Origin of the sequence: Facklamia sp. P12945 (assembly GCF_050409485.1) — a bacterium.
In the GTDB taxonomy this organism is placed as follows: domain Bacteria; phylum Bacillota; class Bacilli; order Lactobacillales; family Aerococcaceae; genus Facklamia.
This window is the reverse complement of sequence record NZ_JBNUPJ010000011.1, coordinates 1-57,671: the sequence shown is the minus strand read 5'-3', so window position 1 is coordinate 57,671 and position 57,671 is coordinate 1. Positions and strand designations below refer to the sequence as shown.

General features: G+C 36.4%; 57 protein-coding genes, 1 tRNA gene and 4 pseudogenes (1 of these 62 running past the window's edge). 16 read left to right on the top strand and 46 right to left on the bottom strand.

All coding sequences use genetic code 11. From position 1 onward, the window contains the following. The 4 genes from ACQV2X_RS05025 to ACQV2X_RS05010 all read right to left on the bottom strand — a co-directional run. Positions 1–463, bottom strand: the 5' end (the start) of a protein-coding gene (locus ACQV2X_RS05025) for an alpha/beta fold hydrolase (RefSeq protein WP_428874519.1). The gene continues 653 nt to the left of window position 1, outside the view; only the first 463 of its 1,116 coding nucleotides appear in the window; the start codon lies at positions 461–463; the stop codon falls past the left edge of the window. A 14-nt stretch (positions 464–477) separates the two neighbouring features. Further along, positions 478–1,248, bottom strand: coding sequence for a hypothetical protein (locus ACQV2X_RS05020; RefSeq protein ID WP_428874520.1), 771 nt, complete (start codon positions 1,246–1,248; stop codon positions 478–480). Between the two features lie 9 nt (positions 1,249–1,257). Continuing rightward, positions 1,258–2,148 carry a polysaccharide deacetylase family protein gene (locus ACQV2X_RS05015; RefSeq protein WP_428874521.1) on the bottom strand — a complete coding sequence of 297 codons (891 nt, stop codon included), beginning with the start codon at positions 2,146–2,148 and terminating at the stop codon, positions 1,258–1,260. A gap of 143 nt (positions 2,149–2,291) precedes the next feature. Next, entirely contained in the window at positions 2,292–2,720 is a 429-nt protein-coding gene (locus tag ACQV2X_RS05010) for a MarR family winged helix-turn-helix transcriptional regulator (protein WP_428874522.1), read from the bottom strand. Between the two features lie 187 nt (positions 2,721–2,907). Between ACQV2X_RS05010 and ACQV2X_RS05005 the strand changes: the two genes are divergently transcribed. After that, positions 2,908–3,159, top strand: coding sequence for a hypothetical protein (locus tag ACQV2X_RS05005; protein WP_428874325.1), 252 nt, complete (start codon positions 2,908–2,910; stop codon positions 3,157–3,159). Between the two features lie 36 nt (positions 3,160–3,195). After that, a pseudogene (locus ACQV2X_RS05000) lies at positions 3,196–3,426 on the top strand (N-acetyltransferase family protein); the annotation flags it as partial. A 124-nt stretch (positions 3,427–3,550) separates the two neighbouring features. On the opposite strand, the gene ACQV2X_RS04995 reads toward ACQV2X_RS05000, so the two are convergent. The 12 genes from ACQV2X_RS04995 to ACQV2X_RS04940 form a co-directional block, all read right to left on the bottom strand. Then, on the bottom strand, positions 3,551–4,027 hold the full coding sequence (locus tag ACQV2X_RS04995; protein WP_428876612.1) for an S-ribosylhomocysteine lyase: 477 nt from the start codon (positions 4,025–4,027) through the stop codon (positions 3,551–3,553). Between the two features lie 58 nt (positions 4,028–4,085). Next, positions 4,086–4,385 carry a hypothetical protein gene (locus tag ACQV2X_RS04990; RefSeq protein WP_428874322.1) on the bottom strand — a complete coding sequence of 100 codons (300 nt, stop codon included), beginning with the start codon at positions 4,383–4,385 and terminating at the stop codon, positions 4,086–4,088. Positions 4,386–4,431: 46 nt separating this feature from the next. Then, complete coding sequence (locus ACQV2X_RS04985; RefSeq protein ID WP_428893184.1) at positions 4,432–6,831, bottom strand: DNA internalization-related competence protein ComEC/Rec2; 2,400 nt, start codon at positions 6,829–6,831, stop codon at positions 4,432–4,434. Next, positions 6,828–7,526, bottom strand: a complete 699-nt coding sequence (locus ACQV2X_RS04980) for a helix-hairpin-helix domain-containing protein (protein ID WP_428874321.1) — start codon at positions 7,524–7,526, stop codon at positions 6,828–6,830. Before ACQV2X_RS04980 ends, ACQV2X_RS04985 begins: the two co-directional genes overlap by 4 nt. 114 nt (positions 7,527–7,640) lie before the next feature. Continuing rightward, entirely contained in the window at positions 7,641–8,126 is a 486-nt protein-coding gene (gene coaD / locus ACQV2X_RS04975) for a pantetheine-phosphate adenylyltransferase (RefSeq protein WP_428875366.1), read from the bottom strand. Further along, entirely contained in the window at positions 8,119–8,700 is a 582-nt protein-coding gene (rsmD, locus tag ACQV2X_RS04970; protein WP_428874317.1) for a 16S rRNA (guanine(966)-N(2))-methyltransferase RsmD, read from the bottom strand. The genes coaD and rsmD overlap by 8 nt, the downstream gene beginning before the upstream one ends. 5 nt (positions 8,701–8,705) lie before the next feature. Then, entirely contained in the window at positions 8,706–9,062 is a 357-nt protein-coding gene (locus tag ACQV2X_RS04965; RefSeq protein ID WP_428874316.1) for a YlbG family protein, read from the bottom strand. Next, positions 9,062–10,333: an FtsW/RodA/SpoVE family cell cycle protein gene (locus ACQV2X_RS04960; RefSeq protein ID WP_428894287.1), complete on the bottom strand. Its 1,272-nt coding sequence runs from the start codon at positions 10,331–10,333 to the stop codon at positions 9,062–9,064. The genes ACQV2X_RS04965 and ACQV2X_RS04960 overlap by 1 nt, the downstream gene beginning before the upstream one ends. Positions 10,334–10,531: 198 nt before the next feature. Then, positions 10,532–11,134, bottom strand: coding sequence for a superoxide dismutase (locus tag ACQV2X_RS04955; RefSeq protein ID WP_428874313.1), 603 nt, complete (start codon positions 11,132–11,134; stop codon positions 10,532–10,534). Positions 11,135–11,273: 139 nt separating this feature from the next. Then, positions 11,274–13,103: a translational GTPase TypA gene (gene typA / locus ACQV2X_RS04950; protein WP_428874312.1), complete on the bottom strand. Its 1,830-nt coding sequence runs from the start codon at positions 13,101–13,103 to the stop codon at positions 11,274–11,276. A gap of 9 nt (positions 13,104–13,112) precedes the next feature. Next, complete coding sequence (locus ACQV2X_RS04945; RefSeq protein ID WP_428894286.1) at positions 13,113–13,892, bottom strand: inositol monophosphatase family protein; 780 nt, start codon at positions 13,890–13,892, stop codon at positions 13,113–13,115. 9 nt (positions 13,893–13,901) lie between these two features. Further along, the gene (locus ACQV2X_RS04940; protein ID WP_428875364.1) at positions 13,902–14,177 is read right to left on the bottom strand and encodes a UPF0223 family protein; all 276 of its coding nucleotides are present in this window, start codon (positions 14,175–14,177) and stop codon (positions 13,902–13,904) included. A 611-nt stretch (positions 14,178–14,788) separates the two neighbouring features. On the opposite strand from ACQV2X_RS04940, the gene ACQV2X_RS04935 reads away from it, so the two are divergent. Next, complete coding sequence (locus ACQV2X_RS04935) at positions 14,789–16,741, top strand: DUF1430 domain-containing protein (protein ID WP_428894291.1); 1,953 nt, start codon at positions 14,789–14,791, stop codon at positions 16,739–16,741. 1 nt (position 16,742) lies between these two features. After that, positions 16,743–17,387, top strand: a complete 645-nt coding sequence (locus ACQV2X_RS04930; RefSeq protein ID WP_428894285.1) for an ABC transporter ATP-binding protein — start codon at positions 16,743–16,745, stop codon at positions 17,385–17,387. 495 nt (positions 17,388–17,882) lie between these two features. Here the strand turns inward: ACQV2X_RS04930 and ACQV2X_RS04925 are convergent, their stop codons facing one another. The 3 genes and pseudogenes from ACQV2X_RS04925 to ACQV2X_RS04915 form a co-directional block, all read right to left on the bottom strand. Then, the gene (locus ACQV2X_RS04925) at positions 17,883–18,533 is read right to left on the bottom strand and encodes an ATP-binding cassette domain-containing protein (protein WP_428894284.1); all 651 of its coding nucleotides are present in this window, start codon (positions 18,531–18,533) and stop codon (positions 17,883–17,885) included. A 1-nt stretch (position 18,534) separates the two neighbouring features. Then, positions 18,535–20,540: pseudogene (locus ACQV2X_RS04920) on the bottom strand (DUF1430 domain-containing protein). Positions 20,541–20,604: 64 nt separating this feature from the next. Beyond that, positions 20,605–20,745, bottom strand: a complete 141-nt coding sequence (locus ACQV2X_RS04915; RefSeq protein WP_428876565.1) for a hypothetical protein — start codon at positions 20,743–20,745, stop codon at positions 20,605–20,607. A gap of 759 nt (positions 20,746–21,504) precedes the next feature. Between ACQV2X_RS04915 and ACQV2X_RS04910 the strand changes: the two genes are divergently transcribed. Continuing rightward, positions 21,505–22,914, top strand: a complete 1,410-nt coding sequence (locus ACQV2X_RS04910; RefSeq protein WP_428875359.1) for an MATE family efflux transporter — start codon at positions 21,505–21,507, stop codon at positions 22,912–22,914. Between the two features lie 154 nt (positions 22,915–23,068). Here ACQV2X_RS04910 and lpdA read toward each other — a convergent pair whose 3' ends face one another. From lpdA to pdhA, 4 genes are all read right to left on the bottom strand, one after another. Beyond that, entirely contained in the window at positions 23,069–24,475 is a 1,407-nt protein-coding gene (gene lpdA / locus ACQV2X_RS04905) for a dihydrolipoyl dehydrogenase (protein WP_428874301.1), read from the bottom strand. 7 nt (positions 24,476–24,482) lie between these two features. Further along, positions 24,483–26,201, bottom strand: coding sequence for a dihydrolipoyllysine-residue acetyltransferase (locus ACQV2X_RS04900; protein ID WP_428894283.1), 1,719 nt, complete (start codon positions 26,199–26,201; stop codon positions 24,483–24,485). Between the two features lie 72 nt (positions 26,202–26,273). After that, positions 26,274–27,251 (bottom strand): alpha-ketoacid dehydrogenase subunit beta, encoded by a 978-nt coding sequence (locus ACQV2X_RS04895; RefSeq protein ID WP_428874299.1) that lies wholly within the window; start codon positions 27,249–27,251, stop codon positions 26,274–26,276. Positions 27,252–27,253: 2 nt separating this feature from the next. Then, on the bottom strand, positions 27,254–28,363 hold the full coding sequence (pdhA, locus tag ACQV2X_RS04890; RefSeq protein WP_428875356.1) for a pyruvate dehydrogenase (acetyl-transferring) E1 component subunit alpha: 1,110 nt from the start codon (positions 28,361–28,363) through the stop codon (positions 27,254–27,256). A 292-nt stretch (positions 28,364–28,655) separates the two neighbouring features. Between pdhA and ACQV2X_RS04885 the strand changes: the two genes are divergently transcribed. The 3 genes and pseudogenes from ACQV2X_RS04885 to ACQV2X_RS04875 form a co-directional block, all read left to right on the top strand. After that, positions 28,656–28,729 (top strand) — tRNA-Arg (locus ACQV2X_RS04885). Between the two features lie 156 nt (positions 28,730–28,885). Further along, positions 28,886–29,440 carry a hypothetical protein gene (locus ACQV2X_RS04880; protein ID WP_428891871.1) on the top strand — a complete coding sequence of 185 codons (555 nt, stop codon included), beginning with the start codon at positions 28,886–28,888 and terminating at the stop codon, positions 29,438–29,440. An 18-nt stretch (positions 29,441–29,458) separates the two neighbouring features. Then, positions 29,459–29,593: pseudogene (locus tag ACQV2X_RS04875) on the top strand (rhodanese-like domain-containing protein); the annotation flags it as partial. A gap of 97 nt (positions 29,594–29,690) precedes the next feature. Here ACQV2X_RS04875 and efp read toward each other — a convergent pair. From efp to ACQV2X_RS04800, 15 genes are all read right to left on the bottom strand, one after another. Then, positions 29,691–30,254, bottom strand: coding sequence for an elongation factor P (gene efp, locus ACQV2X_RS04870; RefSeq protein ID WP_428874295.1), 564 nt, complete (start codon positions 30,252–30,254; stop codon positions 29,691–29,693). 94 nt (positions 30,255–30,348) lie between these two features. Next, complete coding sequence (def, locus tag ACQV2X_RS04865; protein WP_428875296.1) at positions 30,349–30,915, bottom strand: peptide deformylase; 567 nt, start codon at positions 30,913–30,915, stop codon at positions 30,349–30,351. A gap of 24 nt (positions 30,916–30,939) precedes the next feature. Beyond that, positions 30,940–32,169, bottom strand: coding sequence for a GTPase HflX (hflX, locus tag ACQV2X_RS04860; protein WP_428894282.1), 1,230 nt, complete (start codon positions 32,167–32,169; stop codon positions 30,940–30,942). Further along, positions 32,162–33,118: a tRNA (adenosine(37)-N6)-dimethylallyltransferase MiaA gene (miaA, locus tag ACQV2X_RS04855; protein ID WP_428876143.1), complete on the bottom strand. Its 957-nt coding sequence runs from the start codon at positions 33,116–33,118 to the stop codon at positions 32,162–32,164. Before miaA ends, hflX begins: the two co-directional genes overlap by 8 nt. A gap of 11 nt (positions 33,119–33,129) precedes the next feature. Continuing rightward, a complete protein-coding gene (gene recN / locus ACQV2X_RS04850; RefSeq protein ID WP_428875299.1) occupies positions 33,130–34,854 on the bottom strand; it encodes a DNA repair protein RecN in 1,725 nt (574 codons plus the stop codon). 20 nt (positions 34,855–34,874) lie between these two features. After that, entirely contained in the window at positions 34,875–35,690 is an 816-nt protein-coding gene (locus tag ACQV2X_RS04845; protein ID WP_428882402.1) for a TlyA family RNA methyltransferase, read from the bottom strand. A gap of 10 nt (positions 35,691–35,700) precedes the next feature. Continuing rightward, on the bottom strand, positions 35,701–36,582 hold the full coding sequence (locus ACQV2X_RS04840) for a polyprenyl synthetase family protein (RefSeq protein ID WP_428874286.1): 882 nt from the start codon (positions 36,580–36,582) through the stop codon (positions 35,701–35,703). After that, a complete protein-coding gene (locus ACQV2X_RS04835) occupies positions 36,579–36,824 on the bottom strand; it encodes an exodeoxyribonuclease VII small subunit (RefSeq protein ID WP_428874285.1) in 246 nt (81 codons plus the stop codon). Before ACQV2X_RS04835 ends, ACQV2X_RS04840 begins: the two co-directional genes overlap by 4 nt. Before the next feature lie 3 nt (positions 36,825–36,827). Beyond that, positions 36,828–38,195, bottom strand: coding sequence for an exodeoxyribonuclease VII large subunit (gene xseA, locus ACQV2X_RS04830; RefSeq protein ID WP_428874284.1), 1,368 nt, complete (start codon positions 38,193–38,195; stop codon positions 36,828–36,830). A 126-nt stretch (positions 38,196–38,321) separates the two neighbouring features. Beyond that, positions 38,322–40,085, bottom strand: a complete 1,764-nt coding sequence (locus tag ACQV2X_RS04825) for a DUF1002 domain-containing protein (protein WP_428875301.1) — start codon at positions 40,083–40,085, stop codon at positions 38,322–38,324. A 151-nt stretch (positions 40,086–40,236) separates the two neighbouring features. Next, on the bottom strand, positions 40,237–40,677 hold the full coding sequence (gene nusB, locus ACQV2X_RS04820) for a transcription antitermination factor NusB (RefSeq protein WP_428874282.1): 441 nt from the start codon (positions 40,675–40,677) through the stop codon (positions 40,237–40,239). 1 nt (position 40,678) lies between these two features. Further along, positions 40,679–41,104 carry an Asp23/Gls24 family envelope stress response protein gene (locus tag ACQV2X_RS04815; protein WP_428874281.1) on the bottom strand — a complete coding sequence of 142 codons (426 nt, stop codon included), beginning with the start codon at positions 41,102–41,104 and terminating at the stop codon, positions 40,679–40,681. An 11-nt stretch (positions 41,105–41,115) separates the two neighbouring features. After that, the gene (locus tag ACQV2X_RS04810; RefSeq protein WP_428874280.1) at positions 41,116–42,177 is read right to left on the bottom strand and encodes a M24 family metallopeptidase; all 1,062 of its coding nucleotides are present in this window, start codon (positions 42,175–42,177) and stop codon (positions 41,116–41,118) included. 40 nt (positions 42,178–42,217) lie between these two features. After that, positions 42,218–43,927, bottom strand: a complete 1,710-nt coding sequence (gene rnjA / locus ACQV2X_RS04805) for a ribonuclease J1 (RefSeq protein WP_428874279.1) — start codon at positions 43,925–43,927, stop codon at positions 42,218–42,220. 1 nt (position 43,928) lies between these two features. Next, a complete protein-coding gene (locus ACQV2X_RS04800) occupies positions 43,929–44,141 on the bottom strand; it encodes a DNA-directed RNA polymerase subunit epsilon (RefSeq protein ID WP_428874278.1) in 213 nt (70 codons plus the stop codon). Positions 44,142–44,330: 189 nt separating this feature from the next. Here ACQV2X_RS04800 and comGA point away from each other — a divergent pair, with 189 nt between their 5' ends. The 8 genes and pseudogenes from comGA to ACQV2X_RS04760 all read left to right on the top strand — a co-directional run bounded on the left by comGA (position 44,331) and on the right by ACQV2X_RS04760 (position 48,719). Further along, a complete protein-coding gene (gene comGA / locus ACQV2X_RS04795; protein WP_428874277.1) occupies positions 44,331–45,383 on the top strand; it encodes a competence type IV pilus ATPase ComGA in 1,053 nt (350 codons plus the stop codon). Further along, positions 45,361–46,407 carry a competence type IV pilus assembly protein ComGB gene (gene comGB / locus ACQV2X_RS04790; protein WP_428894281.1) on the top strand — a complete coding sequence of 349 codons (1,047 nt, stop codon included), beginning with the start codon at positions 45,361–45,363 and terminating at the stop codon, positions 46,405–46,407. Before comGA ends, comGB begins: the two co-directional genes overlap by 23 nt. 12 nt (positions 46,408–46,419) lie before the next feature. Next, entirely contained in the window at positions 46,420–46,764 is a 345-nt protein-coding gene (gene comGC / locus ACQV2X_RS04785) for a competence type IV pilus major pilin ComGC (protein ID WP_428874273.1), read from the top strand. Then, positions 46,764–47,210: a competence type IV pilus minor pilin ComGD gene (gene comGD, locus ACQV2X_RS04780; RefSeq protein ID WP_428875304.1), complete on the top strand. Its 447-nt coding sequence runs from the start codon at positions 46,764–46,766 to the stop codon at positions 47,208–47,210. The genes comGC and comGD overlap by 1 nt, the downstream gene beginning before the upstream one ends. Before the next feature lie 31 nt (positions 47,211–47,241). Continuing rightward, positions 47,242–47,535, top strand: coding sequence for a hypothetical protein (locus ACQV2X_RS04775; RefSeq protein WP_428875306.1), 294 nt, complete (start codon positions 47,242–47,244; stop codon positions 47,533–47,535). Further along, a pseudogene (locus tag ACQV2X_RS04770) lies at positions 47,495–47,602 on the top strand (prepilin-type N-terminal cleavage/methylation domain-containing protein); the annotation flags it as partial. The gene ACQV2X_RS04775 and the pseudogene ACQV2X_RS04770, both read left to right, overlap by 41 nt. A 9-nt stretch (positions 47,603–47,611) precedes the next feature. Continuing rightward, positions 47,612–47,977, top strand: a complete 366-nt coding sequence (locus tag ACQV2X_RS04765; RefSeq protein WP_428874297.1) for a competence type IV pilus minor pilin ComGF — start codon at positions 47,612–47,614, stop codon at positions 47,975–47,977. Beyond that, positions 47,967–48,719 carry a hypothetical protein gene (locus tag ACQV2X_RS04760; RefSeq protein WP_428894280.1) on the top strand — a complete coding sequence of 251 codons (753 nt, stop codon included), beginning with the start codon at positions 47,967–47,969 and terminating at the stop codon, positions 48,717–48,719. Before ACQV2X_RS04765 ends, ACQV2X_RS04760 begins: the two co-directional genes overlap by 11 nt. A gap of 51 nt (positions 48,720–48,770) precedes the next feature. Here the strand turns inward: ACQV2X_RS04760 and smpB are convergent, their stop codons facing one another. The 8 genes from smpB to ACQV2X_RS04720 form a co-directional block, all read right to left on the bottom strand. Continuing rightward, positions 48,771–49,238, bottom strand: coding sequence for an SsrA-binding protein SmpB (gene smpB, locus ACQV2X_RS04755; RefSeq protein WP_428874269.1), 468 nt, complete (start codon positions 49,236–49,238; stop codon positions 48,771–48,773). A gap of 61 nt (positions 49,239–49,299) precedes the next feature. Continuing rightward, positions 49,300–51,648, bottom strand: a complete 2,349-nt coding sequence (gene rnr / locus ACQV2X_RS04750; RefSeq protein ID WP_428874268.1) for a ribonuclease R — start codon at positions 51,646–51,648, stop codon at positions 49,300–49,302. A 20-nt stretch (positions 51,649–51,668) separates the two neighbouring features. Then, entirely contained in the window at positions 51,669–52,427 is a 759-nt protein-coding gene (locus tag ACQV2X_RS04745; RefSeq protein WP_428894290.1) for an alpha/beta hydrolase, read from the bottom strand. Between the two features lie 138 nt (positions 52,428–52,565). Next, a complete protein-coding gene (gene secG / locus ACQV2X_RS04740) occupies positions 52,566–52,799 on the bottom strand; it encodes a preprotein translocase subunit SecG (RefSeq protein WP_090290184.1) in 234 nt (77 codons plus the stop codon). 164 nt (positions 52,800–52,963) lie between these two features. Beyond that, complete coding sequence (gene rlmN / locus ACQV2X_RS04735) at positions 52,964–54,103, bottom strand: 23S rRNA (adenine(2503)-C(2))-methyltransferase RlmN (protein ID WP_428874266.1); 1,140 nt, start codon at positions 54,101–54,103, stop codon at positions 52,964–52,966. 126 nt (positions 54,104–54,229) lie between these two features. Beyond that, positions 54,230–55,513 carry a dihydroorotase gene (locus ACQV2X_RS04730; RefSeq protein ID WP_428874265.1) on the bottom strand — a complete coding sequence of 428 codons (1,284 nt, stop codon included), beginning with the start codon at positions 55,511–55,513 and terminating at the stop codon, positions 54,230–54,232. A 10-nt stretch (positions 55,514–55,523) separates the two neighbouring features. After that, positions 55,524–56,444: an aspartate carbamoyltransferase catalytic subunit gene (locus ACQV2X_RS04725; protein ID WP_428874264.1), complete on the bottom strand. Its 921-nt coding sequence runs from the start codon at positions 56,442–56,444 to the stop codon at positions 55,524–55,526. Positions 56,445–56,448: 4 nt separating this feature from the next. Further along, a complete protein-coding gene (locus ACQV2X_RS04720; protein ID WP_428874263.1) occupies positions 56,449–57,372 on the bottom strand; it encodes a dihydroorotate oxidase in 924 nt (307 codons plus the stop codon). Positions 57,373–57,671 lie beyond the last annotated feature (299 nt).

Sequence of the window (57,671 nt, the reverse complement as noted above, 5' to 3'; positions counted from 1 at the left end):
TATAAACGTTAAAATCTATAATATCAATTTGGGTTTGGTTAGGTGATAATTTAGATTCCCCATGTCCTCGTGCATCATAAGTCAGTACTTGAATTCCTGATTGTAATAAATAATATACTAATTCTCGATATTTTTCTTTAAATTCATTAAAACCATGGACAATAAGGCAAGTTGCTTTGGCTGTTTCTAAAGCATAGAAGTCATAAGCTAAGTGATAAGCCCCTTGGTTAATTGATCCCTCTTGTCTTAAATTATCGATAAATGGGCTGAGTTTTTCATCCCAATTCTTCTCATATTCTTCTTCTTGCAACCAATCCATGGAATTTTCAATTTCAGCTAATTCAAGCAATCTTTCAGCATGACTAATCTTAGGAAGTGGATGCTTAAAATTTTGATGTAATTGAGAAGCTAGAGAAATACTTGCTAATGCAAGAGACCATCTAAGGTAATTGTTACTTTTCATATTATCCTCCCTATTTAAAGTTTCTGTGTGTCAAAGTTTAATACCACAACAATCCGCACATAGGACGAATCATCTAGACGAAAATCACTGGCTGAAGCTTTAGCAGATATAAATACCGACCGCATGTCAGAAAAATCTTCATTTTGTTCGAAAAAAGCTTTGGCTAAATATTGAGCGAATACTGCTTCATCTTTAGACCAAGTATCTAAATGAATATCATCAGACGAAATAAAAACCTCATATAAGTTTTCGCCAATCCGATATTGATTATTTTCAATCTCGTAAAAACGCTCGCGGAAATTTAGTCCCTCTTTAGTTTTAGAATCTAAATATACATAATTGTCTAACTCATCGAGTCTAAGTAGATTCCCATTTGACAAATATGGTGCTAGATAGACTGTTTGTTGTGGGAAATAAACTCTGTTAATTGCTTCTATAAATGACCTGTTTAGCTGACTTATATCTAACTGATTATTAAAAGAGTCTGCCATTTGCTGGCCTTTGATAAATCGAGGATGTGCTAATACTGCTTGTGGATACTGGATGGGTTTTTTATTCCCTGGGTACGACTGAATCTGATTAATTATATCGGGAGAGTCTTCATCTGGAACTTTTTCAATTCCAATCAGTTCCTTAGATATTTTACTGAGTCTTTGATAAGTGGATAAACCTTCTTGAGACAAAGCTTGATCGATCATTTCTTCATGAAAGTGATAGATGGTGCTTAGTCCAAGTATTATAAATAAGAGTTTAAAATAAAAAGATAGCGGAAAATATTTTTTCAATCGATTCGCCTAGCTTTCTTTTTCAAAATTTGGTTTACGAATTAATAAAGGATCAACTATATGGTAACCTTGCTCACGATAACCGTCTACCATCCTCGAGATAGCACCATTAGTCCATGGACGATCATGCATAAGAATGTTTGCTCCTGCCCTTAAATAATCATTATTTAAAGACACTTCTAATAAAGCTTCGCTTTCTAAATACTCATCCATCCAATCATATCCAAAATTCCAAGTCATTAATTGCATTTCTAGTTCTTGGCATATCTGATAGGTATCCATGTTAAACAAACCAAAAGGCGGGCGGAACCATCTTGGTTTTTCTCCTGTAATTTCTTCAACCAAATCACTTGTTTGTTTAATTTCTTGATACTGCTGGTCGTAGGTCATTTCTTTTAAGTTAGGATGATGCTGAGTATGATTACCGATTTCGAATCCCATATCATAAATTTGCTTGGTAATCTTTCTCCCCTTTTCCTCTGTTAAGAACATACCATTCACTAAGAAAATAGCATTTACATCCTTAGCTTTTAATTGTTGGGCAATTTCAAGTGCATAGGAATTCGGTCTTTGAGGCGCATCATCAAAGGTAAATAAAAGAACTTTATGATCACTACTATCGTATAAAGGAAATATTTCCGAAGAAATATCAGGGTTTTCTTGCATATAGTAGGCATAGCCATCCTCATCGACTTCCGCATAGTTAGAATAATCTGTCCAAGCTTGACGAGTACCATCCTTTTTTAAAGAACTTTCTTTAGTGGAATCTTCATCGTAAGTACTCTCTAGTATTTCTAATTCATCAAGCTGTACTTGTTTTGATTCTGTTTCTTCGTTTAAAGGCGCCTTTTGACAAGCGGATAAACAAAATAATAAAAGAATTAAAGCCGAGAATTTCATCAATAATTTGTCCTTTCTAAATCCGATTTGCCTTTTTAGTTTATCATAGAAAGAATTAAAGTTAAAAGCAAGACTATCCTAATACAAGCTACATTTAACAAAAAAGTCCCTAACTCACTAAAAGAGTTAGGGGATCAAGCAGGCTATTCATAGCGAGTTAACTTTTGTAATAAGCGTTTCATTTCGAGCACTTCATCTGTAGTGAATTCTTCAAAAACTTCTAACAAATGTTTACGGTGCTCAGGATAAATCTCATCCATCAACTTAGTACCTTCTGCTGTAATTTCAGCAAAAGTTACACGACGGTCATTTAAATCTGGCTTTCGTTCCACATAACCCTTATTACACAACTTATCAATCACGTAAGTGGTTGAAGAGGAAGCAATTAAAATTCGATTCCCAATTTGTTGAATTGGTTGAGGGCCACGATTATATAATAATTCTAATACAGCAAACTCCGTCACATTCATATCTGAATGATTCGCATCTTTTTTCACCAATTTCTCAAAGTAGGCATGTGCTCTCATCATACCAATATATGTTTTTAAAACTTCTGTATCTCGATCTAACATCTACTCTCACCTTCTTATCTTAAAATTTTTAATCTCGAAAGCGAAATAATTATATCTTATCTATTAAAATTAGTCAATCCATTCCAATAAAAATCTAAAAAATTTGTTAAACGTAAATGATAATGTCTCAAGAGAACACAAATCAAAATGTCCCACTTCTGAGTTATACTTCCTTCAGGGGGGTTAGATGGGGAGTTATTTAATAATGTTCGAACAAAGAAAATATGCCGTCATTCAATCGGTTGCACAGGGCCGAAAATCAAAAGCCAGAGCCCAGGTGGAGCTCGGTTTAACACGTCGCTCAATTAGTCGACGACTAACCGTCTATAAAACCGATGGTAAATTAGGCTTTCAACATGGAAATGAAGTGATTGGCTTTGCTTACCTTAGTGGTTTTTATAAAGCCTTTTTGCCTCAGGCTACTTTACTTTCAATCTAGACAGCTGAAGGTTGTCCAGTAAAGGGGGGCGGTCATGAACTTTATACGGTGATAGTGTTGATGCTCTCTCAAACTAATATCGAATACATCATTTCTACCATTGTCGCTGATAATTATCGCTCTCTAAGCTTTCATGAAAAAGAAGGCTTTAAACCTATGCTTACTTTCCCAAAATTAGTGCGCAAAGCTGAACGCTTTATTGATGTGATTTGGATGCGAAAAGCTATAAGAGCTGTTTCACCAAACCATTCAATATCCAGCAGTTGAATTCGACTTTGAAAGAGACCAATTAATTACTGATTAATTATATCACTACACAGTCAAATAAATAGCAGGTTTGTTGAAGTTTCATTTTAAACTCCATTGTAAACCTGCATTTATTTTTGAAAAACTATTCGGGATAAGTAAAGCTTAAATCAGTCACTTTTTCAAGATTTTTTACATATCGCTTTGCTTGATATTTAGCCATTGGTAGGTTTTGATCGAGATAATTTCCACAATCTCTGGCAGTAGCACCAGGTATCTCCCCTTCAAAGTCTGCTGTGAATTTAAAGGTTTCTTTAATTAAATTCAAAACTTCTAGCCCTTCTAAGGCGTCCGTTAAAATTAAATAGAAGCCCGTACGACAGCCCATTGGTCCAAAATAAATGACTTCCTTTTTATATTTTTCGTGATTACGTAAAAAAGTTGCTGCTAAATGCTCAATTGTATGTATTTCTGCTGTATTCATTACGGGTTCAACATTTGGTGCTGTGAAACGTAAGTCATAAGTATGTAGTTTTCTTCCACCAATCTCATCTGTTCGAGACAAGTAGATACCGGGTTTTAAGATTAAATGATTGATGGTAAAACTTGGTATTTTTTCCAATGGAATTCCTCCTTTATATTGCTTCCAATGTAACGAAATAAGAATTATCTGTCAATTTTTAGTTAAATAAAAAGTATATTAGAATAAAATGGATGATTAAACGCAAAAGATGATGACTTATATTAGCTTGTCGACTACTTACCAATCGATCGCGATAGAGCGTAATGGAAAGGGCTAGTAACAAGATAGAAATAGCAATGTCTAAAGGTTTCAAGCTTGACCATAAATTCATTAGGGTCAAAAGAAATAGCAAATCAATAACAGTCAACGTTATCTTTGAAATATTGAGCCCATTTTTTATTCCTAAAATGCCAGTTATAAACACTATAGATGCATAGATAAAGACTATTATGTTCATCACAAACCTCCCTTTACTTCAGTTTTTTAAAATATATCATATATCGCTAATATAGTAAATGTGAATTTCTAATCTGTATATTTAAGTTCTCCTTGTTTATTGCTGTTCTAATTGACCAGCCATAAAAAGGTAAGTATGAAATTTCGATAGCACCGACATCTTGTGTATCTAAATAATTAAGGTGTCTTTTTTCTAATTTTTCAATTGTTTCACTATGAGGATGATTATAAGGATTGTCCTTCCCAGATGATATGAGCGCTAATTCTGGTTGCAGTTGGTCTAATAGATCTTCACTAGTAGAAGTTTTACTACCATGATGACCAATTTTTAAAACGTCTATTTTTTCACTTGAAAAAACTTGTAACAAAGATTTTTCTAGCTCAATTGGTAGATCTGCCATATTAAGAAATTTTTTATCGTCTATTACAAAAGAAGTGATTAGCGAAGAAGCATTACTAAAATCATCTTTAAGACTCGCAGGCATATCCAAACAAATTATCTCAATTTGATTTCCTCCTACCCTCACCTTAGTTCCCGGATTTAAGATGTGATGCTGGGTCTGATTAGGAATTTTATTTGCCATGGTTTGCCATATTGCTGACTCTTTAGTGAATTTTGAATAATACAAATGTTTTATTTCAATCTCTTGGATAAGTGTTATCAAATTACCAAGGTGGTCGATATCTGGATGAGTGATAATGACGCCTTCCAAACTAGCAATTCCTTGTGATTTTAAAGCTGGAATGACATTTTTTAAAGCAAATTGAGTATCCAATTTATTTTTCTCCTGGTAGCTAGCCATCTTCCCTCCGGTATCAACTAACCAAGCCTCTTTTGAAAAAGCCTTTTTATAGAGTAAAGCATCTCCTTGCCCTACATCTAAAACGATGATTCGCTCACGTGGATCAAGATAAGGATAAAATAATATTCCGATTGAATAACCGATAATTAAAGATTGCCAAGCTAATTTTGGGTTGCTTTTTAAATAATAAAACCAAATAATAGCTATACCAAGTAAAAAGATTGGTAAGAAAAAGTTTCCGTTTCCTAATAAGATTGTCCCGCTTTCTATAACAGAATGAAGCGAAAGGAATTCCCACATTCTTTGGAAGACATTAGATAGATAAGTAATGAACTTTAATAAAGCTGGATAGTACTGACTAACATATAATAAAATTGAAAAAGAGAACATGCTTGGCAAAATCCATCTTTCGAATATAGGCGTAAATAAAAGCACGACTGCTAGCTGTAAAAAATTAATGGTATAAGTACTTGAGAGTAAAAGGGGCCATGAAAATAAGAAACAAAATAAAGTTAGTTCACTTTTTTCTTGCCAAGTAGTTGAAAGGCTATCGACTATACTTCCTTGATAAAAATAAATCAGATACGACATTATGAATGATAAAAGAAAGGCTAAACTTTTTATATTGAAGGGATTAATAATTAGGAGGGTTATATAAATTACTGACAAAACATCTAAAGAAGAAAGTGGCCAATCAAACCTTTTGCGTAAATCATTAATTATAATAACCGACATAGAACGGATAACACCTATAGGCCAAGCTACTAACCATGCAAAAAAGGTTAAAAGTATAAAATTGATTTTTTTACTTACTAGAGGAGAAATACCTATTCTTAATAAGATAGTATTGAGAACTCTTCGGAGATAGTTGACATGAAAACCTGAGATTGAGAAAAAGTGTAAAATTCCTAAAGTCATAAAGGCCTGTTTATAATCTTGATAAACTGTGGAATTTAAATTGTAGAGTAATTTATTATGAATACTAACTAAAGGAATCTGACCACATTTTCTTATATAATGTGTTAACCTTGCTCTAACATTAGCAAGTAATACTAAGGGATGGTTGATTAAATTAGATTGATTCAATGAAATTTTTTTAATTTTCTTTACCTCCACCCCCCAAGCTATGCCTTTTCTTTTTAAGTAACTTTGATAGTTAAAAAGATCAAAATTGCGATTAGGTTCTACTTGCTTAATTTCGCCTTCTATTTCTAAACGATAGGAGCTAAGGGTTAAGTCAGGTAAATTTTCTTGCAAAGCTTCCTCATTCCAATAGGTCACTGTCACAGGGAAAGTGGTATCATTTTCGATAATTAAGAAGACTTCACCATAAAAGGTATTTTCACTTTGTTGGATTTGGTTTGGATTGATAGTTATAGTGGCTTCAATTTTTTCTTGGTCATTAAGCATAGAAAGTTGTTCTTGTAACTTGTTTTCTAAAAACCGATGCCTTACGAACACTAACAATAAAAAAAAGACAGCTAAAATGATTACGGCCTTATTATCACACTTAATAATTCGTATAAGGCTTAAACAAAATAGAATGAAGAAAGACAAGGTGGAATGTATAAGAAACAATAAAAACAAACTAATTAGCATAGCAATTAAAGTCCAGTGATAACGACAACTTGTCAATTTATTCATTGCTGAAGCCCTACTGTAATAAGGTCTTTTAATCCTTCAAAGGTTTTTGGACCGATGCCTGAAACTTGTAAAATATCTTCAGTGGCTTGAAAAGAACCATGGTCCTGGCGATACTGAATGATTTTTTGAGCTTTAGAAGGACCGATTTGTGGCAAAGTTTCTAATTCTGCTTGATCTGCTGTATTAATATTAATGAGTGTTTGCCTCTCCTCTTTATTAGAAGATCCTACCAACATTAACTCCTGGTTTAAGGCCGATGTTTTCTGCTGTGATTGCTCGTTTATGATTAGGGTATCCCATTCCGACTGACTATATACTGTAACCATCATCTGATCTTCTAACAGTAACGCTAAATTTAAGCTGTCTTGTGCCGCATCTTCAGTAAAACCTCCAGCCTTATCGATTAAATCAATTAAACGTGATCCTTGCTGTAATTGATAAACTCCTGGTTTCATAACCGCTCCCTTCAAATCTACATAAAGTTGTTTTAATACAGTGGTCTCATTTTCTTGACTGGTCATTTCCAATGCTAGTGAATGCTCTTCTGCTTGTAAATCAACAGTATCCCTTAATAAATTGTTTTGATTTAGCATCATAAAAACACATACACAAGCAACTAATATCAATAAAAATGGCTTATTTCTAATTTTTGCATAAACAGACGCTTTTTGACTTTCTTCAAAATAAGACTTCATGACTTTCCTCCTCACTTGACAATCTTAAATACAAGGAGAATTTCTTAAAGGCGCTTTTAAGACCCCCAGCATCAAAATACTGAGGGTCTTAAAATAAGCTTTGGATATCTCTTTTTATTTTATCCTTTGAGCAAGTGCTTGGGCAACATTTGGAGGAACCATTTGCGAAATATCTCCACCAAAATAAGCGATTTCTTTGATTAAACTGGAGCTTAAATAGCGATAATTTTCATTCGCAAATAAAAGAACTGTTTCAAGGCCTGGGAGTTGGGTTCGATTAACAGTCGCAATATTCGCTTCATATTCAAAATCTTGTGCCGAGCGTACTCCCCGAATAAGGGAAATCGCCTTAACTTTTTGATAGTAATGAGCAATTAAGCCATCTTCTAAGTAATCAATTTTTACATTTTTAAATGCTGCTGTAGCCTCTTCGATTAAAAGCTTTCGCTCCTCAACTGTAAAGACGGTCTTTTTTGTGGTATTCACTGCAATTAATACGATTACTTCATCAAACAATTGACTGGATCGCTCAATCAAATCTAAGTGTCCATATGTTAAGGGGTCGAATGAACCAGGAAAAACACCTACCCTTTTACTCATACTCTTCGCTCTCCTCACCTTGGTATTGATATATTCGAATGACTGTAATCCCATATTTTTTATTTTTTAATTCAAGAAAATTAGGGATTTCTTTTACGGAATGCACTTCGTCAGCCTCAAGAACTATTAAGCAACTCGGATTTAGAAAATCATTTTTGATTAACCACTCTAAGTCTTGCTCAACTTGATTTTCAGCGTAAGGGGGATCAAGAAATACAAGGTCAAAGGCTCGTTGGTTTTTTAGACCCCAATCTAATAACTTTGTCCGGTTTTTGCCACTTAGAAGTACAAACTTTTCTTCTTCTTTTGTCATCTTTATATTTTCTTTAATCGTTAAAACGGCTCGCCGATCTTTCTCGCACATAACAGCTCCTGCCAGTCCTCTTGAAACAGACTCTATGGCCAAAGCTCCTGATCCCGCGTAAAAATCCAAACAATAGCCATCAATCGGTAATCGATTAGCCAAAAGGTTAAACATCGATTCTTTTATTTTATCGGTTGTAGGCCGTGTGTTTTTCCCGGGAACCGCCTTTAAAGGACGAGATCGATAACTTCCTGCAATGACTCGCATCATACCACCTACTTCTTATCTTTTGCTTCTGGGACGATTTCTTGGGCGAGATCTTTAAAGAATTCGTCAAAGGAAACCTCTTCTTCCTCTTCTGCTTTTAAATCAGGATCAATTCGATCCTTTATAGCATCTTTAAAAGTCATATCGATATCATCTCGGTATGAAACCTCTACTTCCCGCACAAAATTTAATTTACGCAAAGAAGATAAAGTTTCATCAAGCTGAGAATCATTCACGTACATGATGGCATATTTCAAGCGTTCACTTAAATAATGTACTGTGCCATATTTTCTTAATTGCTTCCATTGTTTAAGACTATATAACCATACAACAAGCGATTTTCTTTTTACTGCTTCAAATGTCATTAGCGTCCACCTTTCAAATTGGATACTTTTGAGCGATTAGTTGTTTGTCTCATCCGAGCTTCTTCACTGATGAATTTTTGAACAATGCCTATTATTATCAAATTGACTACCATGCTCGTCCCTCCATACGATATAAAGGGAAGTGTCACTCCAGTAAGGGGGATTAAACTTGTCAATCCTCCAATATTTACAAATGTTTGCGTAAAGATTAAAATAGCAAATCCCGTAATACAAATACGGTGAAACAATTTACTCATCATACTGGCTGTTCTGAGTAAGTAAAAAACTAAACCAAGTAATGTTAAGATTACAGCGCTTACCCCTAGCAATCCTGTCTCTTCTGCTATCACTGATAAAATAAAATCTGTATGAGCGGCAGGAAGCATTTCTTTTATTACTCCTTGACCTAAGCCCACACCGAAAAGGCCACCATTAGCGATTGCTTTATAGGATTGAATGACTTGATAGCCTGTCCCATGTTGATATTTAAACGGATCAATGAAAGATCCTAAACGTTCAAAAAAGTGCCTTCCAGTACCCACAAAATAGTCTGCAAAGTATATTGAAACAATATAGATAACTATAGTAACAACAATAAAAAATAACAGAGAAAGAATATTCTTCTTTCTTGATAAATTAAAAATCATAAACAGAGAATAAGCACAAAAACCAATAAGTACTGTTGTGCCTACATCAGGCTGAATTAAAACAAACATTGCCGATATTATCATTAAACCAAAGGGCAAAATGATATACCAAAAAGAAGACTTTTCTAGTGCTATCAAATAAGTTCTTTTAAAATAAACAGCCAGTCGACTACATGTGAGCACCATAGCTATTTTAAATAGCTCAGAAGGTTGAAAATTATATCCTCCAATATTGATCCAAGAAGATGCCCCTCCTCCTTCCTGACCGAAGAAAGTAGCATAAAAAATTAAAACCATTGTTAGAAAATTGAGTATATTAATTAAAAAGATGTTAGAAAACCATCCGTTTGGAACAAGCCGAACGAGTAAAATCATGCAAAAACCAATCAAAATTGAGAGGGCTTGCTTCTTCACCATGGCTAATGGATCTTGTGACATGGTAGAAGAAAAGACGGCTAACATGGAAAAAAGTAGTAAAACAATGACAATAAGACTTAGTAACTTATCGCCCTTTCCATATAGATCAAATTTTTTCTTAAAGCTTGTGATAAAACGCTCTTTATTCATTTCTTTAGAATCTACTTCTCTAGTTTTAGGAGTGATGTAAAAGACTTTGTTTTCCATAATTATTCCTCTCTAATTCGCTAAAAACATTATAGCATAAAGCATCAGTAGTGGGTATTTATGAAAATAAGATCGGGATTTACTCTGACTAGGAATTAAAAAAGCACTTACTTTTCTTAAGTTTAAAAACTTGGAAAGTAAGTGAAAACTAAATAGATAGTTTTAAAAATAATCATTATACTTATTTATTCATAAATATTATGCTGAAAAGCGTTCTGCAACTTTGTCCCAATTAATAATAGACCAGAAAGCTTTAACGTAGTCCGGACGTCTATTTTGATAGTTTAAGTAGTAAGCATGCTCCCAAACGTCTAAACCTAATAAAGGAGTTAAACCTTCAGTTAAAGGATTGTCTTGATTTGGAGTGCCTAAAACTTTTAGTTTGTCGCCATCTTTAACTAACCAACCCCAACCTGATCCAAATTGACCGGTTGCAGCTTTTGTAAATTCTTCTTGGAATTTTTCGAAAGACCCAAATTCTTCATCAATTTTCTTAGCTAAGTCTCCAGAAGGCTTGTTGTCTTCTTGAGGAGCTTGTAATGATTCCCAGAATAGCGAGTGGTTATAGTGGCCTCCACCATTGTTGCGAACAGCTGTTTGAATATCACTTGGAAGTGATTTTAAGCTCTTGATAATTTCTTCAATCGATTGGTCAGCATACTCGGTTCCCTCAACGGCTGCGTTTAATTTAGTAACATAACCATTGTGGTGTTTAGTATGGTGAATCTCCATGGTTTTTTGATCAATAGCGGGCTCTAAATTATCATATGCATAGGGTAATTCAGGTAATTTGAATGTCATTTTTACTCCTCCTAATTCTGTTATGATCTTTATCATATCATGCCACTATAGTCAGACAAAGAAATATGCTTATATATCTATTCACAAAGGCATTGAACCCAAAGATACTCTTTTATTATCTTCGAGTTCTATGTTTATATTATTTTTTATTTTTTTTCGCTTTTTCACGGGTTGATTTGTCTAGAATACGTTTGCGTAAACGGATTGCCATTGGTGTAATTTCACAATATTCATCATCTGCCATGAATTGTATAGCTTCTTCCAATGTCATTTTTTTAGTGGATTTAATCACAGCTGTTTGGTCTTTGTTAGCTGAACGGACATTCGTTAATTGTTTTGCTTTAGTGATATTAACCGTCAAATCATTCTCACGATTATGTTCGCCAACAATCATTCCTTCATATACCTCCGTACCAGGTTCAACAAAAATCGTTCCACGATCCTCAAGATTCATAATTGAATATGTGGTTGCTTGACCGCTATCGATGGAAACTAAGGTTCCGTTACGACGCTGACCAAGTTCTACATTAATCACCGGACGGTACTCATCATAAGTATGGTTCATAATGCCGTATCCCCTTGTTAAAGACATAAATTCGGTTGAGAAACCAATTAAACCACGAGCTGGAATTGAAAAGACCAGACGAATCTGTCCATTGCCAGAGTGAACCATATCTGCCATTTCACCCCGACGATTACTGATAGCCTCGATAATGCCCCCCATGTATTCTTCCGGGGTATCGATTTGAAGACGTTCAAATGGTTCTGACTTAACGCCATCGATTTCTCTTATAATCACTTGCGGACGTGAGACTTGGAATTCATAGCCTTGACGTCGCATATTTTCGATTAAGATCGATAAATGTAACTCCCCACGTCCAGCCACCTTGAAAGTATCTGGCGAGTCTGTTGGCGTAACATTTAAAGAAACGTCTGTATGCAATTCCTGCATCAAACGATCTTCCAAATTACGCGCAGTAACATACTTCCCTTCACGGCCAGCGAATGGAGAATTATTGGTTAAGAAGTTCATTTCTAGAGTTGGCTCATCGATATGAAGCAATGGCATAGCCTCTGGATTATCAACTGAAGCAATCGTTTCTCCTACATAAATATCATCCATTCCAGAAATTGCAATTAAGTCTCCGGCCATCGCTTCTTTAATTTCAATTCGGTCTAATCCAAGAAAACCATATAATTTTGTCACTCGGAAATTCTTCTTAGAGCCATCAATCTTAATAACCGTTACCGCATCCCCAACTTTGATCTTGCCACGGAAAACGCGACCGATTCCAATTCTGCCGACAAAGTCATTGTAATCAAGCATGGTGACTTGACACTGCAGTGGGTCATCTGAATTATCAATTGGTGCTGGAATATGTTCAATTACTGATTCAAAAATTGGATCCATGGTATTTTCTTGGTCTTGCAAATCACTAGAAAGCGAAGAAGTCCCATTAATAGCTGAAGCATAAACAACTGGGAACTCTAATTGATCATCATCTGCGCCTAATTCAATCAATAGGTTAAGCACTTCATCAACAACTACCTCCGGACGAGCCGATGGCTTATCAATTTTATTAACAACCACTAAAGGAGTCTTACCTTCTTCTAAGGCTTTCTTCAACACAAAGCGTGTTTGAGGCATAGTACCTTCATAAGCATCTACTACCAAGATAACGCCATCAACCATTTTCATAATACGTTCTACTTCACCACCGAAGTCTGCGTGTCCAGGCGTATCCATGATATTGATCCGTGTTCCCTTGTAATTTACAGCTGTATTTTTAGCTAAGATGGTAATGCCACGTTCTCTTTCAATATCATTGCGATCCATTGCACGATCGTCTATCTGAGCTCTAGCATCTAAAGTATCCGATTGCTTAAGGAGCTCATTAACCAAAGTGGTTTTACCATGGTCAACGTGGGCAATGATTGCAATATTTCTTATGTCATTTCTTATTTTCATTAAATTCTCCTAATTTTCTTTTGAATTAATTATCTGTAATACTTCCTCATAAACTGCAGCGTTAGAGAAGAGACCAGGATTCGCTGTTAAAAGGTTCAGATCCTGTCCGTTAGGTTGACTATACTTAAAACCTAAAGTTTCTAAAATTGCTACTCCCGCTGCAAAATCCCACGGCATTAAACGACTTGCTAAATAAAAAGCGGATTCCCCTCTAATAACGGAAATCATTTCATAAGCTGCACAACCATAAGACCTTGAACCCAGAGATGCATGTAATAATGCTTGACTATTAAATTGGTTTTCAACTAAAATGTGGGCGTTTGTCACCATAAGCCCTTGCTCTAACGAATTAATTTCTAATGGTATCAGAGGACGATCATTCAAAAAAGCGCCTTGACCGACAAACCCATAATAAAGATCGCCTTGCATTACATCATAGATATAGCCCGCTAGCGGCCGACCGTCTTTATATATACCAATCATGACGCCAAAAAAACGCCCTTGCTTGACAAAATTCAAAGTTCCATCAATCGGGTCAATTATCCATAAGACTCCATGAGTCTCTTTAATCGAATGTCCCTTTCCTTCTTCGCCTAATACACGATGGTCGGGATAGTAAGTGTTAATTTGTTGGGTAAAATAGGCTTCTACTTCTTTATCCATCCGTGTGACTAAATCACTTGCGTTCGTTTTTTCTTCAACCATTAAATTGGTATTCAAGGAAGCGATCAACGAGTCCCCAGCTGTTTTTAACCAAGATATTACACGTTGATGTAATTGAAAATCCATAGTGACCTCCTAAGGCATTTTTAACGTTTGGGAATCTTTCAATGTTTTAGCTTTTTGCATGCATCGATAGATAGAGTATCCCGAAGCCGCTTGAAATTCACGATCAATTTGTTTTTCTTCACTTATCGAATTGACAATTTCTTTAAATGCTCGATACTTATCTTTAATCCGTTCTACTCTAATTCCTCTTTCATAGGCGGATTCAACCCCTGCTAAAAAATCAACAACGATCGTAATTTCTTGACTTGACCAATCTTCATTTAATGGATAGGAATAACTAGACATCTTATTACACCTCCAACAAATTCATTTCGGTTAATACTAATATAACGCATTTTTACGCAAATGAAAAAGTATTTCGAATATAAAACGTTTTCTTAATAAGATACATTGTTCTACTCAATCAAAAAGCGGATCCTAGTCAATAGAGCATACTAATTACCGTCAAAAACTCCTCACATTCAATATTTTGAACGCCTCAAATATAAAATGTTAAAAATAGTGTTTTATTTGCAACGTATCTTTTTATCTTTCATTCATGGTTCTGTTTCTTGCTTGTTTAGAAAGGCATAATGCTCCGGTGAAAGAGTGTTGGTAAACTCTCTTTCCACTTTCGGGACTACTTTGAGCGTTAAGCATACTTTTCTTATTGTCAGCCCACTTTTATAATAATTAATGAGGGGCTAGAAAGTAACTTGGAAATTCGGTAAAATTTTGTTAGCGAACGATTAACTTTTCAAGCCCCTTTGATAGTTGAAAAGTGCTTTCGATCATTTCTTCTGGATTAACAGTTAATCATGGCTGAAAGGAAGGTATCTTGTGAAAAAAATATATATTACCTTATCAAATTTAATCATGTTACTACTAGTTATAAATGTTATTAATTTTCCGCTGAGATATTTACTTTTTCTCAGTATCCAGGGGTTCAAATCATAAATTTTGATCAAAATATTCAGCGTGATGAATTTGAAGCAGCATTACATGATTTTGCAGTACAACATGAAATTCTCGTGGGCCGAAGAATAGTAGAACCAAATGAATCTGGCCAGACAAATTTTACTTATGCACTGTACGGTAATAAAGAATTGCCCAAAGAAATTAACAAAGCAAATTATGAAAGTGTTCAAAACAGTGACTTAGCAGCGAGTTATTTGGTTTTTGAAGGGGCATCATCTCTATCCACACTAAAGAAAACTTTTGAAGAATATGGAGCTAATACAATGGTTATTCCTGCGACGAGTTCTTTTCAAAATGCAAAGGATTTGTACTTACATTCCTCTATCATCATCACGCTAGCAATTCTACTGTTGACTTATTTTTCACTGACTTTAATACAAATTATAAAAAAAGCAAAAGAAATAGGCATCAAAAGAATTTCAGGTGCAACTACAAAGACAATCTATCACCAATTGATATCTCAGGATATACGCTATGTTATTATGATGATATTTATTACAACCTGTCTTTCAGGCCTTTTGCTAAAAATAATCGGACATTCAACGTGGTATCTTTTTAGCATTATATTCTATTCTTTAATAATTTTTAATAGCATCCTTTTGTTTTTAAATCTCTGTTTGAGTCTAATATTTTATATCTATACTGACCAATACAGGCTTTATTCAATTATAAAAGGAAAATTACCCTATCGTTTTCTGGTAATTTTCATGCTATTAGGTCAAGTATTTTCTGTAATTATTTTAGGTTATACGATTGATCAATCTTTAACCCTTGCGGATTCACTACATACTCTCCGGGCAGCTTCTAATAAATGGGAAGGTAATGCTGAGTTATTTGATATTAAATTTGGGCTCGCGCCGTTGATAAATTCTTCTAAACATGACAAACAATCCTTCAAAAAATGGTATTCTTTTACCCAAGAAGCATTAAATGAACAGGATGCTTTCTTTATCAAAGTTCAAAATAATGGTTTGGAAGAAAATGGGTTTTCTAATCCAGGTCCAACTCAAGATGCTAACCTATTTAATAAAGTAATGTTTGTAAGTCCGAATTATGTCAAGAGAGAAGCGTTAGATTTATCTGAAGAAAAAATTGAAAGGTTTAATCATTTAATTCTAGGAGAATTTGGTCTTATCATTCCTAGAGAACTTCAAGATTCAAAAAATCAAATTGAAAATTACTTTATAGATTATTTAAAAACGTTCAGTCGCGAAGGTGTCGAAAAGGACTTTAAAATATTATATGATGTAAAGCCAATTACTTTTTTTTCTGATCGTTTGACTTCAGTATTCTTGTACAATACAGAGAATTTTTCAGAAGAAGGTCTATCCAATCAACAGTATCTATCTGAGCCGATTATAGTTGTGATGTCACCAGAATCTACGGGTAACACTTTGCCTTCATATATGCATTGGACGATTAATGCCGCTAAAAACATTAAGTATACAGGGTATGATAAAACAATTCGTCTTTTAAAAAAATATGATTTATATTCTAAGATATCTTATTTGGTTAATTCAAGACAAACATACTTGGAAAAAATTACTAATTATAAAACTCATTTAATCACTCATTTGTTTGCTTCCTTTTTCGCATGTTTATCCTCATTATTACTTTTCATTTGTATGAATCAAGTTTATTTTAACCAGTTCCGTCGTGATATTTTAATAAAGAGAATCTCAGGGTTAAATTTTTGGCAAAATCATCAGGTTTATCTTGCATTGCAATTACTAATTTTTATCATCGCTTTTGGTTTATCAATGATAATAGCTAATCATAAAGTGAGTGTTTTAATCAATATAATCATCTTTTTGTCAATCGCTTTATTATCCCTAGTATTCCAAGCAAAAAAAGAAAACCGTCAGTCTTTAACCCTCTTGAAAGGAGCTTAACATGATTCAAGTAACTCATCTTCATAAAAATTTCGGCCAACGTTCCCTATTTGCTGACTTGAATTTGAACTTTGAAGCTGGCACGTCCTATGCCCTAACCGGTCAAAGCGGATCGGGGAAAACCACATTATTGAATATGATTGCCCATCTTGAAGTTTATGATCAAGGACAGATCCTCTTTAAAGGCCAAGATCTTAAATCGATTAAAGACTTCGTCTTCTTTCGTGATTATTTAGGTTACCTCTTCCAAAATTTTGGCTTAATCGAGAATGAAACCGTTGAAGCCAATCTAGCATTAGGTCTAATCGGAAAGAAACTAAGTAAACCGGACAAAAAGACTCGCATGCATGAAATCTTGGACCAAGTAGGCTTAAATTATTTGAAGTTAGATCGCAAGGTCTTTGAATTATCTGGTGGAGAAGCCCAACGAGTCGCACTTGCTAAAGTAATCTTAAAAGATCCGCCTCTCATCCTTGCAGACGAACCGACTGCATCGATTGACATTGAAAACGCTAAGGCTATCATGAAAAAACTCCTCTATCTCAGTAATGATAATCGTGTCATCCTCATTGCCACCCATGATCCTTTAGTTTGGGAGATGGTTGATCAAGTAGTGGATTTGAATTTATTGAGTCAGGTTCATTAACATTTCGCAATCACTTCCTTAATACTTATAGCGCTAAAGCCAAATAAATTACTCTCCGGAATGAATATGAACTATTTGAAGTAATTATGAAATCTTTTATTATGATGTGATAAGCTCAACGTATGATAATCACCGATTGGCAATTATTCTGGTACAAATCACGTCAGATAAATTAATAGCATCGATCTTCTCCTTTTTAAGTGAGTACTTATTTATTGCCAATGCGCTTTTATCTAATATAACCATTTGCCTCATAAAGCTAGCAGGATTGGATCATTGTTACACGAAGCCGATTGCAAATATTAATCTATGTCCCTTCGGCTGCTAACTTCTCGATGGAAGGTTGTTGTCGCACTTTTGACTGTATTAGGCAGATAAAAAAGAGAAGACCCATTCACATTTTGGTCTTCTCTAGCACTTAGTTTTCGCTACCCTCTATAGTTAGAAACGCTAGCCATTCATACGGCTTCACTAAATGTCCTATTTTTCTCTAAATTAATGGAAACTTGTTGTCATACCCAATCGATCCATTGAAACAATCTCATCAGCCATTGTCCAAATAGATGGATTATGAGTAGCAAGGATAATGAGTCTATTCTCATCTCTCAAGGAGAGCAAAATTTCCATAATCGCTTTAGCTGTCTCAGGGTCAACGGATGCAGTCGGTTCATCCGCTAAGATAAGAGGAGGGTTTTTAAGAATAACCTTAGCTAAAGCCACGCGCTGTGATTCTCCGCCTGATAATTCAAATATTTTCTTATTGAGACTTAAATAAGAGAGTCCGACACGCATCAAAGCTTCTTTTTCCTTCTTGTGTTGCTCAGTTTTACTAATTTTTTGACCAATTAGACCGAGTTTTAAGTTTTCTTCAATCGTCTGACTTTCTATGAGACCAAAATTTTGAAATAAATACCCCAACTCCTGACGGAAGAATTCACTCGGTTGATACTTGCTCAAATCCTTATTCCGACAGAAAATCGTCCCATCGTAACTTTCAAGTTTCCCCATCCTATTCATAAGCGTTGTTTTACCACTACCACTTGAACCAATCAAAGCAAAAACCTTATTGGCTTCAAAAGTCATAGAAAGATCTGAAAATAAGACACGGTCACCAAACTGTTTGCCCACTTTTTCTAATCGAATCATCTTAGGCTCCTTTCAAAATTAGCATCGCCATTTTATTTTCCTTTTTCATTTGCAAATGCAATTGTAGGACTGAAATGCCGGCAAACAGTAAGAATACCAAGCAAGCAAGCACGATATCCGTTACAAGAAAGACGCTGCCAATAACACCCAGCAAGAAAACAAGTATCTGCGCTAGCAGATAGTTTCTATGAATTTCTAAGAAACGAAGGCCTGCTATGCGTTTAATAAAGATATCGCGTCGAAATTCTTCAAAATAAAGTTGATTCATCGTATGAAACATTAAAATAGACGTCACAATGCCTAATACTGCCCCAGCAATCATTGCCCAAACTTCTCGTTGCAGATTATCCAGTAAGGTTTGATGGATTTGATACCCTGTCTGAAGTTCAGCCACCCAATTTTCAAGTCCGTATTTTGCAATCAGTGATTGGGCATCTCCTAAACGATCAAAAAAGAAATAGGACGATAGCGTTTGCTGCCAAAACAAGTAAGATTGTTCACCCGTTGAATGTGGAGTCAAAACAATGATAATCGGATCTTTAAGGATTGTTGATAGGAAAGGGGCGTTGCATTATAGACAAATCGCTGATATCCCGTTTTTAAGTATGCAACAGTCGCCTTCATTTTTTGACGGTTATCCTGGCTAGCCATAAGCGTTGTTGTAGCGTCTTCAAAGACGGTCTGGTAATGACTTGCATTTGATTGAAGCTTATCTGGCAAAAGGAGAACGAACTCACCTACAGCTAACTTATTTAGTTTCCTGTCGATTTCGGGAGGCACTGCAATCTGTTGCCGTTTTAAATAGCTAGGAGTGACAATCAAGACGTTGCCTTGTGGTTGATAAAGCTCATGATCAGATAAGGGTAGACTAACAGTACTTGGTCCTCTTTGAAACCCTTGTTCTGCTAAATAATGCCTTGAAAGAATCGCACGATTTTCTGAGATGGCTTGATCCATCAATTGAAACCATGTTTGTTGTTTCTCAATCATTTCTTTCTTGTTTCCGATTGAGCCACTTCGGGCAAAATTCAGAGAGACGAGCTGATTTTCTTTTTGCCAAATAGCCTGACCTTGTTTTTGCTGTTGCAAGGCATGGGTATAATTTAGTGTCCAACTAACCCCTATAGAAACAATAATGAAAGCTAAAAATTGACCCATTAAAATGAGACTAATGATTCCCCTCACCGGAATTTGTCCTTTTATAACCTGCATCAAGTGCACTTTTTTAATACCGACTGCAAATAAACTAGCAAAGAATAAGGAAATAATCAGCAAAAAAAGATTGTAAAGGAATAGACCCGCTCCTATTGTATAAAAAGCTATCAAAGGGGTTGAAACTACTGATTTTAGAATCATTGCTAACAGGAAACCAGCGCCTAGACCGATTGAAAGGTTAACGAGGTCTCGACCAATGGGTCTGAGAAAAATTCCCCAACGACTTTCGCCAGAAATTAAACGAATGCCCGCTGTTCTTAGAGCACGAATTTGATAAATTAAACTAAGCGCTCCAAAGGTTAAAAAGAAAATCAGTAAGCCGATGAGTTGAAAGCCATTACTAAATATGGAAGCTAGAACGGTAACCCCAGAAGGAATAGCTGGAGAGAGTCTAGTCAATCCTGCATCCTTTAATGTTGTTTTCAATAGATCTAGGTCTAAATTTCCCTTAAAGATAAAATAGTTAGTCAGTACACTACTCGTTTTAGCTGCTTCCCTTGATTTTGCAGTGAGACCTGGTGGTAATTTTCCAGTTCCAAAAGTGGTATAAGAAAAGACGGGCTTTCCATCTGCCCCAGGTTCTTGGTGCTGAATGGCGATGAGACTATCTGTATCTTGTGCCAATAAGGTTAAATGATCGGCCACCTTCTCAAAATCAGCCTCAGAAGAAGCATCAAATACCGAAACATTTGGATAATAATAAGAAACATAGGTATCTCCCCAAATGTTAACCACCCATACCAAAAAGAGACCCACCAATAGATTCGACAGAATAATAAAAATCCGCTTCATATGCTCCCCTCATTTTTAAAAAGCGGGACTCAACCCGCCCAATCTGATTAATTATCAAATGCTACTATGTACAACTTGATAAAATTTTAAAATCCAGCATCAAATACAACTCTTTCACCAAGGTTTGTATTGATAAAAGCGTAAGAAGTATATCTTGCATTTTTAGAATCGAAACTTTCATTATTCCGCGTTCTACTTCCGACATAAGATATCTCCTTCCAGGTATTGGCACTTAAATTCCCAAACTACTACAAAGCAACTTAATTGTTTTAACTCTCATTATAATACTCTATTATCACTCCTTTATATAAATTAAAATTATTTAGAATGTTTAATGCTTTAATGAACGGTCATTGACTATGAATTTCATTTCTAAATTGTACATAATCTCAACAATTATACGAAATTAAAAAGTTCAAATATATTCTAATATTGAATTTATATTTTTTCAATTAATTATGTTTTATTTTTAATAGCCTTTTTATTAATAGCTTACAACAATCAATTAATTGCAAATTAATTCTATATCTTATACCCGCTCTTCAGCTAGAAAACACTGAGTTTATAAAAGAGATGTAATCCCAGCTTCCCGCTTCAATTATTCTTCATTTAATCGCTAGTGCTAAAAGATGATCAGAAACTAAGAAGATTGTTCATAAAGGAATATCGACTATAAACTTCCAAGATAAAAAAGTACCACTAGGTCATGTATAGTGGTACTTGTTAAAAAATGAATGTCTGTTTCTTATAAAGAATAATCATCATTTTATGTTTTCCACTCTCGAAAACTTATGTCACATCCGCGTATTGCATAATCCTATTCCATAAAATTTTATTAAAAATTAACTAGATTTCACAAATTTTCTTTTTTAATTGGATCGTTTTACCTTTAGAATTTTTTTATGTTATAATGGGAAGTCGATTATCATAATAAAAATAAATTTGCTAAGAAAGGAAGAAATTTGTGACAGAAACTAATCCCTCGCTTGAAATTCCTAACATACACAACCCTCTTGAAACTGAACCCGTGTCCAAATTACTTAAACAATTTGCAATTCCCAGTATTATTGCCAACCTGGCCAACTCTCTTTACAATATCGTAGATCAAATCTTTATTGGACAAGGAGTTGGCTATTTAGGAAATGCAGCAACCAATATCGCTTTTCCGATAACGACGGTCTGTTTAGCCATCGGATTACTCACAGGAATTGGCGCCGCTGCTAACTTTAATTTAACTATTGGTCGAAAAGATTTCACTACGGCTCGCAATACACTCGCAACAGCCTTTGGATTTTTACTTTTATCGGGAATTCTTCTCGCTCTTGTAGTCTTTTGGCAAGCAGGTCCACTAATGAAATTTTTCGGAGCTACTGAAAAAGTTTATCCTCTGTCCGTTCAATATGTACAAATTATTGCTATCGGCATTCCTTTTTTTATGTTGAATATTGGTGGAGCAAATCTCGTTAGAGCAGATGGTAGTGCAAAATACTCCATGATAAGTGTTCTCGTAGGGGCAGCAATCAATACAGCATTGAACCCTCTGTTTATTTTCGGATTTAATTGGGGAATGCGTGGTGCTGCTTTGGCCACAATTATCGGGCAAATAGTCTCAGGACTTTTTATTCTTGCTTATATTCCAAAATTCAAACTAGTATCCATTCATTTTCGTGAAATAACTATCCAGCTGAACGAACTTTGGCAAATATTTAAACTGGGTATCAACTCTTTTGTCTTTCAGTTGTCAAATACCGTCGTTCAAATTGTCCTCAATAATACTCTTAAATTTGCCGGAGCCAACTCTATTTACGGAGCGGATATCCCAATCGCTGCTGCTGGTATTACCATTAAAATTAACACCTTGTTCATAGGTGTTGTCATCGGAATCGTTCAAGGAGCTCAACCTATTTTGGGTGTCAATTACGGTGCTAGAAACTATCAGCGCGTTAGAGACACTTTCAAATTAGAGATGAAAGTTTTAGCCGCTTTCTCATTAATAATGTTTGTTATCTTCCAAACCCTTACCCGTCCTTTAATCCGTATCTTTGGTAATGGTGAGGAGTTATACTTTACTTATGCCATGCATTACTTACGTAGCTTTTTATTCATGACGGTTATTATAGGCATGCACATTGGAATGGCAAATCTCCTATCAGCCATTGGTTATGGCTTTAAGAGTGCATTATTGGCCCTTAGTAAACAGATTTTTTTCTTGCTTCCCCTCATTTTGTTTTTTGGCCACCAGTTCGGTGTCGAACAAGTCCCTTTGGCAGCCCCTATCGCGGACGTAATGGCTTTTATCTTAGCTAGCTATGTCATTTATCATCAATTCCAATCAATGCCAAAAAAGGATCTGGGAACACTGCCACCTCTTTAAGGATGCAAATCGTCTAACCTTAAAATTTAAGCCCCCTGCATGATTTTGCATGGGGCTTAAATTTTTCCCCTAGTTGATTATTAAATACTGTCCCTTTTAGAAAACGAATAAAAAACCCCTGATAGAAGTTGTTCTATCAGGGGTTATAGAGTTATTACATGTGAATTGGCATGCCGAGTGCTGCTTCAGCTGCATCCATCGTTGCTTCACTTAACGTTGGGTGCGCATGAACAGTTAAGGCAATATCTTCAGCATTCATACCGGCTTCAATTGCGAGGGTGATTTCTGCTAATACATCTGAGGCACTTGGCCCAGCCACTTGAGCTCCGATAATGACATCGTCCTCTTTTCTTGTAACCAAACGAACAAAACCATTATAGTGATCTAAAGCTACTGCACGGCCATTACCACCGAATGGGAATTTAGTTACAGTTACATCAATCCCCGCTTCTTTAGCAGAGTCCTTAGTGTGTCCTGCTGAAGCTAATTCAGTGTCAGAATAACATACAGACGGCATGGCTTTATAATCAACAATGTCTTTTCCACCAGAAATTGCTGATGCAGCAACTTTCGCTTCGAATGAAGCTTTATGGGCTAACATGGCTCCAGGAACGATATCGCCAATGGCAAAAATGTTTGGATTAGAAGTACGTCCTTGATTATCTACTTTAACCAATCCACGTTCATCTAATTCAACACCTGCTTGTTCCAAACCACAGTTGTCAGTGTTTGGACGGCGTCCTACAGTAACCATTACATAGTCCGCTTCAACTTGAATTTCTTTACCTTTGCGCTCATAAGTTACAACCACACGGTCTCCCTTTTCCTCAGCCTTCTTAGCCATTGCGTTTGTGACAATTTCGGCTCCTAAAGCTTTTAGATCTCTTTCAACAAGACGTGTCATATCTTTTTCAAATGAAGGAATAAATTGTTTAGATCCTTCTAAGATAGTCACATTTGTTCCTAGGTTTGCATAAACGCCTCCTAGCTCTGTACCGATAATTCCACCACCGATAACCACTAGATCTTTAGGAATTTCAGGCAAGTTTAATCCACCTGTTGAGTCAATCACACGGCCTTTGAATTCAAAACCTGGAATTTCAATAGGGCGAGATCCTGTTGCAACAATTGCATTTTTGAAAGTATAGGTTTGCGCTTCTTCACCGTTGACAACACGAAGAGTATCTTTATCAGAGAAAAAAGCTTCTCCTTCAATAATCTCCACCTTATTTTTCTTAAGAAGCATTTCCACACCAGAAGTCATTTTCGCTACAACTTCATTTTGCTTCCAATTTTGGGTTTTTTCCCAATCAATTTCCACATTTGAAGTAGAAACTCCAAATGTTTCACCATGTTTTGCTTGATGATACACGTGTCCTGCTTGAATCAAGGCTTTTGAAGGAATACAACCCACGTTTAAACAAACGCCTCCTAAGTATTCTCTTTCAATAATTGCTACTTTTTGTCCAAGCTGTGCAGCACGAATAGCTGCTACATAGCCTCCAGGACCTGCTCCAATTACGACGGTATCCAATTCCATTGCGAAATCTCCAACTACCATTTGATCACTATCCTTCCATTAATAATAGTTCTGGGTCTGCAAGAAAACGTTTCACTTCATTCAGTGCACGCTGTGCAGTTGCTCCATCAACAATACGGTGGTCAAAGCTTAATGACAACTTACATACACGTCCCACAGCTAATTCACCCGCTTCATTGACAACTGGCTGTTGCACAATCGAACCGAATCCTAAGATGACTACTTCAGGATGATTGATAATCGGGCTGAACCACTTTCCGCCGGCTGAACCAATATTTGAAATAGTCATTGTTCCACCTGACATTTCAGACATCAATAATGAACCATCATGAGCCTTTTCAGAAAGCTCAACAATTTCATTAGCAATTTGGAACATATTCTTAGTATTAGCTTCTTTAATGTTTGGAACGTATAGTCCCCGTTCTGTATCTGTCGCAATACCTACATTATAATAGTTTTTGTAAACAATTTCATTAGAAACATCATCAATTGATGAATTTATCACTGGATATTGCTTAGCAGCTGCGATTAAAGCCTTCACAACATATGGAAGAAAAGTCAATTTGACCTCTTTATCAGCAGCAATGACCTTATATTTCTTACGGTGTTCCCATAGTTTAGACACTTCAACTTCATCGAATAAAGTAACATGGGGAGCCGTATGCTTAGAATTGACCATTGCCTTAGCGATGGCATTTCTAGTGCCTGATAAAGGCACACGTTCTTCACGCTCAGTTTGATTGGATACAAATGGCTTGGCTTCAGATTTTGACTGTTGAGCTTCCGTTTTAGCCGCAATTTCTTCATTTGTGCTAGAAGTAGCCACTTTTTGCTCAGACTTATTAACTGGTAACTCCATTTTGGCCGATGCGGCGAAGTTATTAATATCTTCGGCTGTGATGCGACCGTTCTTGCCGGTTCCTGCTACTCGTGTGATATCAATTGCCCTATCACGTGCAAGTTTACGAACGGATGGCATTGCTAATACGCGACGGTTCTCTACCTCTTCATCCGATAACCCTTGAACATGTGGTGACTCTTTAGTTACCGTCGTTTCAATTACTGGGTTTTTCTCAACTGGCGAGGCTGCATCATCATAAGAGTTTGCTAGCGCTTCTCCTTGTTCTTCCCTACTAGTTGAATTGTCGGTTTGACCATTGTGTTCTGGCGAGTCAATTTCAACTAAAACTTGCCCTAATTGCGCAATTTGACCAGTCTGTACATGAATTTTCTTAACGATGCCAGAAACTGGAGAAGGTAATTCTTCAATTGATTTATCATTTTGAACTTCTACTAAGGTTTCGTCTTCTTTAATTGTTTCACCTTCCTTTACGGACCAAGAAACAATTTCTCCTTCCATAATCCCTTCGCCCAAAGCAGGTAATTTAAATTGGAAAAATGCTGTGTTCGAATTAACTTTTGCTGTTTGATCTACTTTTGAATCAGATGCTTCTTTGGCTGGACTCGCCGGCGTTTCTTCTCTCTCAGGGTTAGCTTCGTTTTCAAATCCTGGCGCATCAATTTCAACAATTATTTGACCGAGCTGAGCAATTTGACCGGTTGCTACATGAATTTTTTTTATAGTTCCAGAAACTGGAGAAGGTAATTCTTCAACGGATTTATCATTTTGGACCTCGACTAAAGTGTCATCTTCTTTAATTGTGTCTCCTTCTTTAACCGCCCAAGAGACGATTTCACCTTCCATAATCCCTTCGCCCAAAGCTGGTAATTTAAATTGGAATGCCATATAATTTTTCTCCTTTTCTTAACTTGACTCGAAAGCAAGCAGATGGAACATCTGCTTGAAATCATTTATCGTCTAAAAATCTTCTAATTCCTTAGCCTTGGCCACAATATCTTCTGCATTTGGTAACCAGTCTCTTTCAGCCATTCCAAATGGGAAGATGGTATCAGGAGCAGCTACGAATCCAATTGGTGCTTTCAGAGAAAGAACTGCACGTTCAGAAATCTCAGCAATCACTTTGCTTCCAACACCCGCTTGACGTTGCGCTTCTTGAACTACAATTACTTTTCCTGTTTTTTCTACCGAAGCAATAATTGTTTCAATATCTAATGGTTGAACTGTTCTTAAGTCAAGTACCTCAACATCAACGCCTTCTTTAGCTAATTTTTCTGCTGCTTTGACCGATTCTTGTACCATAGCACCATATGCAATTAAAGTTAAGTCTGTACCTTCTTTAACAACTTTTGCCTTGCCTAAAGGAACAGTGTATTCTCCTTCTGGAACTTCCTCACGGAAAGAACGGTACAATTTCATGTGTTCCAAAAAGTACACTGGATCGTTATCTCGGATCGCTGAAATTAATAAGCCTTTAGCATCATATGGATTAGAAGGAATTACCACTTTAAGGCCTGGTGATTGAGCTAAGAGACCTTCTAATGAGTCTGCATGAAGCTCAGGTGTGTGAACTCCTCCACCAAAAGGAGAACGGAATGTAATTGGTAGGTTACGGGAAGCTCCCATACGGTAACGGGTACGCGCGGCTTGAGCTACAACAGAGTCCATTGTTTCAAAAACAAATCCATTAAATTGAATCTCAGGAATTGGACGGAATCCTTCAAGAGCTAGCCCGATAGCCATGCCACTTATACCAGATTCAGCTAACGGTGTATCCATTACACGTTCTTCGCCAAATTCTTCTTGTAAGCCTTGAGTAGCTCGGAAAACCCCACCATTTTTACCCACATCTTCTCCAAAAACAAGTGTGCGGTCGTTTGTGCGCAATTCATTGGCTAAGGCTTCTGTAATAGCCTCAATCATTGTTAATTTAGCCATAATTATTTATTCTCCTTTGCTTCAAATTTACTAATTTGTTCTTGTGTTACAAAATCTGGTGTCTCATACATATTTTTTAAAAAATCTGAGATTTTTTGTTTTGGTTCTTGGTCAGCTAATTTAATGGCATCTCTAACTTCTTCTTTTGTCCTTTGAATAACTTCTTCTTCTTGTTCTTCTGACCAAAGTCCTTTAGCAGTTAGGTAGTTACGCATACGAATTAAAGGATCTTTAGCGCGCCATTCTGCTTGAGAGCCTTCTGCTTGGTAACGTTTTGGATCATCTCCAGAAAGGGTATGAGGACCAAAACGATAACAAACAGTCTCGATTAGTACCGGTCCATTACCTGCAATCGCATATTCCCTAGCAGCCTTTGTAACTGCATAAACAGCTAAAATATCCATCCCATCCACTTGAATACCAGGAATGCCGGCTGCTACAGCTTTTTGAGCTAAAGTCGGTGCGGCTGTTTGGACAGAACGGGGCGTTGAAATCGCCCAGCCATTATTTTGAACAACAAAGACAGCTGGTGATTGATATGCACCAGCAAAGTTAATTCCTTCATAAAAGTCTCCTTGTGAAGAACCACCATCACCCGTCCATGTCATCGCAATCGCTTGTCGTTTATTCTTTTTAATTCCTAAGGCAACTCCCGCTGCTTGAACATACTGTGCACCAATAATAATTTGTGGTGGATACGCCTTTAGGTCTTCATCAAAAGTTGATCCAGCTACATGTCCTTTTGACCATAGAAAAGCCTTATGTAAAGGAAGTCCATGCTTAATTAATTGAGGAACATCACGGTAACCAGGTAACAGTACATCTTCTTTTTCAGTAGCCAATACAGTACCTAATTGAGAAGCTTCTTGACCAGAAGTTGGAGCATAGAAACCTAAACGTCCTTGACGGTTAAGCGCTGTTGAACGCTCAAATAATTCGCGAGCCCAAACCATTTCTTCCATAAATTTAACCATGTCTTCCTCAGTAACATCACCTAAAAGATCTGGATTAACAATCTTCCCCGCTTCATCCATCACTTGAACCATTGAAAAATCAAAATTATCTGGCATCAATAATTCATCCATTGTCACTTTTGCTTTAGCTCGTGCCATTCTTTCACATTCCTTTCATTTTTTGTCCTTAATAACAGTTAAATTAAAACTGTAGCAATAATTGCTCATTTTCAACGATAACACCTTAGCTGCCCAATTGCAAGAAAAAAGATGAGTTATGCATACAATCACAATTAAATCATAGGTTTTTATAATAAACTTTGATAAAAAATGCACAAAGAACTCTGTTTTATCTGTTATAATTTTCAGTGATAATCTGTTATATTTAGTGATTTTTTATGAAACAGCTTGACAATCAAAAAAAAAAAAACTATAATAATGTAGCTGTTATGTGCCAGTAGCTCAGCTGGATAGAGCAACGGTCTTCTAAACCGTAGGTCGCAGGTTCGAATCCTGCCTGGCATATTTTATAACATTAAACCACCTCAATTGTTCTCTATTAATAGAGTTCGTTGAGGTGGTTTTTATTTTGATTATTTAATATTCTGATAGGTTGCTTCTACTTATATAATTATTTCACAGATGTTTATTACCATTTATTACTCAATAGTACTAAAATACATGAAGGAAGGATATTATAAAAAAATCATAAATATACTTTTAGTATTTTTATTATCACTAGGTCTTAGCTCGTATAACAGTTTTATTGCATTTGCAAGTGACACGGAGAACTCAAGTGCTGAAACAGCTGAGCGTGAGTTAAATGGAGATAAAGCTGATTTCAATCGTTTCAATGGAGTTTATATCGTTGATGTCAATTATTTGGCTTCCAGATTTGGCAATTCAGATACTATAATTATTGACACCCGCGGTCAAAAAGAAGCAAAAAAAGGCCATGTTTCAGGAGCAATTGCTAAATCTGATATTCAATTGGTTAAAGATCAAATAACCTTAGAACCAGTGGAAGCAACTGTCAAAGATATCGATCGTACAGCTGTTATTGATACACACGAATTAACTGAGACAATTGCCAATTATAAAATCCTTGACTCACTTGAAAAAAAGGTGGTCATTTGCCTGGCGCAATTAATATTCCATATACAGAATACAGACCTTTATAATGAGGAGGTTTTATTAAAATCAAATGAAGAATTCGAAGCTCTTTTCATAGAATAAGGATTTAATAAAGAGGATGCCATCGTCACTTATTGTCCAAGCAATATTCGTTCGGCCTATATGCAATTAATTATGGAAATGTTAGGTTTTGAAAATGTTAAGAACTATGAAGGTTCTTATTATAATTGGGCAACCTTTACTGAACTTGATTAACTGATTAAAAGCCCCTTGCTGAATCTTTAATCAGCAAGGGGCTTTTATCTTCGAACAATCATGATATAAAAAATTCATTAAGCTGCGTCTTTTAAACTTATTTGTTAGCTCTTCCCTTATAAGATCCGTCAGCTGTTCCAATTTCTAATGCTTCACCTGCTTCAATAAAATCAGGGACGTTTACAACTAAACCTGTTTCCATTGTAGCTGGCTTGCCTGAGCCAGTAACGGTTGCTCCCTTAATCGAAGGTTGAGTTTCCGAAACAGTCAAGACAACCGTTCCTGGTAATTCAACTCCGATTACTTCATGACCGAAGAATTGAATTTTACAGTTCATATTATCTAATAAATAGAATAGCTCATTTTCAATGGTATCAGCTGGCAGTTCATATTGCTCGTATGTTTCTAAATCCATAAACACAGCCATACCGTCCATTTTGTAAAGATATTGAACTTCTTTAGTGTCTAAATATGCGCGTTCAAACTTTTGATCAGGTCGAAAAGTAGTATCATAGGTTGCACCTGAGCGAACATTACGAAGCTTCATACGCATAACAGTATTTCCTTTACCCGGTTTATGGTGACTAGCTTCTAAAACTTTAATCAAGTTTCCCTCGTCCACAAAAGTCATACCGGCTTTTAAATCTGTTGCTGAAATCATCTTATCTTCTCCTAACTTCTTCAAATTACTTAAGTATTATATCATAGAATATTAAATTCAAACAATCTATTCTCTAGATTAGCTAATACTTAAACTAAATTATTATTAAATCCTTGTTAGCATACCAAGGCGCTTGCTCATTAATATGATCATAAAACATGATACCATGCAAATGATCAATTTCATGCTGAGCTACCACAGCTTGATAATTCCTTAATTTTAAACTATGTTCATTCCCTTCCAGATCTTGATACTTGAGTGTTATTCTTTGTGGACGAGGCACATAACCTTCTACTTCACGATCCACTGATAAGCACCCTTCACCTTCACTTAAAGCGACTTCCTGAACAGAGTGTCTCGTAATCACTGGGTTAACGAAAATTTGACTCATTTCTTCACCAGAAATGTTGCCTTCATCATCAAATTGATAAATATGCATAGCAAATATCTGTTTGCTTATATTTATCTGTGGGGCTGCTAAACCTACCCCCGGTCTTAACCCATATTTTTCTGCTTTTTCCTTATCTTGGCTATTCTTTAGAAACTCTAACATTTCCATGGCTTTTTGTTTTAACGAAGGTTCCATTGGGAAAGTTACCTTTTTTGCTTTTAAACGCAAGGTTGGGTGACCTTCTTTAATAATATCTTTCATCGTTAACATTTTCATCCTCCTTTATAGTCTCTGCTAGTCATTTTGTTTACGACGGTATCCTGTCACTCGATAGAATTGATTTTCTTCATCGAAGTCTAAACTCTCGACTAGCGTATTTTGTTGGTAATGCGATAAGAGGTCTGCTTCTTCGGGTAATATTTTTACAGAGTATGCCTCAGCTGACTGAATACAAAGAGCCCAAATCGCTTCTTTTAATTTTTCAATGTCCGTCGCTTCTAAAGCGGAAATCGTTATATTTGGTTTTTGAACAGCAACAAATGACTCTTCCATTGCATCTTTTTTATTATAAACCGTTAAAACCGGAATATGGTCTGCTTCAATATCTTTCAAAATACGGTTGACTGTTTCTTCATGCATGAGATGGGCAGGATTGGAAGCATCAACCACATGTAGTAAGACATCCATATAACGGATTTCTTCCAATGTTGACTTGAAGGATTCGATTAATTGAGTAGGTAGTTCTTCAATAAAACCGACGGTATCTGTCAAAGTAAACATTGGGTGACCATGAATGGCAAATTGTCTAGTGAGAGGATCTAGAGTGGCAAATAATTGATCTTGTATGAAAGTTTCACTTTCCGTTAATTGACTCAAAATAGTCGATTTGCCAGCATTAGTATAGCCTACTAAGCCAATGTTAAACTCACGACCACTGTGGCGATTTTCGCGTGTTCGTTTACGATGCTGCACCACTTCCTGCAAATCTTTTTTTATTTGGGTAATGCGAGAGCGGATATGACGGCGATCGGTCTCTAATTGCGTTTCACCTGGACCTCTGGTACCAATCCCTCCTCCCAAACGAGACAGTGACTTACCTTGGCCACCAATTCTTGGTAATAAATATTGATATTGCGCTAAGCCAACTTGTAGCTTTCCTTCGCGACTCTTAGCTCGCATGGCAAAGATATCGAGGATTAATTGAACACGGTCAATGACTTTCACACCTAATTCAGCCTCAATTACTTTGTTCATACTTGGTGAGAGTGCATTAAAAAAGATAACTAGATCAATAGCGTCACTTTCTACATAGAGCCGGATTTCTTCTAACTTGCCAGACCCAACGGCAGAATGATGATTGAGTCTGGGTAAGTTTTGTATCATTGTTTTAATGACCACACCCTTTGCTGTTTGGGTCAAGGATTCCATCTCTGAGATTAATTCCATAAAACGATCTTCTTGATAAGTATCCGTTCGGATACCCACTATTAGGACTCGTTCAGGCCCTTTTCTTGTTTCAATCATTTTTCTCCCTTTCAATTTCTTCTAGGAAATTTGCGATTAATTCATTTGCTTCATCTTCATAATCTGGATTGCTTAAATCAATCCAATGCTGATTTTTCATGCGGTTACGATACCAAGTTAATTGTCTTTTTGCATAGCGCCGGCTATTTTGCTGGATAGTCGTAATCGTTTCTTTAAGTGATTGATTTTGCTCAAAATAAGGCCACCACTCTTTATAGCCAATACCTTTCATACTTGAAAGCTCTAGATTTTTGTTAAGCTGATACAGCTGATGGACTTCATTTTCCAATCCTTCTTCGACCATTAATTCAACTCTGCGGTTAATTCGACTATACAATTCCTCGCGCGGACGATTTAAAATAATCAATAATTCATTAAACCGTGATTGACGGTTACTTATATCGGTCTGACTTGAAAAAAGTTTGCCTGTTTGCTTAATAACTTCTAAAGCTCGTACAATCCGACGGCCATTTTGTATTGGGATTTTCTTTGCAGCTAAAGGGTCGATAGCATTCAATTCTTGCCATAGAATACCTTCGCCTTCGTTTTGCAATCTTTCTTCTAAATGTTTACGGTAGTGAGAATCCATTGATTCCTGACCACCAAATGAAAGGTCATAAAGTAAACCCTCTAAATAAAGACCTGTCCCCCCCACTAATATGGGCAAGTCTCCTTCCGCCGAAATTTGTTCGATTGCACGATTGGCATCGGCCTGAAACTGACTGGCATCATAATTATCTTGCGGGTCGTAGATGTCTAAGAGATGGTGAGGTACTCCTGACATTTCTTCCGATTTAATTTTTCCTGTTCCAATATCCAATCCACGATATACTTGCATTGAATCCGCATTAATAATCTGCCCTTTGAAACGTTTAGCCAAACGGATTGAAAGAGTGGTTTTCCCAACTCCTGTTGGTCCTGTAATCACTACTATCGGTAGTTTATTCAAACAAAAACCCCCTAATTCTTTTGATAGGATGTGAGCAGGTCTTGAGCTACTTGTAGACTGGATTCAGATTGTACTTCACCAGACATCATGCCAGCAATCATGGCTACTCGCTCTTCTTCTGATAAATAATCCACTTGTGTAACCGTGCGCTCTTGATTAATTTCTTTTTTAATAATTAGCTGTTGATTGGCTGCGGCAGCTACTTGTGCTAAATGGGTGATGCATAAGACTTGTTTATTTTGAGCGATTTTAGCCAGTTTACTCGCTATAGCACTAGCGACTCTACCAGAAACCCCTGTATCAATTTCATCAAATATTAAGGTCTCAACTGCTTGATTTCTTGCGAAAATTGTCTTCAAGGCCAACATAAATCGTGAAAGTTCACCACCAGATGCTATTTTAGCCAGTGGTTGACTTTCTTCTCCCAAATTAGTCCTTGAGTAGAATTCAACTTGGTCCATACCCGCTTCATTCAAACGTAAATAAGAATTGGAAAAGAATGGTTGCAAATTAGAATCAGACTCTACCTGTCGCATCTTGACCTCAAATTCAGTATGCGGCATGTAGAGTTCTTTTAATTGACCTTCAACTTCTGAGACAATTGCTTTGGCTGCTTCTTTACGGAGATTGGATATGCTTTGAGCTAATTCAAAGGCTTCTTCATAAGTTTTGAGGAAGGCTTCCTGTGTTTGTTTTTGATAACTTTCAAAATGTTTAATTTGATCAATTTCCTTAACGAGTTCAAGCTGGTAATCGATTAACTCTTCAATATTACGCCCATATTTTTTTTGAACTTTTTCCAACTGACTTAGTCTTCTTTGAATTTCATCCATCACTTGTTCATCATAATCTGGCACATCAAAAGAAAAAGCAATTTCTCGGCTTAATTCTTTTAAATCTACTTGCAGGCCTTGTAAGCGCTCCTCAAATGACAAATATTGATTATCAAATCTTCCCAAGTGCTGTAACAGATAAAGCACTCGCTCAATTTGCTGATCGACACTAGCTTCTTGATCGGTCATTAGCTGGTTGATTTCATTAAGATACTGACTCATTAACTGTGCATTTTGAAGTCTCTTGCTTTGTTGTAGCAGTTGCTGATCCTCATCTGCCACTAAATCTAAATTTTTTAATTCTTCTAACTGAAACTCTAAATAATTTAAACGTTGAAGTGCATCTTGTTCGTCAAATTTCTTAGTTAACAATTGCTGTCTTAAATCTTGATAGTGATTATAAACTAGCTGATATTTTTCTTTAACTTGAAGTAAGCTCTCACTAGCAAAAAGATCCAGTAACTCAAGATGTCGTGAGGAGTCTAACAGAGCTTGATGTTCATTTTGACCATGAATATCTACCAAATAACGACCAATTCGTTTTAGCATGGTCACATTAGCTGGTCGTTGATTAATTTTAATAACATTTCGTCCACTCTTATGGATCTCGCGTTGAATCAAAAGGGCATCTTCTGGATCCTCAATTTCAATTCCAATTGCTTGCAATTGCATTAAGAGCTTTTCATTTCCTTGTAAACTAAAAAGACCTTCAATAAAGAGATTTGGGCTTCCTTTTCGCACAAACTCAGTAGACCCTCTTCCACCACATAAGATACCAATCGCATCAATAATAATCGACTTTCCCGCTCCAGTTTCCCCTGAGAGCACTGTCATCTGTTCATCAAAATCAATAGAAACTTGATCAATAATTGCAAAGTTTTCAATTCTTAAACTGATTAACATAAGGCACCTCTTTGCATTGTTTATTCAAAAGCTTGATGGCTCTCCTCCACAATTTTTGCGATGGCAATTGTTGAGTGGCTTTGATTATCTACTTGCCTAGCATTGATTAAATGCACTAAATATTCAATATTCCCTTCGCCTCCTGTAATTGGCGAATAGGTAAGCTCTTTAATAACAAAGCCAATTTTACTAATAAAGGCTAATACTTCTTCAAGGACCTCTTGATGAACTGCTGGGTCTTTTATGACACCCTTTTTACCAATCCGACTAGGTCCTGCTTCAAATTGTGGTTTAATCAAGGCAATAACAGAACCATCTTTTTTTAGAATCGGCTGTAATGGTGGCAAAATTAAAGCTAAAGAAATAAAAGAGACATCAATTGTTGCTATTGTTGGCTGTCCTTTTGTAAAATCTTCGAAGCGAGCATAGCGAAAGTTTTGCCGTTCCATTACGACTACTCTAGGATCTTGTCTTAAGGAATAAGCTAATTGATTGTAACCTACATCTAAAGCATAAGATAAGCGTGCGCCATTTTGTAAAGCCACATCGGTAAATCCTCCTGTTGAAGCACCGATATCTAAAAGTAGATGGTCTGTAATATCAATATTGAAAGAAGATAAGGCTCTTTCTAACTTTAATCCCCCACGCGATACATAAGGGAAAGGTTTCCCTTTCAGATAGAGCTCGCGATCAATCGGTATTTTTTCACCTGGTTTATCATAGCGCTGATCGTTTTGATCATAGATTTTTCCTGACATAACCAGACGGCGTGCTTGTTCACGTGAGTGAGTAATTCCTGCTTGGACCACTAGCTTATCGACTCGTTCTTTTTTCATTCATTACTCCTTATAGGTGTTTTTCAAGAGGTGATAGAAAGTTATCTAACTGTTTGAAAGATTTATGGCTAAGCTTTTCTAAATCGTTTAAAGCTTTTCTTGCTAACTTGATTTCTTCAATCAAACTCGCTTTAGCTTGTCCTACTCCTAAAAGACTAGGATAAGTTGATTTATGATTGATAATATCTGAGTAAGTTAAGCTATCCACTTCTTCATTCAAGTCTATGACATCTTTTAGATCATTATGAATTTGATACGCAACACCGTAGTGCTGTCCAAAAGTAATCATTAGATCGCTTTCAGCTTGATCAGCCTCTAAAATAATTGTAGCTGCTTTCATAGCAAATATAAATAAAAGGCCAGTTTTCATCAAATGAATTTGTTGTAACTGCTCAATGTCTATCGTTTTATTTTCTGCCTTAATGTCATAAAGCTGTCCAGCAACCATTCCAGATGAACCTGCAGCATGAGCCAATTCTCTGATCAGAGCGACCTTCTGATGGGCTTGCAAGCTTTCATCTTTAGATAAAATTGCGAAAGCATCCGCTTGAAGGGCATCACCAGCTAAGATTGCTGTGGCTTCATCAAACCTAACGTGAGAGGTTGGTTGGCCTCTTCGCAGCTTATCATCATCCATGGCTGGTAAGTCATCATGGATTAAAGAATAAGTATGGATAAATTCTAAAGCAATGGCTGTTAACATAGCCTGATCAATTTTCTTTTTGTTAAAAATCGCAATAGTTGTCAGTAAAAGTAAGGGTCTTAATCTCTTTCCACCGCTATTAAGCGAGTAGACCATTGGCTTCACCATTTCTAAAGGTGAATTTAAAGAGATAACTTGCTCTTGCAAAGCCTGTTCAAATTTGGAACGTAAGGGCCCACCTAATATCATTCTGTTTTATTCTCCTCATCTAAAGGCTGTAATCCCGATTCAGTCATCATTTTGGTAACTGTCGCTTCGGCTTCCGTTAATTCTTCTTGGCAATGCTGACTTAATGAAATTCCTTTTTGAAAGGCTTGTAAGGCATCTTGAAGTGGTAGTGTCCCTCTTTCTAATTGTTGAACAATTTCTTCTAACTCTTGTAAAGCTTGTTCAAAACTAATGGTTGATTCTACTGTTTTATTTTCTGTCATCGATTAATCCTCCCTATCTATTGGCTCATTTTTATCGAGTGATTCTACTAAAACATTCGCACGCCCCTTATATAATTGGATATTTAAACGGTCTCCTTCAGTTAATTGATGACTTGAAGTTACTTGTTGACCTTCTTTTTCAACTAAAGAATATCCTCTTGCCATTATTTTCAGCGGACTATATGCATCTAATAAGGCACTTGCCTTCATGTGCCTATCGTATTTTCTTCTTAAATAATCATTGAAGGAGCGTTGTAAACTTAGTTGAAGTGTCCCTAATTTTTCTTGACGGTAGCTAATTTGTTGTTGAGGATTATAAGCATATACAGCCTGTTTTAGTTGATTGATTTTTTGTTTTTGGCGTGAAAAATATTGTTCTTGACGCATTTTCAATCGTTCATTTAAATGCATAACACTCTGCACGTAGGATTGGTACAGTCTTTCTGGCTGAGTAAGAACATATGATCGAGCAGATCTTGCCAGACGCTCTTGAGACCATTCTAAGCGCCCTCGAAAAGCATTTATTAATCGTACTTGTTGCTGGCTAATCGTCATTAAAACTTCTTGCAGCACAGGAACAGATAGTTCCGCTGCAGCAGTCGGAGTTGGAGCTCTTAAATCAGCCACTAAATCAGCAATCGTAGTATCGGTTTCATGGCCAATCGAAGATATTACTGGCAAGGGACATGCAAGAATAGCATGGGCAACTCCTTCATCGTTAAAACACCATAAGTCCTCAATCGAACCACCTCCGCGTGCTAAGATAACACCATCGAAAGAAATAGTGCTTTCTTCTAGCCGCTTAAATGACGCAACAATTTCTTTAGCCGCTTCCTTACCTTGAACTTTAGTAGGAAAGACAACAATTTCGACAATTGGATAACGACGTTGAACAGTCGTAATAATGTCACGTATGACAGAACCCGATGGGCTAGTTATCACTGCTAGTCGTTTAGGATATTTACATATTTTTCTCTTGGGACGATCAAAAAGTCCCTGGGCTTTCATTTTTTCTTTTAATTGTTCAAGTGCTAGGTATAAAGAGCCAATTCCATCAGGCTCAATATTTTCAACATAAAGTTGATACCTTCCTCCACCTTCATAAACTCCTACTCTAGCCGTTACAAAAACTTTCATGCCTTCTTCTAATTGGAATTTTAAACGGTGAAATTGACTCTTGAACATAATCGCATTAATTTGGACTTGGCCTTCTTTTAAAGAAAAATATTGATGAGAATTAGGACGATAACGATAGTTAGAAATCTCTCCCAAGACTCTAATCCTTTGAATATGCGGGTCACGATCAAATTTTTGACTGATATATTTTGATAAGGCTCCTACCGTGATATAGTTCTTTTGATCTTGGGTCACTCCATCACCTCTCTTGATATCATTCTTTTCTATTTTAGCACAATCTAATTCAGAGAACTAGAAAACAAAAAGAACCAGGCAATCATTGACCCTGGTTCTTTTTATAGCTTAAGACCATCTATCAGTTTACACTGGATCGACACTCTCTGTCTCTTCAGTTGGAACTGTCTCATCCACGCTTTCTTCACTTGGTGCTTCTTCCTCAAGAAGTTCTTCTGTTGGCTCTTCTGCAGGGGTTTGAGTTTCTACAGAATCAACTGGCTCTTCAACCATTTCTTCTAAAGTTGTTTCTTCTTCAGTGGATTCAACTGGTGTGTAACCAGGAATCCTATAATCAACTGGGATTTTATTAGCAATATAATTATTTTCAACATTGACACCATAAACAGCATTGAAATCATAGGTATCCTGATTTAATGGCACAGCTTCCATGGATACTGGGTCAACTTCACTAATTACTCCAGTTTCTAAATCGTATTCAAAACGTGCTACTGTGGTGATCTTAGTAGAGCTATCTTCTGCTACAGATAGACTAATTACTTTATCGTCTTGCTCAATGTCAGTATAGGTATAAACTTGTGGAGCAAATCCAGTAGCGTTAGCTATTAACTGAATTATCTCAGCTAAGGATGCATCAGAACTTTCAAGATTTTCAGCTTCTTGTAATTTAGCCATCCACAGATCTTTGATTGGTTGGAATTCAAAGCCTTCATTTTCAGCCGCTGCTTTTAAATCTCCTTCAAAAGAAGCTGTATATTGATAAAGCAATTCTCTAAAATTATCTAACTCTGCTTTCGTTTCAACTGTAAGCTCTGGTTGGATGGCTTCAATGATAAAGGTATGGGCATAGATATCATCTACACGGATCCCCTGATCGACTGCTTGCTTGAAACGATTGTATAAAGCAGGTAAAATTTCGTGATACTTTTCAGTATCAGAAAAATCAGGTGTTTCTACTGCTTTAATTTCATCAATAGTCATTTTAGGCTCTAGTTGAGCAAGAATATTGTCCCATTTTTTGTCTTCGATTGATGCATCTAGTTGTTGAACAGTGTCTTCATTAGCAGCAGCATCGGTCTGGGCAAAATCATTGGCATATTGCTCTAATTCTTGCTTCGTTTGATTAGAAATCTCTACATCGGTAGCAACTGAATTATCGACAACATTGCCATCGCCTTCAATATTAGTGTTATTAATAACATTATTTACAACTGTGTTTACAATTTCAGTCGAGTTTACTTGACCATTATTTTGAACTTGAGCAGCAACTTCTTTCTTAATTTCAGCAATAATTACGTTTACTTGTGCATCGGTTAACCCTGTTTCAGTCTTAACATTATTTACGACAGAAATTTCTTTTTGTGCCGTTTGCATGTCATGCTGCTTAACTTCTACACCTTGTGACTCTAATAGAGCGTATAAGCCAGTAAGTGCCCCCTCACCCGTTACAGGTAAAAAACTACCAATTTTTAATAAAGCATTTTGAGCCCCTGCAGTAATAGCTGCATTTTGATAGGTTGTCGCTGAAACAGCAGTGATATTTTCAGGCGTTACAATTTGAACTTTAATTCCTGTACCAGGTGCTTGAGGCTTAATATATACGGACGAGTATACATCTGTTGAAGCATCTGATCCAATGTTTAAATAGCGATCAATCATCACACCGTCAACATAAATTGTATTCTCAGGAGTTACCTGATTAGCGCCTAATAATTGAATGGTTTGTTGGGCTTGTTGTGAATTTAAAGTCGCTCCTAAAGCTAATTTTTCTACTTGCAAAGTTTGCTCAGCTTGTTCAACTGCCATAGCTGATTGGCTAATCAAAGGCATACTGGCTGGAAAAGTTGTTAAAGCAGCTAAAGCAAGTAGTAAAACTTTTTGTTTTTTCATAATTTTATGCTCCTTTTAAATTAATATGATGACACTTTGATTATATCCATCCTAAAATACTTATACAAGTTATACCCATTTCTTTAATAAATTCTTATAAGAAAAAAGCCAGAAAAAGAATAATTTCTTCACATTCTTCTTCTGGCGCCATTTAGATTTGGTTAGCTAAAAGTTTAGCGAGAACACCTGAGATAAATTGTCGTGATCGATCATCTGAAAAAGTCTTAGATAATTCAATCGCTTCGTCAACCGCTACTTTGGCTGGAACTTTCTCTTCGTCAATGAAGAGCACTTCAAAAAAAGCTAAGCGTAAAATGGTTAGATCAATACTTGCTATTCTATCAAGAGTCCAAGATTGGCTGAGATATTGTTTAATCATATCATCTAACGCCAACTGATTGTCTCTTACTCCTCTAACTAAGGTTATTAGATAAGAATCTATCTCACCTGAGTATCCCTTCTCAGGATCATTACCGGCTTCTAAAGCGAATTCTACAGCATCCTCACTTTGAAACTGGTCACTAGCAATTACTAATTGATATAAACTCTGGACTGCTTTTTCTCTTAGCTGATGACGTGATAATTTTTTCATCCTATTCTCCGATTTCTTTTTCGCTATTCCCAATAGTTTTTAACTCTGAATTCATTTTTGGTTCTGTATCAATCGATTGGACATGAACATTCACTTCACTGACGATAAGATCTGTCATGTATAGAATTTGTTCTTTAACACGTTCTTGAATAGCAGCGGCTATAACTGGAACTGTTTTGCCGTAAGCAATGCTTACATTAATATCAATCGAAATACGGTCTTCAATTTGACGCATTTTAGCATTAACACCTGATCCTTGAATACGCAAAAATTTTCCTGCTTCTTTTTTTTGTGATGAACTAAGTACACCATCAATTTCTGAAGCAGCTTTGGCTGCAATGTCTTCCAAGACACCCATCGTAATATTAATTTCGCCTAAGTATTGTTCGCTGAGAGATTCAAATGCGACAGTTTGTTTATTTAACATCCTTTAGCCTCCTATATAATTATTAATTCTTTGGGACTACGGTTGATTGGTATTACACGATCTGCTTGCACAATTAAATCATCTTCAATGCGAACACCACCGATACCTGGTAAGTAAATACCGGGTTCATCAGTAATTACCATGTTCGTCTCTAAAACCGCTTCAGAACGACTAGAGACTGCAGGTTCTTCATGGACATTTAAACCGACACCGTGGCCAGTAGAGTGACCAAAGTACTCACCATAGCCTTTTTCCGTAATATAATCACGAGCTATCGCATCTACTTCCTTACCAGTCATGCCAGCTTTAGCCTCTCTGATTACGCGTTGATGTGCTTCAAGTACAATTTCATAGACTTCTTTCATTTTATCTGATATCGATCCTACCGCAATCGTACGAGTCATGTCAGACGAATAACCTTTATAGTAGCAACCAAAGTCTAGCGTCACAATATCGCCATCTTCAATCACTTTTTCACTCGCTACACCGTGAGGCATGGCAGAGCGTTCACCTGAAGCGACAATAGTATCAAAAGACATGCCTGTTGATCCTTTATCCTTAAGAAAAGCTTCTAACTCATTAGCAACCTGAATTTCAGTTACACCAGGTTTAATAAAGGTTAAGATATGTTCAAACGCTTGATCGGTAATTTCACATGCTTGTCGAATGGTCTCAAGTTCCGATTCATCTTTAATTAAGCGAATTTTTTCGATTAACCCTTGACTTGCTTTAATATCTGCTGCAAATAGATCTTTAATTTTTAGATATTGACTGACATTCATATTATCTGCTTCTATGGCTAGTGTTTGAACCTTTTCTTGATCGATTAAGTTTTTAACTTCTTGATCTACTCCGTTTTGATGGATAACAACTGTTGCAGACTTAACTTGATGACTAGCTTGAGTATTGTAACGGAAATCGGTAATAAAGAAGGCCTTATCTTGAGTTACAAATACGGCACCAGCCGAGCCGGTAAAGCCGGTTAAATATCTTATATTTAACATATCCGTTACATAGATTGCATCGAATTTTTGTTCTTTAAGTGATTGACGTAATTTGTTGATTCTATACATATGATCGCTCCTTTACTTGTTTTAACTCTAATACTAACTACTACTTCGTTTGATGAGGTCTTACCCCTTTATTAATATCTAATAAAATCGGCATAATCATCGGATTTCTCTGCGTCTTCTGATAAATAGCCGGTTCTAATTGACTGAGCAATAGATCTCGCACGCTCCGTTCATTTATATTAGCGCCTGACTCATTTAAGCCGCGGTTGATAATTGCGCGCGCCTTATTTTGAATATCATTGATCAGGTCTGCTGATTCTCGCATGTAAATAAAGCCTCGAGACATAATATCCGGTCCGGCAATCAATTGTTTAGCTTCAAAGTCAATAGTAGCTGAAACAATGATTAGTCCTTCTTCTGACAGAGCTTTACGGTCTCTCAGTACAATGTTACCAATATCACCAATACCATTACCATCGACATATACATCCTGAGCAGGAAAGCGTCCTGCTACACGAGCAGAGTCGGCAGTAAGAGCTAGAACATCGCCATTAGACATAATAAAGCAATTTTCTTTTGGAATCCCAGTCATCTGAGCTAATTCCGATTGGATTTTTAACATGCGATATTCCCCATGAACTGGCATGAAATATTTAGGCTTCATTAAACGGTGCATTAATAATTGCTCTTGCTGACCACCGTGACCAGAAGTATGAATATTATTGACCTTTCCATGAATCACTTTGGCACCTTGCTCGCTTAATTGATTGATGACACGGTTAACACTCATAGTATTTCCTGGAATAGGTGAAGAAGAGAAAATAACGGTATCATTAGGTTGAAGCGAAATTTGTCGGTGCGTACCATTAGCGATACGGCTTAAAGCTGCCATTGGCTCCCCTTGTGAACCAGTACATAGAATTAAAATCTTATTAGCAGGATATTTATTAATATCTCTTGGTTCAATGAAAATATCTGCCCCTTTGTCATCCACATAACCTAATTCTCTAGCTGTCTTAATGGAAGATTCCATCGAACGACCGAAAACAATTATCTTACGACCTGTCTCATAGGCTGTCATTACGACTTGTTGCAATCGAGACACATTGGATGCGAAAGTAGCGAAAATAACGCGTCCTTCTTCTTTTTGGATAATGTTGCGAATCGAACGGCCGACAATTTTTTCTGAATTAGTAAAGGTTGGTACTTCGGCATTTGTTGAATCACCTAGTAATAATAGGACTCCTTCTTCACCAATTCGTGCCATCTTATGTAAGTCGGCTGGTTTGCCTACCGGTGTGAAATCGAACTTATAATCTCCTGTAAAGACAATATTTCCAGGAGGTGTTTTAACTACCACACCATATGCTTCTGGAATGGAGTGAGTTGTTAGATAAAAACTAACGCTTGTTTTACGGAAACGGATCACAGAATCTTCATCAATTTCATGAATTTCTGCATCACGCAACAGTCCGCGTTCTTGTAATTTATTACGAATTAAAGCTGAGGCTAACTTGCCAGCATAGATAGGCACGTTTATCTCTTTCAATAAGAATGGAATTCCACCTATATGGTCTTCGTGACCGTGAGAGATAATAACTCCCTTAATCTTATTACGATTTTGTAATAGGTATTGATAATCAGGAATGACATAGTCAATACCTAACAATTCGTCTTCTGGGAACATCACACCAGAATCCATAATGATAATTTCATCTTGAAATTGGACGCCATACATATTCTTACCAACTTCATTTAAACCGCCTAAGGCAAATACGCCTACTTCATTATTTTTAATATTTACTGACATCTTAGAACTCCACCAACTTAAAGCCTGCTTGTTCTTTTTCATATGCCAAATGCGCCTCATCTAAGGCTTGGACATATTGGATGTTGTAAGATGTATTTTGAGTCACTTTTTCAATCGCTTCTACGCGATTTTCTGCTTCAAGATAAAGGGAAAGTGTCCTTTCTCTTGTTGGAACTTGATCTTTACTTTCTTGGTACATTACTTTAAAAATCATGAAATAAAACTCCTTTATTATTTTTTATTTCAACTGGTGGGTGAGCTAAACACTCGTTGTCAATTTATTCTATCATACTTTCATATATAGGTATAGTTAGACACTGAGACGCTTATTTGAGAAAAAATATAAGCACCCTTTTAACCTTTATCTTGTATTTATCATTAGACTAATCAAAAGGGTGAGTTAATGATCGAAGAACTTTCTAAATCATTGATTAACGAGGCCATCAGTTTGTTGGCTTCCGATATTCATTTCATGCCAATAATTGATAACTATCAAATCTTCTTTCGAGTCAATGGTCAACTCCACTTCCACAAAAATGTCCCTTTAAGTCTAGGAAGAAAAATAATCGCTCATTATAAATTTTTAGCCAATATGGATGTCGGTGAAAAAAGACGGCCCCAATCAGGTGCTTGTCCGTTTAAGATCTCAGAAGAACAAACGATTGAATTAAGATTGTCCACTATTACTAACGTCAACCTCATAGAGTCCTTAGTGGTTCGAGTGATTTTTAGTAAAATTCATAATTTTCAACAAATCAACAGCTACTTTCCCAATCAAATTGACCGCATTCGGAAATTAATTAGAAGAAAATCAGGGATGATTTTAATTTCTGGCCCAGTCAATTCAGGTAAAACCACGACGATCTATCAACTTTTAAGAGAAAGAATGAATGAAGAAAAGTTACAAATTATTACTATGGAGGACCCTGTAGAAATCAAAGAAGCTTCTTTTTTACAAACGCAGGTAAATGAAAAAATAGGTATTTCTTATGACCTACTGATTAAATCATCACTCAGACATCATCCCGATATTCTTTTTATTGGAGAAATTCGGGATGAGGAGACGGCGCGTATGACTTTAAGAGGTGCATTAACCGGGCATTTGATGATTGCAACGATCCATGCTAAAGATACTTTCGGAGTGATTGCGCGTCTTAAAGAGTTAACCATTAGTGAGCAACAATTAAAACAATCTCTCATTGGTGTCATCTCACAAAGACTAGTGCCTCGCTTTTGTCCTTTTTGTAAAAGTAGTGTTCAAGTATCCTGCAATCATATTCCTAAAAAATTTCACCGAGCCGCTTTGTTCGAAATATTAGATGGCCAACAATTGAAAGAATATTTGAATCATTTTAATTTACCTTTAAACTTCTCGCCCCTTAATCACCAACTAAGAAAGGCATGGGCCTATGGATACATCACTAAAAAAGAGTATGAACACTTTGAAGTTCTTTAATAAAGAAAAATTGCTCTTTAATCAAGAGGAAAAAATATATTTTTTACAGGTTTTAGCTGAAATGCTTGATGAAGGTTTCTCAATTTATCAAAGTCTGCAATTTATGAAAATACTATTACCTAAAAGAATTTTAATTATTAATCAAATGCTGGAAAAATTAAATGTAGGACAAAGCTTTGATCAAGTTCTTTTAAACTATGGGTATTCAAACCGAATTGCCGCTCAATTATTTTTTGCTCAAAGACAAGGCCGATTTATTCAAGCGCTTTTTGAAATTGTAAACCATTTAAAAAAGATTAGAAGCTATCAAAAAAAATTAATAAAAACACTTATCTATCCCTGTTTTTTAATGCTTTTTCTCTCCTGCTTATTGTTTGCAATGAGACATTGGATGCTTCCACATATTTTATCCTTCATCGATCAAGAAATTTTAAAAACTCATTTATTAGCTCGTTATTTACTCATTCTCTTTACCTTTCTTCCACAAATTAGCATCAGCTTTTTAGCAGTCATTTTAATTATTTACTTAACTATTGATTTTTATTTATTAAGACTCCCTGTTATTAACAGATTTCAACACTTAGTTAAGATACCTCTCTTTGGAAAGCTAATTAGGAAATATGTATCCTATCGTCTAGCTGATGAACTTTCATATTTTTACGCAGCTGGCTTTTCCATGCAAGAGACACTAGATCTTTTAATCTCATATCCCATTGATCCTTTAATCAGTGAAATAGCTGATTATCTGCAGCAACAATTTTTGGCTGGGAGCGAGTTGAGCGATTCATTAGAAAACATGGGTATTTTCACTAAAACACTTAGTTTAGTCATATATCAGGGCGAACTAACCAGTCAGACCGGTCAAAAATGTAAGCTTTATGCTAAAAAAATATTTGAGGAGGTGGTCGAAGATCTTAATAAGAAGCTCACTTTAGTGCAACCCATACTGTTTTTAATTATCGCTATTATTGTAATGGCCATGTACCTTGTTCTAATGTTGCCGATGTTAACCATGGAGATATGAAAAGGAGCTATTATGAAAGAAAGAACCATCAGAAAAGTCAAGTCTTGTCAAATATTAAAGTCTAAAAGAGCGTTCACACTTATCGAAATGCTAATTGTTCTTATTATTGTTTCACTATTAATGGCTATTATTATTCCCAATGTTTCTGGCCAAAAAGATCGTATTGACCAACAAGCAGTTGAAAATATCACAGAGATTGTTGAAACTCAAGCGGATGCCTATTATCTAGTAGAGGATACCCAAGAGCCTTTAAGCTTAGAAACTTTGGTTGCTGAAGGTTACCTCACTCAAAAGCAAGCAGACGAAGCGACTGAGAGAATTGAAGCTGAAGTCCTCAGTCAAATACTGACCCCTTAATGAAATCAAAAAATCAATCAGCCTTTACCCTAATCGAAGCTTTGTGCGTACTTTCAATTTTTAGTATATTGATGATTTTGCTAATTGCTTTACCCTATCAACAATTAAAAGCTGATTATCAGACAAAAGTTTTTAAAGACCAACTGAAGAGTCAGCTACATTTAGCTCAAGATAAAGCAATTATTGATCAAGATCCAGTTCAGATTGTCTTTAGTAAAAGAGGAGTAGTCTACTTCTGGCAAGTAGAATCCCGCAAAAATTTTAGTCAACTCAAACTCCCTAAACATTTAAATTTACTTAATTCTTTTTCTTTTTATTACTTAAGTAGTGGTCGTATTAATGATTTTGAAACTGTTTACTTTGAAAATGCAGAAGGCGATAATTTTGAGCTTGTTTTTCAACTAGGAAGTGGTCAATTTGTTTTTAAGGAGCAAAAAGGGAAGTAGTCTAATTGAAGCATTAGTAGGTTTATTGATCTTGTCTTGGATTTTGAGCTTTTATTTACCCAGTTTTAACCAAGAATTAAGGACTTTTAAACAATTAAAATCAGAAAATAATGAATGGCAATTATTTTATCAACTGGCGGACATTCAACTTTCTGATTTAGATTCAATAAAAAAAGAGACACTTATTCAATCTACAATGGAAAGTTACCAATTATTATTTTCAGTCGAGGTTGATGATTTTTCATGCGACACTAATTCCTGTCAAATAGAGTTTAAGAGAGGGAGTGCCTATCAGATTGAAATTCAAGCTATTCAAACCTTATAAACAGTCAAAATGGGCCTTCACTTTAATTGAGTGCCTTATTACACTCTCTATTGTTGCTTTAATAATGAACACTCTCATGATAAGTGTTTCACATTACCGCAAATTAGATGAAAATATGCGGCAAGATCGTTCGCTAGATTGGCAGCACTTCACACTGATGATGGAAAGTGAATTTGATCATTTTTTAATTATAGGTGTCTCTGAACAAGAAATAAATCTTTGTCTCAAAGAGGATTACTATGAACAGAGCTCAGTCATTTTAAGAAATCAAAAGATTTATCGCAGACCCGGACATCACCCTTACCTCTTTCAAGTAAAATCTTGGCATCTAAATTCCGAAAAACCTTTTATAACAATCTCCGTGGAGCTAACCAATGGTCAAATCTTCTCACATACCTTTCATACTGATTACATAAGAACGGAAGATTTTGATGAAACATAAAAAAGGGCTTATCCTACCAATGGTATTATGTTTTATGTTGTTAAGCCAAGTTATATACTTAGGAGTCATTCAACTTAATGCTCTCCAAAGACAAAGAATCCACCAGTCAAATAATTATTACCAATTACAAATTCAAACTCTTTTAACAGATTTTAACCTGCGTCCTGTTCTCCAAGACCAATGGACAAAAAGCATAGAAGAATCTATTCAAAGAGAATGCCAACTTCTACAAAAAGAAAGCTTAAATGACTTGGGCCTGTTTACAAGTGATTCCTTAATTCAAACAGTCAACTTAATCGAAGTTGATACTTTAGACATTGAGTCTTTACTTTTACTCTATAAAACGCTTATTTTTATAGAATATCCATCCAATTTTGAGTCAAGCTTTTCAATAATAGAAGCTGATGGCGAATGGTTAGCTAATGGCCAAGTGACTCTTTTTCCTAATTCTTCTAAGGAAAGCTCTTTCGATGCTAGTCAAATATTCCTCAGTTCGCAAGGCTATCGGCTAAACAAACAACTTACTAAACAAAAAGAATCGCAATGGGTAGGAACCATTGAAAAAGAGTTTCAGATTGAATTTAATTCAGGAACAAGTAAGGTTTTAAGTTCTAGGGACGAATTAATTTTCGACTCAAGGCTTTCTTCTGGTGAGTCATTCGAAAAGAAACAAGACTTACCTCAACTAAATTACCTCCTCCAATGGCATGGGAATCTTTATCAGGATTCTAAGGCCAGTTAACGAAGAAACAGCAAGCATTCTCAAATCCTCCAGAGTGCTTGCTGTTTTAATTTATCTTACTTTGAGAGCCCGATCAATATCTCGCTTAGCTTGTTGTTCTTTGAGCGCCTGTCGCTTATCATAGTGATGTTTACCACGTGCAACTCCTATTAATAGCTTAGCTCGACCCCTAACTAAATAAACCTTTAGGGGAACAATGGTCATTCCCTTCTGACGCGTTGCTTGGTCCATATCCACTATTTCCTTATGGTGTAATAATAACTTTCGATCTCTTAAAGGATCATGATTAAATAAATTACCATGGTCATAAGGACTTATATGAACATTCTTTACCCAGGCTTGGCCCCCATAGATTGAAATAAAGCCATCTTGAATATTTATTTTTCCTGCTCGAATGGATTTAATTTCTGTTCCTTTGAGGACTAAACCCGCTTCATAAGTATCAATAATCTCATAATCATGTCTGGCCTTTCGATTTTGGGCCAGTGGTTTATCGTGTACTGCTTTATTATTTGCCATAAAATCTCCTTGCTAGTGCTAGGAGTCTATTTTACATCACCTACTAGCATCTGATGGACTCCTAGTATTTCTTTTTCTTAGTTCTTTTTGCTTTCTTAAAGTTTCCCTTAGCAGAAATTTTTTTACCTGCTAAATTTTTACCCATTTTAGGATTCGCTTTATTTAATTTGTTTTGTCTGTTCGATTTATTCTTTTTCTTATTTTTTTTTGAAGATTGAATGATTTTTGGATCGATACCTTCTACTGCTTCTGCTTCAATTAGCTTAAAATCAATTTGTCGATCTTCGATACTGACATTACCAACCTCTATTTTAACCCTTTGCCCGATTCTAAAGATTTTATGTGTCCGCTCACCAATCAACAGCATGTGTTCTGGATTAAAATGATAATAGTCATCATCTAAATTTTGAATAGAGACAAGTCCTTCTACTGTATTGGGAAGCGCTACAAAAATTCCAAAAGAGGTAACCGATGAAATAGTTCCCCAGAAACTTTCTCCAACTTTATCCATCATATACTCAGCCTTCTTGAGAGCATCAGTTTCTCTTTCTGCATCAACCGCCCGGCGCTCCATTTTAGAAGCATGAGTCGCTATAGCTGGCAGTTGATCTTCTAACTTAGAAATCTCCTTATTTGAAGGATTGCCTAATAAATATTGACTAATTAGACGGTGAACAATCAAATCAGGATAACGGCGTATTGGCGAAGTGAAATGTGTATAGTCTTCTGCTGCTAAACCAAAGTGACCTGCTGCTTCATCTGAATACTTGGCTTGTTGCATCGACCTTAGCATCATAGTTGAAACAGCTTGTTCGTAATCTTCACCCTTGACCTGTTTAAGCGCCTCTTGCAAGGCCCTCGGTGCCATATCTTCAGTATTTCCCCTAAGAATGACCCCAAAACTTGAGATGAATTCCGCAAAACGGTCTATTTTATTAGAGTCTGGCTGCTCATGAATTCGATAGATAAAGGGTAGCTGCTTAGCTAAATAATCTTTGGCCACCGTTTCATTAGCAGCTAGCATAAAGGATTCAATTAAGCGTTCACTAGTAAACCTCTCACGTAAAACAATCTCTGTCGGGTGTCCTTTTTCGTCTACCAAAATCTTGGCTTCAGGCGCATCAAAATCGAGTGCTCCTCTATGTCGACGCATCTGATAGAGAATATCATGTAACTCAGCCATGTCCTCCAACATAGGAACAATTTCTTGATAATCTTGTCTTAAAGTTGGATCACCATCTAAAATAGCATTCACATCTGAATAGGTCATCCGATAGGATGAATGAATGACTGATTTGAAAATGCGATGCTTAATTACTTGCCCTTGATTATTAATCACCATCTCACAAGTTAGACTTAAGCGATCCTCATGAGGATTCAAAGAACAAATACCGTTAGACAATCTTTGCGGTAACATAGGGACCACGCGATCTGTCAAATAAACAGATGTTCCTCGCTCATAAGCTTCGCGATCAATAGCAGTGTCTGGTCTTACATAATGCGATACATCGGCAATATGGACACCTAATTGGTACTCTTTATCCGAAATTTTTTCTAAACTGATGGCATCATCTAAATCCTTGGCATCTGCTCCATCAATTGTAATGATTAATTGATCACGTAAATCCTTACGTCCTTGGATTTCTTCAGATTTAATTGTTTGCTCTACGGCTTCAGATTCTTTGACCACCTCTTTTGGAAATTCGTGCGGAATACCAAATTGGAAGAGAACGGCTAGTATATCAACACCTGGAGCGTCTTTATGGCCAATTTCTTTAGTCACAAGGCCTACCATTTCATTGGGCTTATGGCTATCTGGGTATTCAGCGATTTCTACAATACAAATAGTGTGATTAGCTGGATGAATACCATCTGGACGAATGAAAATTTTAGTCTCATCTGGAAATTCGCCTTGAGGCTTAATGTATCCTACATAGCCTGTGGTTTCACGTTCTTCTTGATTAAAACCATAAAACTCGCCAACTAACTGACTAACTTTACGGTCTATTACTTCAAGCACTTGAGCTTCCGAACCTTTGCCTGTTGTAGGATTAACATGTTTAACGATTCGAACACGGACTGTGTCTCCTTCCATGGCTCCTCCGTTTTTACCTCTAGGCACGAAGAAATCACTTTCACCTTCTTCATGAGATACAAAGCCAAAGCCTTTTTCATTCGCTCTGTATACTCCTATAACTTCTTCGTTTGAAGAAAAAGCTTTAAAATGGCCCTCAGATGTTAATTGAATTTCGCCAATTCTTTCCAAAAAGGCTAAAGCTTTAATTAATTTTTTATAATTTTTGGTTCCGCGATAATTAAAATGTTGGGAAAGCTGTTCCACCGAAAAGGAATCCTCTTTATTCCCTTGTAAAAAAACAATAATGTCTTTTTCTAGTCTAGATAAACTCAAATTTATTCTCCTCTCTCACCCTAAAAGGGTTGGGTCACTTGCTTGATGAAATCTAAAACTGATTTTTCAAAAGCCTTACGATCACGGTTTGTAGGAATGGAATGTGTATTATGTGGGAAATAATGAAAATCAATGCGTGCATTTACCAAATGATCTTGTAATAAATAAGAATCATCTGGCTCAATTAATTCATCTTGGCCTGATTGAGCGATATAAAAAGGCACCTTAACATTCACCAACTGTGAAGCGATTTCTTCTTTAATTTCTTCTAATTCTTTCATTTGTTGCCAATGGCCTGCCAATATATCATCAAACTCTTCCACAAATGTCTCTGTATCATGTCGTTGACTGGCCAAAAATTTACCTAAATGCATAAATGAGTTGGAAATATTGATCGGTTCCTCAGTCATAACCGGCGCATTAAAGATTCCTCCACCACTTCCTTGAAAATCTTTCTGAGAAATAATATCTGTAGCCATAACTCCACCTAATGAAAGACCAAAGACTAAAAGGTGCTCAAATTTTTGTCCTAGCATCCAATGATAAGCATCATTGGCTTCTTGACGCCAAATATTTGGAGAAAAATCCAAAACTGATTTGATGTCTTGTGTATCATGACCACTAAATTGTGGCACTAATACGTTATAGCCTTGGCGATTCAATAGCCTTCCTAATAGGTTCATATCACGTGTTGATCCCGTATAAGCGTGGAAGAGTAGGATCCCTACCTTCTTATCTTGACCTTCTAAATAAACCGCCTTATCAAATGGAACATTCATCACACTTTTCACTCCTAACCTCTTATTATCATTGTATCTAAACCTTATTGGAAACTAAAGAAATTCCTCTGTTTCTAAATAAATACGCACATGTGGCCTAATGAGCCGACATGTGCGTCTATTCAAAATCTTTAACGATTATTTAGCCGATAAGTAAGCTAAAGCTAAGGCAATGACAAAGAACAGCACGCCTAAAACGGTTGTAGCACGAATTAAAAAGGCTTCAAAGCCACGTGCTTTTGATTTAACAGAGCCATCGTCTCCTCCACCTGTTAAAGTTGAAGCAGCATTACTCTTAGATGGTTGCATAATAACTAATAAAATAATCAAAATAGATACTACAATTAATGAAATCATTAAAGCGTTATACATAGTTGCCCTCCTTTATATGGACTATCTAGGAAATTATATCATACTTTCTTAAGAATGTGATAGACATCTCCGGAACTTTTAATATTAAAAGTAAAAGCCCTTAAAAACACGACCAAAGATCTTCGTTTTTGAGGGCTTATTTTAATCGCTTTAAGATTACTTTATCATTGATTATTAGACTCATTTGCCTTTGCAGCTTTACGTGCTTGTGAAAATTGACGGATTTCTTCTTTAGTCTTTTTAGCAGTTTTAGCTCTTCTTTGACGTTCGTATTGAGACCGTAACTGCCCACAAGCCGCTTCGATTTCTGTTCCGTGTTCTTTACGAACAACACAATTAACCTTGTTTTTCATTAAAATATCAAAGAATTGCGCAATATTTTCAGCCTTAGAACGCCGGAAAGAATTTTCTGCAACCGGATTATAAGGAATCAAATTAACATAAGCTAATTTCAGCATCGGTTTCAACAGATTTGCCAATTCTTTAGCATGTTGAGGTGTATCATTGACACCATCAATCATAATGTATTCGAAAGTTACCCGGCGATTGGTTTTTTCAATATATTCATAAATAGCATCAAATAATTCTTCAATGGGATATTCTCGGTTAATCTTCATAATCGAAGAACGAGTCTCATTGTTAGGGGCATGGAGGGAAACTGCTAGATTGACTTGTAAACCTTCATCAGCAAATTCACGAATTTTTGGTGCTAAGCCAGAAGTTGAGACAGTAATATGACGTGCCCCAATAGCTAGTCCCTTATCTGAATTCACAATTCTTAAGAATTTCATCACGTTATCATAGTTATCAAAAGGCTCACCTATACCCATAACCACAATATGCGAAACCTTTTCTCCTTGACCTAATTGGTCCAAGTGTCGTTGAACGTACATGATTTGAGCGACTATCTCACCTGTTTCTAGATCTCTTACTTTGGGTATCAAACCCGAAGCACAGAACTTACAGCCAATATTACAGCCAATTTGCGTTGTGACACACACTGAAATACCATAATGATGATACATTAAAACCGTCTCAATCATTGATTTATCTTGTAATTCAAACAAAAATTTAGTGGTTTTATCTTGGGCTTTCTGTACAATTTTTGCCCTTAAGGGAGAAAAAATAAATTCCTCGGATAAAGGTTCTAAAATCGTTTTGGGGATATTAGTCATCTCTTCGTAGGACGCCACATGGTGACGGTAAAGCCATTGCCAGATTTGATCTGCCCGGTATGGCTTTTCTCCTCTTTGAGCTAGCCATTCGATTAGATCGTCTAGGGTCAAACTATCTATTGATTTCACTGATAAAACTCCTCTATTTATTAAAAACTTCATGTTCAGTTTAGCACAAACAAAAGAGCCTGTCTTTATTTTATTTCCATTCTAAAGAATAGCCATTAGCCTCTAGCAAAAATTCATGAGATATTCTTACGCCTGATAAACAAGATGGCCCTGATAAATAGTTGCTAAGGTTTTACCTTTAACTTGCCAACCTACAAAGGGTGTATTGGTCGATTTAGAAGCAAATTCCTTTGGATCGATTGGATATTCATGGTCAATGTCGAAAATAGCTAGGTCAGCAATAGACCCCACAGTAAGATCGGAAGCTGGTATATTAAAGATTTTAGCTGGTTCCCATGCCATCCAATTGATTAACTGTTCTAAACTACAAATTCCTCGTTCAACAAGATAAGTATACAGCAAAGCGAAAGCAGTTTCTGATCCCACAATACCAAAAGGTGCTTTAAGCATACTCTGATTCTTTTCTTCTGCCATGTGCGGAGCGTGGTCGGTTGCTATACAATCAATCGTTCCATCTAGTAGACCTTGAATTAAGGCTGCTTGATCCGCGCGACTTCTTAATGGTGGATTCATCTTCCAATTGCCATCATCAGTTGGAATATCTTCATCACACAAGAGAAGATGGTGGGGACAAACTTCACAAGTTACTTTTACGCCCTCAGCTTTGGCAGCGCGAATAACCGCTACACTTTCTTTAGTTGAAACGTGACAGACATGGTAGTGGCAGTTTGCCTCTTTAGCCAAAATACAATCTCTGGCAATCTGACTGGATTCAGTCGCAGAGTATATTCCTGGTAAACCTAACTTTTCACTTACCTTCCCCTTATGCATGACCCCTCCAAAAAGCAAAGAATTATCTTCAGTATGGGCCACAATTGGTCGGTCTAATTGCTCAGCCATTTGCATAGCTTGAAGCATTAAACCAGCTGTTTGAACGCCCTTGCCATCATTGGTAAAGGCAACAGCTCCTGCTTGTGTTAAAGCAGGAAAATCAACCAATTCTTTTTCGGAAGTAATTTCTAGTGAAATCGGTGCATACTGATGTACTTTGATGCAAGCTTCTTGCTCGTTTAATTGCATCAAAGCTGTAAAATCTGCTAGATTATCTGGAACTGGATTTAGATTTGGCATTGCACAAACTTGTGTATAACCGCCTCGAGCCGCTGCTTTTGAGCCGGTTTCAATGGTTTCTTTTCCTTCGAAACCAGGCTGACGAAAATGAACATGCAAATCAATTAGCCCCGGAGTAATTAAACCGTTTTGACCATCAAAAATTTTAAGCTCTTCATGAGATAATTCATTCAACAGATCTAGACCAATCGCGTTAATCTTTTGGTCTTTAATTAAAAGCTCTACTGCTTGAAATCCACCTTGACGATTTAGCATTCGCACATTCTTAATTAATAACATCTTTTCCCCCCTACTTTCCGTTCATAACTGCTTCAATAATTGACATACGCATAAATACACCATTTTTCATTTGTTCAGCTATTACAGATCTTTCTGACATGACTAATTCATCAGCAATTTCTACCCCTCGATTGACCGGTGCAGGGTGCATAATAATTGCATGGTCTTGCATGCGACTGGCTCTTTCGGTATTTAAACCGTATAAACGATGATAGGTTTCCGCTTCGAAACTATCTGGCTGGTCATGGCGTTCTAATTGAACTCTTAAGAGCATTAAGACATCGACTTCTCCAATCAATTCATCAATGGGTAGATAGCTTCCGAAATGATCAAAGGTTTCATCATACCACTCTTCTGGTCCTGAAAAATATAGTTCAGCTCCTAAACGAGATAAAATTTCAGCGTTAGAATGAGCAACACGAGAGTGACTGAGGTCTCCTACGATTGCTATTTTCAAACCAATAAAACGTTGGAATTTTTCATAAATGGTCATCAAGTCGAGCATACACTGTGTAGGATGCTGAGAGGCCCCATCCCCACCATTAATAATTGACAAATTCAAGTGCGGTGATTTCATCAACGGCTCGAAGTAATTTTCTTCGCGAGTACGTACCACAACTGTATCTACCCCTAAAGATTCAAGTGTAATTAAAGTGTCTAAGAGGGTTTCTCCTTTGGAAAGTGAAGATGTTTTAGCATCAAAAGCAATAACCGGCATACCTAACTTTTTCTCAGCCATTTCAAAAGAAAGGTGCGTTCTTGTCGAATTTTCCAAAAAAACATTACAAACAAAGTGTCCTGGATACTGTGGTAATAGTGAGCGATCAAGGTTTTTAAATTCGATGGCTCGATGAATTAGTTTCATTACCATACCTGAATTTAGTTTCTTGGTTGATTCAAAATGCTTAAAAACTAAGTTGTGATTACTCATTATTTTATCCCTCCATGTACTGTAATTTACCGCGGTAATCTTCTATTTTTTGATAGCCATAAGATGTCATTTCAGCCTTTAATTCTTGATTCAATCGCTCAAAAATTTGTGGTCCTTCTTCCATCAAAGCTGTTCCTACTTGAACCATTGAAGCTCCACAAAGAATGTGTTCAAAAGCATCACGCCCACTTGCAACGCCCCCTGTCCCAATAATGGCTATGGAGTCATTTAGACGCTGGTAGAAGGCATGTACATTAGCCAGAGCCGTTGCTTTAATTGCGGCTCCTCCAATCCCTCCAAAGCCTTGCTTTGGTTTGATTGCAACAGTTTGATCTTGAATCCACAAACCATTACCAATTGAATTGACTGAATTGACAAAAGAAAGCGGAAATTGATTCAAGATTGCGGCCACTTGATCAAAGTGAACCAGATCAAAATAAGGAGGTAATTTTACTCCTAGTGGTTTGTTTACAAAACTAAACACTTCTGTCAAAATCTCGTGCATGAGTTCAAAATCATAGGCTGTCTGGGGTTTGCCGACTACATTTGGGCAGGACAGGTTTAATTCGATCAAGCCATTGAATGAAGCATCTTGTACTTTATGCAAAACTTGGTAGATTTCCTCTTTAGAAAGGCCCGTTACCGACAAGAAAAGATCTGAACGATCTAACTCAGAAAGATAGTCTAGATAATAATCAATCCCTAAATTCGGTAAGCCCATCGAATTGATTGAACCGTGAAGATTCCCCACATAGCGTGGCTCAGGATTACCCTTTCTCGCTTGACTAGTAGCTGTTTTGGTAACAAAAGTAGCAGCTTGAGAGTCTAAAATTTCATTTAGCTCTTCTCTTGTTTGGCAATGAACCCCGGCGGCATTCATTAAACAGGATTTAAAATGTTGATTGGCAATTTGGGTCGTAAGCGTCATTTCATACTTCCTTTCATAAGTTGAATTCGCTTAGTTTTAACCAAAAAAGAGGTCAGTAACGAAAAACCGTTACTGACCTCTTGCGCACATAAAAGGATATCCCATTAGAGAGAGTTTCTCCAATGAACTATTCAAATAAATCTTTCATGTATCTCGTACACGGTTAAAGACTAATAAAATTTTTCCTTATTATAGCCCGACCATTCAAAAAAATCAAGACTTTATTAAAAATAATCGACTCTTTTGTTAAACGTAAATGATAATGTCTCAAGAGAACACAAATCAAAATGTCCCACTAT

Coding starts and splice junctions, on each gene's coding strand:
- ACQV2X_RS05015 (WP_428874521.1), bottom strand. CDS start 2,148: ATGAAATTCTCGGCTTTAATTCTTTTATTATTTTGTTTATCCGCTTGT.
- ACQV2X_RS05010 (WP_428874522.1), bottom strand. CDS start 2,720: ATGTTAGATCGAGATACAGAAGTTTTAAAAACATATATTGGTATGATG.
- ACQV2X_RS05005 (WP_428874325.1), top strand. CDS start 2,908: ATGGGGAGTTATTTAATAATGTTCGAACAAAGAAAATATGCCGTCATT.
- ACQV2X_RS04990 (WP_428874322.1), bottom strand. CDS start 4,385: ATGAACATAATAGTCTTTATCTATGCATCTATAGTGTTTATAACTGGC.
- ACQV2X_RS04985 (WP_428893184.1), bottom strand. CDS start 6,831: ATGAATAAATTGACAAGTTGTCGTTATCACTGGACTTTAATTGCTATG.
- ACQV2X_RS04980 (WP_428874321.1), bottom strand. CDS start 7,526: ATGAAGTCTTATTTTGAAGAAAGTCAAAAAGCGTCTGTTTATGCAAAA.
- coaD (WP_428875366.1), bottom strand. CDS start 8,126: ATGAGTAAAAGGGTAGGTGTTTTTCCTGGTTCATTCGACCCCTTAACA.
- rsmD (WP_428874317.1), bottom strand. CDS start 8,700: ATGATGCGAGTCATTGCAGGAAGTTATCGATCTCGTCCTTTAAAGGCG.
- ACQV2X_RS04965 (WP_428874316.1), bottom strand. CDS start 9,062: ATGACATTTGAAGCAGTAAAAAGAAAATCGCTTGTTGTATGGTTATAT.
- ACQV2X_RS04960 (WP_428894287.1), bottom strand. CDS start 10,333: ATGGAAAACAAAGTCTTTTACATCACTCCTAAAACTAGAGAAGTAGAT.
- ACQV2X_RS04955 (WP_428874313.1), bottom strand. CDS start 11,134: ATGACATTCAAATTACCTGAATTACCCTATGCATATGATAATTTAGAG.
- typA (WP_428874312.1), bottom strand. CDS start 13,103: ATGAAAATAAGAAATGACATAAGAAATATTGCAATCATTGCCCACGTT.
- ACQV2X_RS04945 (WP_428894286.1), bottom strand. CDS start 13,892: ATGGATTTTCAATTACATCAACGTGTAATATCTTGGTTAAAAACAGCT.
- ACQV2X_RS04940 (WP_428875364.1), bottom strand. CDS start 14,177: ATGTCTAGTTATTCCTATCCATTAAATGAAGATTGGTCAAGTCAAGAA.
- ACQV2X_RS04930 (WP_428894285.1), top strand. CDS start 16,743: ATGATTCAAGTAACTCATCTTCATAAAAATTTCGGCCAACGTTCCCTA.
- ACQV2X_RS04925 (WP_428894284.1), bottom strand. CDS start 18,533: ATGATTCGATTAGAAAAAGTGGGCAAACAGTTTGGTGACCGTGTCTTA.
- ACQV2X_RS04915 (WP_428876565.1), bottom strand. CDS start 20,745: ATGTCGGAAGTAGAACGCGGAATAATGAAAGTTTCGATTCTAAAAATG.
- lpdA (WP_428874301.1), bottom strand. CDS start 24,475: ATGGTAGTTGGAGATTTCGCAATGGAATTGGATACCGTCGTAATTGGA.
- ACQV2X_RS04900 (WP_428894283.1), bottom strand. CDS start 26,201: ATGGCATTCCAATTTAAATTACCAGCTTTGGGCGAAGGGATTATGGAA.
- ACQV2X_RS04895 (WP_428874299.1), bottom strand. CDS start 27,251: ATGGCTAAATTAACAATGATTGAGGCTATTACAGAAGCCTTAGCCAAT.
- pdhA (WP_428875356.1), bottom strand. CDS start 28,363: ATGGCACGAGCTAAAGCAAAAGTGACAATGGATGAATTATTGATGCCA.
- ACQV2X_RS04880 (WP_428891871.1), top strand. CDS start 28,886: ATGAAGGAAGGATATTATAAAAAAATCATAAATATACTTTTAGTATTT.
- efp (WP_428874295.1), bottom strand. CDS start 30,254: ATGATTTCAGCAACAGATTTAAAAGCCGGTATGACTTTTGTGGACGAG.
- def (WP_428875296.1), bottom strand. CDS start 30,915: ATGTTAACGATGAAAGATATTATTAAAGAAGGTCACCCAACCTTGCGT.
- hflX (WP_428894282.1), bottom strand. CDS start 32,169: ATGATTGAAACAAGAAAAGGGCCTGAACGAGTCCTAATAGTGGGTATC.
- recN (WP_428875299.1), bottom strand. CDS start 34,854: ATGTTAATCAGTTTAAGAATTGAAAACTTTGCAATTATTGATCAAGTT.
- ACQV2X_RS04845 (WP_428882402.1), bottom strand. CDS start 35,690: ATGAAAAAAGAACGAGTCGATAAGCTAGTGGTCCAAGCAGGAATTACT.
- ACQV2X_RS04840 (WP_428874286.1), bottom strand. CDS start 36,582: ATGATATTAGGTGGGCCCTTACGTTCCAAATTTGAACAGGCTTTGCAA.
- ACQV2X_RS04835 (WP_428874285.1), bottom strand. CDS start 36,824: ATGACAGAAAATAAAACAGTAGAATCAACCATTAGTTTTGAACAAGCT.
- ACQV2X_RS04825 (WP_428875301.1), bottom strand. CDS start 40,085: ATGAAAAAACAAAAAGTTTTACTACTTGCTTTAGCTGCTTTAACAACT.
- nusB (WP_428874282.1), bottom strand. CDS start 40,677: ATGAAAAAATTATCACGTCATCAGCTAAGAGAAAAAGCAGTCCAGAGT.
- ACQV2X_RS04815 (WP_428874281.1), bottom strand. CDS start 41,104: ATGTTAAATAAACAAACTGTCGCATTTGAATCTCTCAGCGAACAATAC.
- ACQV2X_RS04810 (WP_428874280.1), bottom strand. CDS start 42,177: ATGTATAGAATCAACAAATTACGTCAATCACTTAAAGAACAAAAATTC.
- rnjA (WP_428874279.1), bottom strand. CDS start 43,927: ATGTCAGTAAATATTAAAAATAATGAAGTAGGCGTATTTGCCTTAGGC.
- ACQV2X_RS04800 (WP_428874278.1), bottom strand. CDS start 44,141: ATGATTTTTAAAGTAATGTACCAAGAAAGTAAAGATCAAGTTCCAACA.
- comGA (WP_428874277.1), top strand. CDS start 44,331: ATGATCGAAGAACTTTCTAAATCATTGATTAACGAGGCCATCAGTTTG.
- comGB (WP_428894281.1), top strand. CDS start 45,361: ATGAACACTTTGAAGTTCTTTAATAAAGAAAAATTGCTCTTTAATCAA.
- comGC (WP_428874273.1), top strand. CDS start 46,420: ATGAAAGAAAGAACCATCAGAAAAGTCAAGTCTTGTCAAATATTAAAG.
- comGD (WP_428875304.1), top strand. CDS start 46,764: ATGAAATCAAAAAATCAATCAGCCTTTACCCTAATCGAAGCTTTGTGC.
- ACQV2X_RS04765 (WP_428874297.1), top strand. CDS start 47,612: ATGATAAGTGTTTCACATTACCGCAAATTAGATGAAAATATGCGGCAA.
- ACQV2X_RS04760 (WP_428894280.1), top strand. CDS start 47,967: ATGAAACATAAAAAAGGGCTTATCCTACCAATGGTATTATGTTTTATG.
- smpB (WP_428874269.1), bottom strand. CDS start 49,238: ATGGCAAATAATAAAGCAGTACACGATAAACCACTGGCCCAAAATCGA.
- ACQV2X_RS04745 (WP_428894290.1), bottom strand. CDS start 52,427: ATGAATGTTCCATTTGATAAGGCGGTTTATTTAGAAGGTCAAGATAAG.
- secG (WP_090290184.1), bottom strand. CDS start 52,799: ATGTATAACGCTTTAATGATTTCATTAATTGTAGTATCTATTTTGATT.
- ACQV2X_RS04730 (WP_428874265.1), bottom strand. CDS start 55,513: ATGTTATTAATTAAGAATGTGCGAATGCTAAATCGTCAAGGTGGATTT.
- ACQV2X_RS04725 (WP_428874264.1), bottom strand. CDS start 56,444: ATGAGTAATCACAACTTAGTTTTTAAGCATTTTGAATCAACCAAGAAA.
- ACQV2X_RS04720 (WP_428874263.1), bottom strand. CDS start 57,372: ATGACGCTTACGACCCAAATTGCCAATCAACATTTTAAATCCTGTTTA.